Genomic DNA, 55,006 nt, shown 5'->3' on the forward strand with positions numbered 1-55,006 from the left:
CCGCCCGCCCGCCCGCCCGGCCGCCCGCCCGCCCGCCCGGCCCGGCTCAGCCCGGCCCGGCCCGGCCCGGCCCGGCCCGGCCCCGCCCGGCCCGGCCCGGGGCCCGAGTCAGGAGTCACGGGACGCGCCGGGACGCCCGAGTCGGCCTCGGCTCAGGAGGCGCGGGTGGGGTCGGCTCAGAAGGCCCGGTCGAGCTCGCGGTCGCGTTCGGAGCCCGCGGCGCTGAACGCCCGGCGGAGCGCTTCGCGCAGGTTGCCCGCCTCGGCGTCGACGAGCTGGGTGAAGCCGAGGCGACGGGCTTCGGAGGCGCGCTGTTTGGGTGAGGAGACGGGGCGGATCTCGCCGGCGAGGCTGATCTCGCCGACGGCGGCCATGGTCTGGGGGAAGGGTTTCTCGCGGCTGGCGCTGGCGAGGGCCAGGGCGATGGCGAGGTCGGCACCGGGTTCGGTGATCTTGATGCCGCCGACGGTGCTGACGTAGACGTCGGCGTCGCCGAGGCGGATGCCGGCGCGGCGTTCGAGCACGGCGAGCAGCATGGCGACGCGGGAGGAGTCGACGCCGTTGACGACGCGGCGGGGTTGGGGTGTCGAGCTGGCGACGATGAGCGCCTGGACCTCGACGGGCAGGGCGCGGCGGCCTTCCATGGCGACGGTGATGCAGGTGCCGCTGACGGGGGTGCCGTTGCGCGACATGAAGAGGCCGCTGGGGTCGGCGACCTCGGCGATGCCGTCGCCGGTCATCTCGAAGCAGCCGACTTCGTCGGTGGGGCCGAAGCGGTTCTTGTGGGCGCGGATGAAGCGGAGCGCGGTCTGGCGGTCGCCTTCGAACTGGCAGACGACGTCGACGAGGTGTTCGAGCAGGCGAGGGCCGGCGATGGTGCCGTCTTTGGTGACGTGGCCGACGAGCAGGACGGGCAGGTTGCGGTCTTTGCTGACGCGGATGAGGGTCGAGGCGACCTCGCGCACCTGGGAGGTGCCACCGGCGATGCCGTCGATGGTCGACGACGAGACGGTCTGCACCGAGTCGACGATGACGAGTTGGGGGTCGACCTGGTCGATCTGGCCGAGGATGACCGAGAGGTCGACCTCGGCGGCGAGGAAGAGGTTGTCGTGCATGGCGCCGGTGCGTTGCGCGCGGAGCCGGACCTGTGAGGCGCTCTCTTCGGCGGTGACGTAGAGGACGCGGGCGCCGGTGGCAGCGGCGCGGGAGGCGACCTCGAGCAGCAGGGTCGACTTGCCGACGCCGGGCTCGCCGCTGAGCAGGATGGCTGCGCCGGGCACGATGCCGCCGCCCAGGACTCGGTCGAACTCGGCGATGCCGCTGGGCCAGTAGGCGACGCTGTTGGCCTCGACCTGGGTGATGGGTCGGGCGACGCGGTCGCCTTCGACGCGGACCGAGGCGGTGCCGCGGGCACTGACGAGTGCCGAGGTGACGTCGACGACGGTGCCCCACTTCTGGCACTCGCCGCAGCGCCCGGCCCACTTCAGGCTCGTCCAGCCGCACTCGGTGCAGCGGAACGGGGGAGTGGTGGTGCGAGCCATGCTGTCAGCCTAGGAGGCGCCCCCGACATCGGCGGAGGCGTCCGTCGGGGACGTGGCCGCGCCTCCTGCGGTGCCCGTTGTCGCGGTACCGCTGCTGCGGGCGGCAGCCGGGGCGGCGGTCGCGGCAGCGGTGTGCGCCGCGACGGCCTCGGCCTCGCGGGCCTCGTGGGTGGTGGCGGCCTCGTCGGCGGCGATGCGGGCGAGGCGAGCGGCGATGGCGGGTTCGAAAGCCGAGGCCCAGACGCGGTAGCCGCGGTCGTTGGGGTGGAAGAGGTCTCCGGCCGAGTTGCGATAGGTGCGGAAGAAGCCCTGGCGGCGGGTGGTCTCGTAGAGCGGGGCGACGGTGAGGCCGAACTCGCCGGCGACGCGGCGGACGATGGCGTTGGCCTCGACGAGCTTCTTCTCGCGGTCGGGAATCCACATGGCGGGCAGGTCGCCGACGATCGCGTGTGAGGGCAGGGCGCCGTAGATGACGCGGAGGTTCTTCTCGAACGACTCGGGGTTGAACTGGATGATGTCGTTGGCGCCGATGGCCACGGTGACGACGTCGGGTTCGTACTTCTCGAACTTCGGCAGCTGGTCCTTGCGGCAGAGCCAGGTGGTCGAGCCGCTGACGCTGAGGTTGACGACGCGCAGCGAGGTGTGGCTCTGGCGGCGCATGAAGGCGGAGAGGCGGCCGACGTAGCTGCGGGCCGGGCTCGAGGCGCCGATGCCTTGGGCGGCGGAGTCGCCCATCGCGACGTAGAGCAGCTTGCCCTTGCGGTCGAAGCGGTCACGCCACCAGGCGGAGTGGACGGGCAGCAGGGCGTTCAGGTCGGCGGCGGCCGCGTTGCGGCGATGCATGAAGCGGCTGACGCCGGCGCCGGCGGCGGCCGTGGTGGCGAGGGTGACGCCGACGCCGGAGAGGAAGGCGGTGACGGTGTGGCGTGAGGGCATGGGCCGAGGCTACGCCGGGCTCCGCTGCCCCTGCCGGGCGTCTCTGCAGCCTGTGCACAACCCCGAGGAGGCGCGGTCCGGTGGACGAGCAATTCCTCGGTTTCGTCCCTGCCGCCGGATGTACTAAACTCGACCTCGGTACCGTGTCCGAGCGGCCGAAGGATCATGTCTCGAAAACATGTGTGGGGGTTAACTCCACCGTGGGTTCAAATCCCACCGGTACCGCCAAAGAAAACCCCTGCTGAGGCGGGGGTTTTCTGCTTCTCAGAACAGCTCGGGGCGCAAACACGGGCCGTCGGCTAAGCAGATCGTCTGATGGGCACGTCCTGCTGTGACCGTCGGGCATGACACCTCACCCTCGTCGACACCGGCACCTTCGTCCGGGACAAGCGCGGCACCTGGGCGTACTGCGCCCGCGTCCCCCGGTGCCCTCGGTTCCTCGGGCACGTTGCTCGTCATGGCCTGGCGGAATGCCGCCCGGATTTCCCAGGGCGGCATCGCCGTCACGGTGTCACGGTGAAGTCCTGCACGAGGGGCCCGCACTCCTCTCGTGCGGCCGCCGACGCCGGGTCGGACGCCGGGTCCGGACCGGTGCCGGGCTCCTCACCGACGCCCTCGACGCCGTTCTCCGCCATGCACGCGGCGTACCGACGCCAGGCAGCCTCCAAGGCCGCCTCCTGCTGCGCGATCGCCGACTCGCTTCGCGTCCCGTCGTCACAGGCCGCGAGTGCGCGCTCCCAGGTGTCCTGATCGACGTCGCCCGGATCGGCCACCATCCCCTTCGCGTGCATCTCGGGTGTCGGGTCGTCGACGTCGATGCCCTGGTCGCGCATGCAGGCTCCCCACAGCGCGGCGGCGGCCGCGCGGGGGGTGCCCGACGTCTCGGCGGTCGACCCCGTCTCGGCCGGCGACCCGCCGACCACCGAGCAGGCGGCCAGGGCCGTCCCGGCCACGATGAGGACAGCGATCGAGGTGACGACGCGGGCGGCCCGGGTCGGCCTCGGGGCGAGGTCGGCGTTGTGGCGGCGAGTCACGGTCATGCGGTGGTTCCTCTCAGGGGGGGTGCTGTCTCGGTGAGTCGGCCGCCCGACGAGCGCATGGGGCGGCAATGCGGAGCCGTACCGGAGCAGCTCGAAGGGCGAGCTCCGTGGGCAAAGAGTGGGTCAGTGGTCAGTGGTCAGTGGTCAGTGGGTCAGCGGTCAGGGGCCTGGCGCCCTGGGAGGCGCGGTGGGCGTGGCCGTCGGGGCCGACCTGAGCTCGGGGCCGAGTCGTCGTGCGGCGTCTAGGGCTCCGGTTCTTCGCCGACGCCGTCGCGGGGGTGCGAGACGCGTAGCTCACAGTGCGGTTCTCGCACCGCCGTGCTGCGCGCCTCGCACCGCCCGCATCAGGTCGCGGCCAGGGCCGACGTCGGGGGGATGCGAGCCGCCCGCGACGCCGGGTACAGCCCGCTCACCCCGCCGATGAAGACGGTCGCGCCGAGCCCGCCGACGACCGCCCAGAGCGGGATGGTGACCGGCCAGCCCTGCGAGACGGCGAACACCGTGGTGACGCCGGCCCCGAGGGCCACGCCCACCGCGCCTCCCAGGAGGGACAACAGCAGCGACTCGACGAGGAACTGGTCGCGCACGTGCCGCCGTCGAGCCCCCAGGGCCCGCCGCACGCCCACCTCGGCGCGGCGCTCGAGCACGGTGATGACCATCGTGTTCGCGACGCCGATGCCCCCGACGAGCAGGGCGACGCCGCCGATGCCAAGCAGCAGGCCGGTGAACGACTCCTCGGTCGCCTGCTGGGCGGCGAGGGCGTCGGAAGGGCGGCTGACCGAGACCCCCGACGGGTCGGCCGGGTTGACGGTCGGCGCGATCAGGTCGCGCACCGCGGCCACCGACTCCGGCGCCGCTCGGGCGAACAGCTGCGTCGGGTGCCCGTCGAAGCCGAACTGCTGCTCGGCTCCCGCGGCGGGCACGAAGGCCGAGGTGTCGAGGTCAGGCGCGAGGGCCAGCGGCTCGAGGATGCCCGTCACGGCGACCCAGCGTCCGCCGATCCAGATGCGGGTGTCGGGCTCCACGTGGTCGATGCCGAGCGTGGCGGCCGCCGTGGCGCCGAGGACGACCTGGGGGAGCTGGTCGGACGTCGGCCCGAACCACGACCCGGAGGCGAGCTCGCCGCGCAGGACGGTCTGCAGGTCGCCCATGACCACGTCGAGGGTGATGCCCCCGGAGGCGGCGGTGGGGACGCGGTCGGTGCGGTAGACCCTCTGGTCGGTCACGCGCCCGACGCCGGCGGCCGATTCCACGTCGTCGCGCCGGTCGAGCATCGACACCGAGTCCTCGGGCAGGGGCACCGGGTCTCCGCTGAACGACTTGCCGGGGGCGGCCTGGAGGAGGTTCGTGCCGAGTCCGTCGAGCACGCGGTCGAGCGCGGCCTGGCTCGACGACGAGATGCCGACGACGGCGATCATCGCGGCGATGCCGATCGCGATGCCGAGGGCGGACAGGACGACGCGGGTGGGCCGGGTCCGCAGTCCGAAGACGCCCAGCCGCAGCAGGTCGCCGGGGGACAGGTGGCCGGTGCGGCCGGGCTTCTCGGCCTTCGGCTGCTTCGGCGCCCGCGGCGTGCGGGCCGTCCGGGCGGTGCCCGCGAGCCCGTCCGCGGTCATGATGCCACCGCCTGACGGCCGGACGGGTGCGCGGCTCGAGCGGCCACGGCCGGCGAGGTCGGCATGGCGGCCGCGAGGCCCGCGGCGTCGAGTCCGGACACGTCGTCGACCACCCCGTCGCGCATGCGGACCTGACGGGGCAGGCTCGCAGCGAGAGCGAGGTCGTGCGTGATGACCACGATCGTCGTGCCCGCCTCGTTCAGGTCGCCGAGCAGGCGCAGGATCGCCGCCCCGGACGACGAGTCGAGCGCCCCCGTGGGCTCGTCGGCCAGGAGGATCGTCGGGTCGCCCACGATGGCCCGGGCGATCGCGACACGCTGCTTCTCGCCTCCGGAGAGCTGGTGGGGCTTGTGGTCGGCGCGGTGCGCGAGCCCCACACGGGCGAGTGCCTCTCGTGCCCGCTCGGCCCGGCGGCGCCGCGGCACCCCCGCGTAGAGCAGGCCGTCGGCGACGTTCTCGGTCGCCGTCGCGCCGGCGGCGAGGTGGAAGTGCTGGAACACGAACCCGATGTGGTCGGCCCGGAGGCGCGAGACCGCGTCGTCCGTGAGGTCGCCGATCTCGTGGCCCGCGACCCGGATGGAGCCCGCCGTGGGACGGTCGAGCGTGCCCATGACGTTGAGCATCGTCGACTTGCCGGAGCCGCTGGGGCCGACGACGGCGACGAACTCGCCCTGGCGGATCGTCAGGTCGATGCCCCCGAGCGCGGCGAGGTCACCGTAGACCTTGGTCACGCCGGCCAGCTCGAGCACGGGGCCCGCACCGGCCTCGGGGGCGGACCGTGGCTCGACCGCTGCGCCGGTCACGACGGCACCACGACCTCGTCGCCCTCGGCGAGGGCGTCGCCGAGAACCTCGACGCGGCCCTGGGCGAAGAAGCCGAGCTCGACGGGCACGCGCTCGACGGTGCCGGCGGCGGTCTTCTTCTCGACCGCGTAGCCGTCGCCGCTCGCGAGCAGGGCGGTGACGGGCACGCTGAGCACGCCCTCCCGCTTCTCCCCGTCGACGACGAGGTCGACCGTCGACGTGGTCGAGGTGCCCTCGGGCAGGGGGGCGTCCAGGCGCACGACGACCGTGACCTTGCCGTCGTCACCACCGCCTCCTGAGCCCTTGCCGTCGTCGTCGCCGCCCGTGGGGGCGCCGATGCTCTGGACGGTGCCCGGCACGCGCGTGCCGTCGGGCAGGCCGACCTCGAGGGCGGCGTCGTCCTGGAAGCGCACCAGGTCGGTCGCCGAGACGGAGGCGGACGCCACGAGGGCAGTGGACGTGTAGCCGTAGAGGACGCCGCCTGCCGCGTCGCCCACCCGACCGCGGAGATCGCCGACGCGGATGTCGCCCGGCACGAAGGCGACGTCCGACGCCGTCAGTGAGCCGGTGCGCTCGAGCCCCCGGTCTTTCTGCCACCGCACGACGGCGGCCCGGGTCTTGCCGTCGAACACGTCGTCGTCGGCCACGTCGTAGCCGAGGGCGCGGAGGCTGTCCTTGAGCTGCGCGACGTCGGAGCCGCGCAGGCCGATCTCGAGCGTCCGCCACAGGGGCACGGCCCCGTGGAGCGCCCTGACCGGGCGCTCGTCGACCGAGTAGAGGACGCCGTCGAGACCGATCACGTCGCCGAACGCGGGCAGTCCGGTGACGGTGCCCGTGCCGGCCGAGCTGAGGGGCACGGGCGCGCCGTACCCGAGCATGCCCGGGATCTTCTTGCCGTCGACGAGGTCGCCCATCGTGACCGGCGTCGTGGGGCGGCTGCCGGCCGCCTCTGCCGAGGCGGTGGCGGCGGGATCGGCGCCGCCGCCGTCGAGGACGGCGCAGCCGCTCAGCGTCACTGCGCACGTGGCGCCGGCGGCCAGGGCCAGCCACAGGCGCCGTCCGGGGCGTCGGAGGGGACCAGGACGGTCTCCGGACGCACGGGAGGAGAGGGGGGAGAGGGGGGAGAGGGGGGAGCGGGTGCGCGACTCAACCACGGGGGGCTCCTTCGCCGGCCCAGGGGCCGTACTTCGCGTCGCAGTCGAAGAAGGCCCTCGACTCCGGCGTCTCTTCGGTGGACATGAAGGGGAACTGGCCGTCGACGGGGTCGGCGAAGTCGGTGAACCCTGCGTCGCGGACGCACTGGGCGACCTTCAGGCCCGATTCTTGCGCCTCCGCCACGTCCTGCTCGGAGGGGCGGTGGTCGCCGCCGCCGAGGGACTCGGGCAGTGCTGCGCTGCAGGCGTCGAAGTCGGCCATGTACGCCTCGGGCTCGACACCGTCCGGCGCGGCGATGACGCCCTCGACGAGGTCGGAGTCGGCCACGTCGTGGCCGGCGTCCCGGAGGCACGACCCCATGGCTGCCGTCCAGCTGGTGGACGACGCCGTCGTGGACGACGGATCAGGTCGCGAGGGCGTGGATGCGCATGCGGAGAGGGTCGCCGGCACGGCGGCCAGTGCGAGGAGGAGGACGGCGGCGGTGCGCGCGGTCCGGCCCGTGGCGCGGTTCATCGTCCGGCCACCTGCATGCCGGCCTGGCACTTGTCGATCGCGGCCTCGTACTCGGGGTCGCCGTCGTACTCCTCGGGGCCGTACCAGACGCCGTCGACCGGGTCCTCGACGTTCTCGAAGCCCTCGTCTCGGAGGCACTGGGCCATCTCGATCATCTCCTGCGTGAAGGAGTCCTTCTCCTCGTCGGAGAGCTTCAGCGAGCCGGACCCGACCGAGTCCTGGCAGCCGCTCACCACGTCGAAGTAGTCGTCCGCGGCGTCGGAGCCGGGCTCGACGTCGCCGGGCAGCAGGAGCAGGCCCTTCTCGGTGAAGTCGGAGTCCTCGACGTCGTAGCCGGCGGCACGGACGCACTGCCCGACGGCGGCGGCCTCGGACGAGGAGGCGGTGCCCGAGGAGGCGCCGGCCTCCGACGCGTCGGACGAGCAGGCGGCGAGGAGCCCGGGCAGCAGCACGCCGGCGGTGAGCAGGGCGGCGAGGCCGCGGCGGCTGCGCCGGCGGGACGGCCGGGAGGTCGTGGGGGAGGGGGGAGCAGAGGTGATCACGGTGATCCCTTTCGTCGTCGTTCAGGTGTGCCCACTCCACAGGGGAGCGTGTTTCGTCGGCGCACCCGAGATTGTTATGTGCATGAAACATCCACACGTGTAATATCACACTTGTGCCCGCCTCCCGACGGGCCGGATGCGAGGGACGCCGGACGCCGGCGGGACGGAGGGGGCCGTGAGGGTCCTGGTGGTCGACGACGAGAAGGCCCTGGCCGACCTGGTGGCCGCCGGCCTGGGCCGGCAGGCGATGGCGGTCGACGTCGCGTACCGCGGCGACGACGCGGACGAGCTGCTGGCGGTGAACGACTACGACGTGGTCGTGCTCGACCGCGACCTGCCCGGCATGCACGGCGACGCCGTGGCGCGGGCGATGGCCGAGCGGGGCTCGACGACCCGCATCCTCATGCTCACCGCGGCCGGCGGTCTGCACGACCGGGTCGGCGGGCTCGAGCTCGGCGCGGACGACTACCTCGCGAAGCCCTTCGAGTACCCCGAGCTCGTCGCCCGGGTCAGGGCGCTCGGGCGCCGTCCCGGCCTGGCCGCCCCGCCCGTGCTGCGTCGCGGCGGCATCGAGGTCGACACCGCCCGCCACACGGCGACCCGCGACGGCCGTGACCTCGCCCTGTCGACCAAAGAGCTGATGGTGCTCGAGACGCTCCTCACCGCGGACGGCCGGGTCGTGAGCGCCGAGGAGCTCCTCGAGAAGGTCTGGGACGTCAACGTCGACCCCTTCACGAACGCCGTCCGGGTCACGGTGAGCAAGCTCCGCCGCAAGCTCGGCCAGCCCGACCCGATCCGCACCCTGCCGGGCCGGGGGTACCAGCTGTGACCTGGGGAGCGGGGACGGACGGCTCGGCTCGGCCGGCACGCCGGGGGAGGGCGCTCTGGCCCGCGCGGTGGAGCATCCGCACCCGCACCTCCGTCGTCTTCGGGACGGTCTTCGCCCTGCTGGCGGGACTCGTCCTGGTCGGGGTGGCGGCTGCGACGTCCCAGGGCGTGGCGGTGACGCTGGCCACGGTCTCGGCCGACGACCCGGGGCTCGACGGCTTCGCTCCCGTCCAGCCCACGGAGCCGCACGGGCCGGAGCTCGGCTGCCCGGGCGGGGCCTGCGACGGCGTCACCGCGAAGGAGGTACCGCAGCTGCTCCTGTCGGAAGTGCTCCGCCGGCAGCAGATGCTCTGGTCGGGTCTCGGCGTCGCGGTGGCGTCCTTGCTCGCGGCGGGGGTCGGCTGGTTCGTCAGCGGACGCATGCTGCGGCCGCTCGACGAGGTCGTCGCGACCGCTCGTGGCATCACGGCGAGCACGCTGCACGAGCGCATCGCCCTGACGGGTCCGCGTGACGAGGTCGCTCGCGTGGCCGAGACCATCGACGAGCTGCTCGACCGGCTCGAGGCGTCGTTCGAGGCGCAACGCCGCTTCGTCGCCTACGCCTCGCACGAGCTCCGCACGCCCCTGGCCGTGCAGCGCGCCGCCTTGCAGATCGGGCTCGACGACCCGTCGCCGGACGCCGTCGCCGCCACCCGCGATCAGCTGCTCGAGGTCAACCGCGCGAGCGAGCACCTCATCGAGAGCCTGCTCGCGCTGGCCACGGCCGATCGCGGGCTCGACGCCGATGCCCGGGTCGACGTACCGCTCGGAGACGTGGCCGCCGGGGTCGTCGGGTCGTGCGTGGCGCGCGCCGACGAGGTCGACGTCGAGCTCATCGTGGGCAGGGGCTCGTTCCCCCGGGTGAGCGGCGACGCCGTGCTGCTCGGCCAGCTCGTGCAGAACCTCGTGTCGAACGCCCTGGAGTACAACGTGCCCGGCGGGTGGGTCCGCGTGCACGGCGGTCCGGGCGTCGTCCTCGTCGTCGAGAACACCGGCCCGGTCGTATCCGCCGAGGTCGCCGCCACGCTCACGCAGCCCTTCACCCGGGGTTCCGGGCACGGGGCCACCCCAGGAGGCGCGGAGGGCGTCCGGCACAGCGGCCTCGGTCTCGCGATCGTCGCCTCGGTCGCCCGTGCTCACGGGTGGGTCGTCGACATCGAGCCGCGCGCCGAGGGTGGGCTGCGGGTCGTCGTGCGGTGACCGACGCCGTCGCGAGAAGACGGACCCCTACCGCGGTGCGGAGCGAGCGTCACGACCTCGACCACCTCGCCGGCGTGCCGGGCCTCGCCGAGCCTGGTTCCGACAGGGCCTGGTTGCCCCGAACGGCCGACCGTAGGGTCGAGTACATGGACAACCGAGCCGAGGTCCGCGAGTTCCTCGCCACCCGCCGCGCACGCCTCTCGCCCGAACAGGCCGGCGTCGTCAGTGCCGGTGGCCAGCGACGCGTCCCGGGGCTGCGACGCGACGAGGTCGCCCGTCTCGCCGGCGTCAGCGTCGACTACTACACGCGTCTCGAGCGCGGCAACATCGGTGGGGTGTCCGACAGCGTCCTCGACGCCATCGCCCGCGCGCTCGGACTGGACCAGGCCGAAACCGACCACCTCTACGACCTCGCCCGCGCCTCCGGTCCCTCCCGCCGCAAGCCCCCGGTCGCCAGCGAGCAGAAGATCGCGCAGTCGCCGGTGCAGCACATGCTCGACGCCATGACCGGCGCCGTCGCGATGGTCACCAACACCCGCATGGACCTCATCACCGCCAACGCCCTCGGCTTCGCCCTGTACTCCGACATGTACCGCAGCACCCTGCGCCCCGCCAACCACTCGCGCTACATCTTCCTCGACCCGGCCGCGCACGACTTCTACCCCGACTGGGAGCGCGCGGCCAACGTCAACGTCGCCATCCTGCGACGCGACGCCGGGCGCAATCCGCACGACGCCGGCATCGCCGCCCTCGTCGGCGAACTGTCCATCCGCAGCGACGAGTTCCGCGCCCGCTGGGCCGCCCACGACGTCCGCCGCCACTACACCGGAGCGAAGGAGTTCCGGCACCCGGCCGTCGGCCTGCTCGAGCTGGACTTCCAGGTGATGGAACTCCAGGACACCCCCGGGCACTCGCTCACGGTCTACACGGCCGCCCCCGGCTCCGCGTCCGACGAGGGGCTGCGCCTCCTCGCCTCGTGGGCGGCGACCGAGAACGTCGTCCAGCGGGCCCGGTCCGCCGAACCCGTCGCCTGACCCGCACCTCCCTGCTTCCTCCAGCACCACCTGGCTCACCCCCAGGAGGCGCATCCCCGCGCCCGAAAGGACCTCACCATGTCGACAGCCCCCGTCCCCACCCGCGTGCACCGCGCCTCCGTCGACGGAGGGCCCGTCGAGCGGCTGCCGGTGTTCTCGCTGGTCGTCCTGGCGACGACGGGGTTCATCCTCGTCGCGATGGAGACGATGCCGGCGGGCCTGCTGCCCGTCATCGCGAACGGCCTCGCCACGAGCGAGGGCGCCGTGGGACTGCTCATCAGCGCCTACGCACTCGGCACCGTGGTCGCGACCGTGCCGGCCATCACGCTCACCCGGGGGATGCGTCGCAAGCCGCTCCTCCTGATCGCGATCACCGGCCTGGTCGTCGCGAACACGGTCACGGCGCTCTCGCCCGTCATCGCGCTCGCCCTGGTGTCACGGTTCGTGGCCGGCGCGTTCTCGGGCGTCATCTGGGGCATGCTCGCCGCCTACGGTCGGCGGATCAGCCCGCCCGACCGTGCCGGGCTGTCGCTCTCGATCGTCTCGGCCGGTGCGCCCGTCGGCTTCGCGTTCGGGACCCCGCTGGGCTCGTGGCTGGGGACGGCCTTCGACTGGCGGTGGTCGTTCGGCGGGCTGACCCTGCTCGGGGTCGTCGTCTTCGTGCTGGTGGCGAGCATCGTCCCCGATGCGGCACCGGCACCCGCGGGCGCGCGGCTCTCGCTCGGACGCGTGTTCCGCATCCCGGGGATCGCCGTGATCCTGGCCGTCATCGCCGCGTGGATGCTGGCGCACAACACGATATACACCTACGTCTCGCCGTACCTGCGGGCCGGCGGGTCGGGGCTCGGCGTCGACGTCACGCTGCTGATCTACGGCATCGCCTCGATCGGCGGGATCGTCGTCACCGGGGCGCTGCTCGACCGGCACCCGCGGGCGCTGCTGCACGGCAGTGTCGCCCTGTTCGTCGTCGCCGGGATCGTCCTGCTCGTCGGCCACGCGTCGGTGCCGGCCGTGGTCGTCGCCGCGGTGCTCTGGGGCGTGACGTTCGGCGGGGCGTCGGCCCAGCTGCAGGCGGCTCTCACCACGGCAGGCGGCGACAACGCCGACGTCGCGAACGCCTTCTTGCCGGTGGCGTTCAACGTCGCGATCTTCTTCGCCGGGATCGTCGGGGCCGCCCTGCTGACCGTGGCGGACGGGCTCGTGTTGCCGGTGCTGATGATCGGGTTCGGGGTCGTGGCCCTGGCGCTGACCGTGTACGGGCGGCGCAGCGCGTTCCCCGCGGTGCTCTGACCGGCACCTTCTCGACCCGGTGGTCCCTGCGAGCCTTCGGTCGGAACGGCTCGACCGCATGGTGGAACGAGTCGACGACACCAGGAGGCGCGGTGCCGGTTCGAACCGCACCGCGCCTCCTCGGTGTTCAGACCCCAGGAAGTCGCCGAGACCCCGGCTCGCGCATGCGGGTCTCGGCGACTTCCTGGGGTCTCGGCCGACCTAGGCTGAGATCGTGCCCTACGAACCGGACGGGACCGCAGCCGCGGCCGACGACACCTCGCCCTTCGGGCATCGGCTCGCCGACCGCTTCCTCGACGACTACGTGCCCGGCCTCACGCTGGAGCACGGCTCGTACCGCGTGACGGCGGACGAGATCGTCGACTTCGGCCGCCGGTTCGATCCGCACGACATGCACGTCGACGCCGAGCGGGCCGAGGCGACACCCCTCGGCGGGCTCGTGGCCAGCGGCTGGCACACCACCGCGATGATGATGCGCCTGATGGTGGAGTCCTACCTCAACCAGGCTGCCAGCGTCGCGTCACCCGGCGTCGACGAGCTGCGCTGGTCGGCGCCCGTCCACCCCGACGACGTGCTCCGCGCCCGGTTCACCGTCGTCGACGCCCGGCCTTCCGCATCCCGTCCCGACCGGGGAGTGGTGCGCACCCGCATCGAACTCCTCGACCAGCACGACCGGACCGTGATGACACAGGTCATGACGAACCTGGTCCTGCGCCGCCCCTGATCCCGCTGACCCTGCAGGAGGCGCGGTGCCGGTCCGGACGGCACCGCGCCTCCTGGATTCCGCCGGTCAGCGCGTGGCGAGCTGCGGGTAGAGCGCCTCGAGAGGGGCCGACAGGGCCGCCTTCACCTGGCGCGAGGTCTCGTCGGCGAGGACCTCGTGCTCGCCGGCTTCGAGAGCGTCGAGCACGTCGGCGACCAGGGTCGCCGGGTCGGTCTTCGCGTCCGTGACGCCCGCGGCCATGGCCGTGTCGACGTAGCCCACGTGCACGCCGACGACCTGTACGCCCGCGGGCTGCAGCTCGAGGCGCAGCGAGTTCGTGGCCGACCACAGTGCGGCCTTCGTCGCCGAGTAGATGCCCGCGACGGCGAACCACGACAGGGCCGAGTGGATGTCGATGATGGCCGTGCCGCCGCCGTGCGCGCGCAGGAGGGGTGCGTAGGCGCGGGCGAGGAAGAGCGGGCCGAAGAAGTTGGTCTCGACGTTGGCGCGGATCTCGTCGTCGGTGTTGGCGAGGATGCCCGGTTCGGGCGCGTTGGCCCCGGCGTTGTTGATCAGGACGGTCACGTCAGGCGCTGCCTCGACGACGGCGGCGATCGAGGCCGGGTCGGTCACGTCGAGGGTGAGGGGCACGACGCGCTCGTCGTCCCAGGTGCGAGGGGTGCGGGCCGTGGCGTAGACCTTCGCGGCGCCGCGGGCGAGGGCGGCCTCGACGAAACGGGTGCCGATGCCCCCGTTCGCTCCGGTGACGAGGACGACGGAGCCGGTGATGTCGGTCATGGGTGTTCCTTCCGTGGGTGGTGCGAAGATGAGGCGACGCGTGATCGAGTCGCCCCGTTACTGACTCCTGTCATAATTGAGTTCAGTCAGTTTCTATTCCGGCCAGCGTCCATCCGGTTGCCGTTCTTCCGTCCACCGCCCTTTCCAGGAGGCCCCATGTCGTCGACCGTCCCGTCGCTCGGCCGCCGAGAGCGCAACAAGCAGGAGAAGCTCGAGCGCATCACGCAGGCCGCGTCCGACCTGTTCAGCCGTCACGGGGTCGACGAGGTCACGACCCAGCAGATCGCCGAGGCGGCCGACGTCGGCGCCGGCACGCTCTTCCTGTACGCGAAGACCAAGGGCGAGCTGCTGCTGCTTGTGCAGAACGCGGCGTACGCGCGCTCCCTCGACGAGGGGATCCGCGCCTCCTCGTCCGCCTCGACCGCACTGGACGCGGTCGTCGCGGTGCTCGAGCCGATCGTGCACTGCAACCGGGCGCAGGTCGAGAACGGCCGCACCTACCTGCGCGAGATGGCGTTCGGCGACGCCGCCGAGCCGCACCACGCCGAGGCGCTCGCCATCGTCGCCCGGACCGAGGAGGCGGTGGCCGGGATCGTCACGCGCCTCACCTCGGCGACGCCTTCCGACGCGGCCACGTTCGCGCACGTCGTGTCGGCCGTGATGATGCTCGCGATGTCGTCGGCTGTCGACGAGTCCGTGCCGGACGACGAGATCGTCGCAGGGGTGAGGCGTCAGCTCGAAGTGATCCTGCCGCGCTGACGGACCTCGTCGTGTGGGTGCCGACCGTCACGGGAGGGTGACGACCGCCTTGCCGCGGATGCGGACCTTCCCGAGGCCGTCGAGCGCGGTCGCCGTCTCGGCGAACGGGTGCGTCGCGCCGACGACCGGGCGGATGGCCCCGGCGTCGACGAGTGCCGCGATCTCGCGCAGCTGGGCTCCGTCGGCGTGCATCCAGAGGAACTCGTACCGGACGCCGAGCTTCCGTGCCCGGGCGCGGACCCCGCGGCTGAGGGCCGCGATGGCGAGGCGGACGACCGGGTTCAGCCCTGCGGCCTTCGCGAAGGCGGGGGTGGGCGGGCCCTGGATGCCGATGGCGATGCCGCCGGGGCGGAGCACACGCAGCGACTTCGCCAGGTTCTCGGCGCCCAGGCTGTCCAGGACGAGGTCGTAGCCGGACAGCTCCTGCTCGAATTCCTGCGTGCGGTGGTCGACGACGACGTCGGCGCCCAGCTCGCGTACGAACTCGGCGTTCGAGGCGGAGGCGGTGGTCGCGACGTGCGCGCCGAGATGCTTCGCGAGCTGAATCGCGATCGAACCGACCCCGCCGGCACCCGCATGGACGAGCACCTTCTGGCCCGGCTGCACGTCGCCGCGTTCGACGAGGGCCTGCCAGGCCGTGAGGGCCACGAGGGGGAGCGACGCGGCCTCGACGGTGCTGATCGAGGTCGGGGCGAGGGCGACGTCGGCCACGTCGACGGCGATGCGTTCGGCGAAGGTGCCGATCCGATGGTCGCGGGGGCGGGCGAAGACTTCGTCGCCGGGCTTCAGGCCGCGGACCGAGCCGCCGACCTCGATGACGGTCCCGGCGACGTCGTGGCCGAGGACGAGAGGCGCCTCGTAGGGGAGGATCAGCTTGAACTCGCCCTCGCGGATCTTGGCGTCGAGGTGGTTGAGGCCGGCGGCGGCGACCTCGATCAGGACGTCGTGGTCGCCGACGGTGGGCTCGGGCACGTCGACTTCGTGCAGGGGCTTCTCGTTAGCGTCGAACGCGAAGGCTCGCATGGGGGTGCTCCTGGTGGGCTGTGGCTGTGGGTGGCGGACTGGCTGGGGGTGGCGGGCTGGCTGGTGCGGCCCGCGACGTCCTCGGTCCGAGGGGTCTCGGCGTCGAACATCCGAGCGTGCTCAATTCTGAGTGCACTCAACAAACTTGTCAAGAATGGACATTGATGGTGACCGACCCGTCGCCGACCGTCGCCGCGCCTCCTCGGTCCGATCCTCCGACCCTCGGTGCCCACGGCCCCGGCGGGGTTCAGTCCGCGTGCTCCGGCGGCCACACGACCGCAAAGTTCTCGAAGACGATCTCGTCCTGCTCGGACCACGTCACGCCACGCGCTCGACACGTGCGCTCCCAGTAGCGCCGGTGCTCGCGCTGCCAGCTGCTCAGCGTGCGGTCGTCCTCACCCTCGGCGAAGGCGAAGGCTGCATCGGCGGTGTCGAACGCACCGATGCGCAACTGCAGGCTGCGGATGACGATCCGCGGAGCCCCCGTGCTGTCACACGCGATCCAGTGCGACCCGATCCGCGGCAACGGATCGCCCCGATGCGCGAACTCCGACACCAGCTCGGCGGTCGCCCGCTTCCGACCGGACAGCACCACCTCGAGCAGCTCGTCCGCGAGCCGCGCCGTGTCGCCGAAGTGCTCCACGGTGTAGTCGTCGTCCACGGCGCCCCCCGCGCGTCGTGAGGCCGAGTAGGCGGCCCACATCGCGGTCGCCGCATCCCGGTCGGACGGCGCGACGGGGCGGGTGGCAGGTGCGTCACTCATGGGGACGATCGTGCCAGAGGACGGCCGCCGCGCCTCCTCGGCTCTGCCGGACCCGGCCCGCGGGGTCGGGCCCGTGCTCAGTTCTCGGGGTGCAGGCTCTCGTCGGCGGGAGTCGTCGTCCAAGAGGTGAAGTGCACGGTGAGGTCGGCGCGCGAGGGGGCGCAGCAGAAGGGGCCGGCGCTCGCCGCGGCATCGGGGGCGAGCGGGGCCACGCGGACCAGGCGCCAGGGCTCGGCGTCGACGCGGGCCCGCACGGTGAGCGCGTCCCCTGAGCGGCTGGCGCGGATCGTCACGATGCGGCCGGTCCAGTCGACGGGGGAGAGCGACCAGTCGGACTCGCCCCGCGTCACGACGGCGCCGAGGCTCTGCTCGCCGTCGCTGAGCTCGACCCCGGCCTTGACCCAGGTCTCTGGGTCGACCGAGACGAAGATGCCGGCCTGGTCGAACTGGGCCGAGAAGTCGAGCACGAACGACACCTCCATCGCGGTGCCCTGCGGGAACGGCGCAACCAGGGCGTGCTCGGTGTCGTGCACGAACCCGTACGACGTGATGCGCCAGGCGTCGCTGCCCTCGGCCGCCGTGACGCGCAGGCCGTCGTCGGCGATGTCGACCGCGGTCGGCTCGGTGGTCCAGGTGCCGGTGGTCCAGGCGATGTCGGTCATGGCGTCCTCGTTCTCGATGGTCGTCGGGGGTGGCGTCGGGGGTGGCGGCAGCGGTGGCGTCAGTGCCGGCGTCAGCGCTCGTGCGTCGGGGCGTCGCCGGCCTCGAGGGCGGCGTGCTGCCTCTCGACACGGCGGTTCACGGCCATCGTCCGCAACCCGACCACGATCGAGAACGAGCCGCTGATGATCATCAGCACGCCCACGAGATCGCTGCCACCCCGGGTCAACAGCGCGCCGCACACGACCACTCCGGCGGAGAGGATGAGCTGCAGGGTCGTCCACGTCGTCGTCATCCCCCGACCCTACGAGCCTCCGGCCGCGAGCGGCTCGCCCGCGCGGCGGAACGAGCCGACGACCCGAGGAGGCGCGGTGCCCGATCGAACCGCACCGCGCCTCCTCGGTGCTCAGACCCCAGGAAGTCGCCGAGACCCCTGCTCGCGAGTAGGGGTCTCGGCGACTTCCCGGGGTCTCGGCGGCTCAGCCGGCGTCCGAGCCGGCGTAGTCGGCGTCGGTGATGCGCTCGAGCCAGGTCGTGGTGGTGGCCGGGTCGTCGGCTGCCTCGAGGATGGCGATGTGCTCCATGAAGCTGCCCTCGGAGGCGGCGTGGAAGTGCTCCTCGCCGGGAGCCACGAAGATCGTCTGCCCGGGGTGGACGTCGACGACCTTCCCGTCACGGGTGCCGAACCGCGCGACGCCCTCGGTGACGTACAGGAACTGGCCTCGCGCGTGGTGGTGCCAGGCGGTCCGCGCACCGGGCGCGAAGCGGACCTTCGCGACCGTCGTGCGCTGGTCGTCGGTCTGCGGGGTGGCGATCGGGTCGAGCCACACCTGGCCCGGGAACTGCTCGTCGGGGTTCAAGGTCGTGGGCTGCGGGGGCAGGATCTGCACGGGGTTCCTTACTACTTGTCGGTGTCGTCGGTGAAGAGGGCCTTGGCGACGCCCATGGCGGCCATCCCGTTGGGCCAGCCGGCGTAGAGCGTCACGTGCGTGATCGCCTCGACGAGCTCGTCCTGGGTGACGCCGTTCTCGACGGCGCGGCCGAGGTGGAACTTCAGCTGCTCGGTGTTGCCGCCGGCGGCGAGCACCGCGACGGTGACGAGGCTGCGGTCGCGCGCCGACAGCTCGGGGCGGTTCCAGACGTCGGCGAAGAGGACGTCGTCGGTGAGCTCGGCGAGCTTGGGGGCGAAGTCGCCGAAGAGGGTGCGCCCTCCGCCGACCTGGACGGGCTGTTCTGACATGGGTGCGCTCCTGGTCGTGGGTGTCGGCGCCGGGACGCCCGGTGCCGGACGCCGGCTCCGGGCGACGAGGTGTCCGCCGGGCCGGGCCGTGCTCGACGCTAGGCCGGCGAGGGCGGGGCAGGGAGGCCCCGCCAGGGTCTCCCTGCCCCGACACGCACGCGAGAGGGATGACGCTCAGGGCGACGCGACCACCGCAGGAGGCGCGGTGCCGGTCTGACGGGCACCGCGCCTCCTGCGGGTGGTCGCGCCTCGCGGCGCCCGTGTCGCACCACCCAACGGACATCGCACCGTCCACTTGGGCGGTGCGATGTCCATCCGGCGGTGCGACGCCCGGTCGACGGCGCGACGGGCCGCGCGACCTGGGCCGCTACTTGCCCGCGGCCTCGTTGTACGACGCGATCTGCTTCGCGGCGGACTTCTCGGCGTCGGCCATCGTGCTCTCGACGTCGGCCCCCTCTACGACCTGGTTGAAGGCGCCGATGACGGTCGCTCGCACGCTCGGGAACGCCCCGGTGACGCACCCGGCGGCGGCGACGCTCGTCGCGTTGTCGGCGAGCTGCCCGTACATGGTGGCGACGTTGGGGTCGGTGAGCGACTGCTTGCCGACCGCGGTGTCGGCCGCCCCGGTGTTCATCGCGAGGTAGCCGGTGGCCTTCGCCCACTCGGCCTGGACCTCGGGGGTCTGCAGCCACTCCGCGAACTCGTAGGAGGCGCGCTGCTCGGCGTCGGAGTGTCCCTTGCCCGAGATCCAGAGGGCGTTGCCGCCGATGACCTGACCGGCATCGGCCGAGTCCGCCGTCGTCGGGAACGTCGCGACGACCGACTTCGTACCGTCGGGGTCGACCGTCGTGTACGCACCCGACGACGTCAGCAGCATGCCGACGCGGTCGCTCGAGAAGGCGCTGTTCTGTGCGGCCGAGTCGGTGCCGGGGTTGAGGGCCGAGCCGTCCTGGTAGAGCCCCTGCAGTCGCGTCATGAAGTCGAGTTGCGTGTCGGTGGTCAGCGAGACACCGTCGACCGGGTCGGAGCCGCGGCCGTTGTCGGGCGTGCAGAAGTCCTCGCCACCCGAGGCCGAGAGCTCCTCGAGCATCCACGAGTCGGCCATGTTCATGCTCATGCCGTAGCCGCCGGTCGCGGCGTGGATGGCCTCCGCCCAGGTGGCGACCTCGTCGAGCGTGGTCGGCGGATCGGTGACGTCGAGCCCGGCCTTCGCGACGAGGGCCTTGTTCAGGTACAGCACCGGCATCGACACCGAGAACGGCATGGCGGCCAGGCCGTCGGCCCCGGAGTAGTACTGCGCGGCGGCCGGTGCGATCGCGTCGGGGTCGAACGAGTCGTCGTCGGCGGTGAAGGTCGAGACGGGCACGGTCTGCTGCGAGTCGATCATGAACCCGGTCGAGGTGTCGTTCATCATCAGCAGGTCGGGGGTCGAGCCGGATTGCACCGAGGCCGTGTACTTCGTCTGGACGTCGGCGTACGCGCCCTGGAACGACGCCTTGACGGTGATGCCGTCGTCGTTCTCGGTGTTGAAGCGGTCGACGAGGGTGTCGAGCTCGGTGGCGGCCGGCCCCGACATCGCGTGCCAGAAGTCGATGGTGACGGGGCCGGAGGCGGTCGCCTCGTCGGAGGCCTGGCCCGAGCAGGCCGTGAGGCCCAGCAGGGTGACGGCGCCGGCGGCGACGAGGGTCAGCGTGGTGGAGCGGCGAGAGGGCATGGCTGGTCCTTCGGGGTGAGGGGAGCGAGAGGAGGGGCGGGGCGGGTCGTGCGGGGGACGAGCGGGGGGAGCGGGGGCGATCGGGCGAGCGGCGGGCAGGCGAGCAGCGGGCGAGCGACGGGCGGGCGGGTGGCGCTACTTGAGCGCACCGGTGGTGAGGCCGCCCGCGAGGAACTTCTGGGCGAAGAGGACGAGCAGCAGCACGGGCAGGGTGACCATCGCCGCGCCGGCGAGGACGACCCCGACGTCGGCGCCTTCCGACGCCGCGAGCTGGGCGATGCCGACCTGCACCGTGCGGTTCTCGGGCGAGTTCGTGACGAGCAGCGGCCAGAAGTAGCCGTTCCAGGCCGCCGTTGCGCTGACGAGCGTCACCGAGACCAGGGTGGGACGGGTGAGCGGCAGCAGCATCGACCGCACGAAGCGGACGTGGCCGGCCCCGTCGAGGACCGCGGCCTCGCGCAGTTCGGCCGGGAAGCTCAGGAACGCCTGGCGGAACAGGAAGATGGTCAGGGCCGACGCCACGAACGGCAGGAAGACCACCAGCAGGGTGTCGATCAGATGCCACGACGACACGGTCAGGTAGTTCGCGATCAGGGTCGTCTCGCCGGGGATCATCATGCTCGCGAGCAACACCAGGAAGATGGCGCGGGTGCCGCGCAGCCGGCAGAAGACGAGCGCGTACGCCGTGATGATGCCGATGGCGACCTGCAGCACGGTCTGCGCGAAGGTGACGACGACGCTGTTGACGAACTGGTGGCCCAGCGGCACCACCTGGGCCGCCCGCACGAAGTTGTCGAACCCGAGGTGGATCGGCACGAGCCCCGGCAGGCCCTCGTTCAGGTACCGCGTCGGTGTCAGTGCCCCCTCGAAGATGTAATAGAGAGGGAAGCAGACCACCACGACGGCCACCACGAGCCAGGCGTAGACGAGTCCGCTGCGGACGCGGCGGGCGGTGCTCGGGCGCATCAGTAGTTCACCCGCTTCTCGAGGATGCCGAACTGGACGAGCGAGAGGGCGAGGACGAGCACGAACAGCACGACGCCCAGCGCGGCCGCGAGCCCGAAGTTGGCGCTGCCCGAGCCGAAGGCCTGCTGGTAGATCGCGAAGACGAGCGTGCGGGACGAGTCGGCGGGCCCGCCGCCCGTCAGGATCTGGATCTGCCCGAACGTCGTGAGTGCCTCGACCGTGCCGGTGACGACGACGAAGAACAGCGTCGGGGTGACGAGCGGCAGCGAGATCGACCAGAACGAGCGCAGGGGCCCGGCACCGTCCAGGTGCGCCGCCTCGACCACCTCGGGGTCGATGGCCCCGAAGGCGCCGAGCAGCAACAGCACGGTGAAGCCGAGCGAGCCCCAGACGGTGACCAGGATCACGCTGGCCAACGCCCAGTGCGTGCTCGTCAGGAAGGGGATCGACTCGCCGCCGAACTGCGTGATCACCGTGTTGACCAGTCCGGTGCCGGGGGACAGCATCGCCGCGAACGCGACCGAACCGGCCGAGACCGACACCACGAGCGGCGACGTGAGCAGTGCCCGGAAGACGGGCATCCCTCGGAGCTTGACGGTCAGCGGGACGACGACCAGGAGGCCGAGCACGATGCGACCGCCGACCACGCCACCGCAGAAGATCGCCGTGTTCAGCATGGTCTTGAGGAACGTCGGGTCGGTGAAGGTCGTCACGTAGTTGCGCAGGCCGACCGACCCGGCCGCCTGGCCGAAGATGTCGGTGCCCTGCGTGCTGAGCACCAGGACGCGGCCGAGCGGGTAGAAGACGAACACCGCGAACACGAGCATCGCGGGGACGAGCAGCACGATCCCGAGGCGTCGATCCGAGCGTGCCCAGGCGGGCGAGGTCGGGGCGGGGCGTGCGGGCACGGTGGCGAGACCGGGCCGGACGGAGACCGTCATGAGGCAGGGCACCTTCGTTAGGGAACGTTCCCTATCCGGGAACGGAGTCAACGATGAGGCCGCCGCGAACGCAGATCAACCCACCCGGGCGAGCTGCCGTCGATCGTTCACGCCGCGTTCAACTCGCCCCGTGCCGGAGCCCGGCCGTTCACCTCGCGGTGTGATCTGTTCACCCCGCCGACCCCCGTCCGACCCGAGTGGTCGACCGTCCAGGAGGCGCGGTGACGTAGACAAGGGCCATGAGCACCCCACCCCCGTCCCCCGGCCTGCGTGAGGTCGCCGAGGCCGCCGCCCGCGACGTCACCCCCGCGCTGCTCGTGGCGTTCCGCTCGGACATGAGCGTCGCCACCAAGAGGGACGCCCACGACGTCGTCACGCTGCACGACGGTCGGGCCGAGAGGGCGATCACCCGCTGGCTGACCTCGGCGGTGCCGGGCTCCGTCGTTCTCGGTGAAGAGGGCGGCAGCACGGGCGACGCCCGGCTGCGCTGGATCGTCGACCCCATCGACGGCACGGCCAACTTCGCCCGGGGCCTGGCCTACTGGTGCGTCTCGATCGCGGCCGAGGTCGACGGCGAGATCGTCGCCGGGGTCGTCCTCGACCCCGTGGCCGACAACCTCTTCGCCGCCGACGAGCACGGGGCCTGGCTGAACGGGGTGCCGCTGCGCTCCGCCTCGGCCCCCGACGAGCACGCGACCGTCCTCACGAGCTTCCCGGTGCAACGCGACGTCGATCTGCTCGGCGAGGGCGCCTTCGACCTGGTGCGCGACCTGACGGCCCGCTACCGGCACCACCACAGCCTCGGCAGCGGCGCGCTCAACCTCGCGCACGTCGCGGCCGGGTGGTCGGACGCCACCCTCGGTTTCGTCACCCACCCGTGGGACGTGGCCGCGGGCGCGCTCGTCCTCGAACGGGCGGGCGGGTGGTTCCGGGGGTTCCGGCACGGTTCCCCGGTCGATCGACCGCACGAGGCCGACGACTACGTCGCGGGCGGAGCGGGCAACGCTCACGACCACCTGGTGCGGCGCGTGCGTGAGCTGTCGGCCACGATCGACCCGGCCGCACTAGGCCGGAGCTGAGACCCCGGTCGTCGAGCCGCGCGTCACCAGGCGCGTCGGCAGCACCTCGTGCCGCTCCGTCCGGCGCCCGCGCAGGCGTTCCACCACCAACTCGACGGCCCGGGCGCCCAGGCGGTCGCGGGGCTGTTCGACCGTGGTCAGGTCCATCACGGCGGCGGGTGCGGTGTCGTCGAACCCGGTGACCGCGGCGATCCCCGGCAACCGCAGCCCCGCCTCCCGGGCCGATGCGACGAGCCGGGCGGCGGTCGAGTCGTTCGCCGCGACGAACGCCGTCACGCCGTCGCCCAGGTGCCGGGCGATGCGCGTCGGGTCGGCGGCGAGCCCGGCGATGTCGTCGACGTGCAGGTCGGTCGCCGACCAGAGCCGCCTCGCCGTCACCGCGTGCTCGTGGGCACGCCGGGTCGTCGACGGATGGCGGGACTCGGCGACGAAGCAGGTGCGCACGTGCCCGAGCGCCGCCAGGTGCATCATCACCTCGTGCATGCCCGACTCCTCGTCCGAGCGCACGGTGTCGACGCCCAGGCCGGCGAGCCGGTCGCCGCTCGACCCGACGACGGCCACCGGCACGTCGCGGGCAGCCGCGGCCAGGGCCTCCGACGGCAGCCGACTGCTCAGCACGACCAGCCCGAGCACCGCGTCACGGGCGGTCGACACGGCCGACGCGTGCAGCTCGGCCAGGCCCGACCGGAGGCGCGCCTCGTCCCGGTCCCCGTCGACGACCCGCAGCTCGAGGCCGAGGGCGGCGGCCGAGGCGATCGCGCTGCGCAGCACCGCCCCGTGGAACGCGCCGGCTCCCTCGGTGACGACGACGCCCAGCACGAGGGGGGCGCCGTCGGCGCGGCGGCGGGCGAGGGCGCCGACGGGCAGCCCGAGGGCGTCGGCCGCCCGCACGGCCTGCGCACGACGCTCGGCCGAGACGCCGTCGTCCCCGCGCAGGGCGAGCGAGGCCAGCGATCGCGACATGCCCGTGCGGAGGGCGACCTCGGCCAGGGTCGCCGTCACGCCGAGGCGAGCTTCCAGGTGTGCACGTGCTGCCAGGTCATCGAGTGCCACCAGCGCCCGGACCAGTCGTCGCAGGCCGTTCGGTAGAGGACGACCGTGTCGCCCCGGAAGCCGGCCGGCACCTCCTGGTCGAGTTCTCGGATGAAGTCGCCGACCTCGTCGTGCAGGTCGGGCCGCCCGTAGAGGTCGTGCGAGGCGAGCGAGAGGTGCGCCCGGTACGACGACGCGTCGTAGTCGTTGCCGAGGGGCGAGGCCATCGGGCGGCGGAAGGGTGCGACCGCCGTGTCGACGTCGGCGGCGAGGCGGACGAACTCGTCGTTGAGCGAGCCGTCGGGTCGCGTGGCCACGTCGTAGACGTAGCCGATGCCTTGCTCGCGGACGCCGGCGTTGTGGACGTCGAAGGCGGACCTGCCGTCGAGCAGGGTGCCGAGCGCGTCGACGACGTCGGCCTCGGAGCGGCCGAAGGGTTGGCTGCCCACCAGGGTCGCGTGGGGAGGGAAGGCGCCCGCCGAGACGAGTCCGTACTGGGCGCGCAGCTGGTCGGTGACGACGGTGACGGCCCGGCAGGTCCGGGCGTCGGGGCGCAGGTAGACGCCGTAGCGGTACGGGTCGCTGTCGTCGAAGGGGCGCTTGGTGGGGGAGTCCTGGTGCATGGTGTCCGATCGGAGAGGCGTAGGGAACGTTCCCTACTCTGATCGGGAACGTTCCCGGGCGCACCCGACTGGACGGCGACGATCCGGTGAACGGCAGGTGGTCGGGGCCTGGACGTCAGCGGCCGTCGGCGCCGAGGTGGTCAGCGCCTGGCCGTGGATCGGCCGGTCACCAGCTCGCCTGCGACCGCCGAGTGCAGGGTGCCGACCGAGCGACCGTCGATCTGGTCGACCACGGCGTCGATCGACGCGGCGCCGATGACCGACAGCGGCTGTCGCCAGGACGTGATGCCGAACAGCTCGGCGGCGTACGGCATGACGCCGTCGTACCCGGTGACCGAGAAGTCACGCGGCGCCTGCAGGCCCCGACGGTGCATCGCCTCGAGCACGCCGATCGCCCAGAGGTCGCTCGGTGCCATCAGGGCCGTGACGCCGCCGAGGGCCACGACGGCGTCGACGACGGGGTCGAGGGCGCGCGGGTCGGTGCCGTGTTCTTCCGAGCGGATGACGACGACGTCCGCGCCGCGCGAGCGCAGCCGCCTGATCATGGCGTCGGTGCGTGCCCACTGGGTGATCGAGTTCGACCGGTCGACGGTCAGCACCGCCACCCGCCGGTGTCCCTGATCGACGAGGTGGTCGGCCAGGCCTTCTCCGCCGCCCTGCTCGTCGCAGTAGACGCTGCTGATCGAGTCGTCGACCTCGGGGCGACCTGCGACGACGGTGGGGATGCGTCGCGCGAACGGCAGGATGTCGTCGACGGGCAGGGCGCCACTGCAGACGATCAGGCCCTCGACCCGCAGCGAGACGAGCGTCTCGAGGGCCTGGCGTTCTTCGTCGATCGAGAACGAGCCGGCCCCGGTCGCCGTGACCACCCGGTAGCCGCGAGCCGAGGCCTGCAGCTGGAACGCCGTGAGCAGGTGCCCGTAGAACGGTGTCGCCGCGTCGCGGACGAAGACGCCGAGGGTGTGGGTGCGATGGGCCGACATGCCCCGGGCGTTCGCGTTGGCGACGTAGCCGAGCTCGATCGCGGCCGATCGGACCCGGTCGGTCGTCGCCGGGGCCACGCCGTAAGACCCGGCCAGCGCGCGGGACACGACCGACTTCGACACCCCCGCGCGTGCGGCGACGTCGTGGATCGTCGGCACAGCTCCCAGGCCGCTCACGCCGGGCTCCCACAGCATCGAAAGGTCACCGGCCCAAAGTATCGGCTCGCGCCGCCGAACGAGCGTCGTTGCCGGTGAACTCTCGGGGCCGGCGGGCGGGCTGGCCGGCGGGCGCAGGTCGCACACCGCCCGCCTCGCCGACGGTGCGACTCCTGGCAGTCACACCCGAGGGGGGCGGCTGGGACCGAGGGCGGCGGGGACCGACGCGCACCGCGCCTCCTTGGTTGTCTGGGGGTGCGGCGCGTCAGCGACCGCGACGCACGAGAGAGAAGAGACCACATGTCGACCTGGTTGATCACCGGATGCTCCACGGGGCTGGGGCGCGCCTTCGCCGAGGAGGCGCTGGCCCGCGGGCACGACGTCGTCGTCACCGCGCGCGACGCCTCCGCCGTGCAGGACATCGCCGACGCCCACCCCGACCACGCCGTCGCGACCGCGCTCGACGTCACCGACTCCGACCAGGTGACCGCCGCCGTCGGCCTCGCCACCGAACGGTTCGGCGGCGTCGACGTGCTCGTGAACAACGCCGGCTACGGCTACCGCTCCGCCGTCGAGGAGGGCGACGACGCCGACGTGGCGCGCCTGTTCGACACGCACTTCCATGGCAGCGTCCGCACCATCAAGGCCGTCCTGCCCGGCATGCGCGCTCGCCGCAGCGGCACGATCGTGAACCTGTCGTCGATCGGCGCCCGCCGCACCGGCCCCGGCTCGGGCTACTACGGCGCCGTCAAGGCCGCCCTCGAGCAGATGACCATGGCCCTGCGCACCGAGCTCGCCCCGCTCGGCATCACGGCGACGGTCGTCGAGCCGGGCTCGTTCCGCACCGACTTCTCGGGCCGCTCGCTCACGCAGTCCGCCACCCCGATCGCCGACTACGCCGAGACCGCCGGCAAGCGCCGCATCGAGGCCGACACCTCGGACGGCACCCAGCCCGGCGACCCCGCCGCCGGCGCCCGGCTGCTCGTCGACGCGGTCGAGTCGGGCCGGGCGCCGTACCTGCTGCTGCTCGGCTCGGACGCCGTCGAGATCGTCACGGGTGCGCTCGACGATCTCCGCGGTGACATCGACACGTGGGCGGAGCGCAGCCGCGCGACCGACTTCGACGCCTAGGGCTCACGGCGCGGCGCGGGACTCGTGTCGCACCACCGGCTGGACGTCGCACCGCCGATGTCGGCGGTGCGACGCTCAGAACGTGGTGCGACTCGTGACGCGACCGCCTGCAGGAGGCGCGGTGCCGGTTCAGGTGGCACCGCGCCTCCTGCAGAGGGTCGGCCCGCGGGCCCCGGGCGGCTCCGGGCCTCAGCCGGTCGCCGGCCCGGTGGTCGCCGGCCCCGAGCCGACGGACCCCGGCAGGGACGGAGCAGAGGTCGCGGCGGCCCCCGCCGCCGCAGCCCCCGCCGCCCCGGCCGAGGCCGCCACCCCCGCCGCGGCCGCGACCCCCGCGGCCACCGCTTGCCGGACCAGCCGCACCTTCGCCACGAAGGACCCGACGGCGCCTCGTCGCCCGGGCCTCTCCGTGCCGGCGGCGACCTCGTCGCGCGTGCCCACCCCGGCACCCGCCACGCCCAGCGCCACGCCTCGCGCCTCGCCCCGCGCCTCGACCCGGACGCGGGTCGACCCCCTCGGCGCCGCCCAGACGCACGACGTGCAGGCCCGGACGTCCTCGTGCACCGCGAGCCCGATGCCGACGAACGGATTCGGCACGACCCGCGTGGAGTCCCCGCAGGCAGGGCAACGGACGATGAAGAACGACGATGCAGTGGTCACGGTGCCCCCTCCGACGGTCCACCGCGGGGCTCCCCCTCGCGCACATCCGACGTGGACGAGGGGGTCGGAGCCGACGCCCTCCCCGACCTGAGGTGCGACGACTCCACGCCACGCGGTGACGCGGTGCGTCGGAGCTCGCGCTCCGCTGAAGCGTGGCTTCGCTTCGGGATCAAGCTAGTCCAGCGGGTACTAGTCCTCAATGGAATGAGGACAGGAGCACCACCCCACTACGGGTGTCGCGGTGCCCCGATCTCGCCGCTGCGGGCGTACTCCTCGACCCAGGCCCGCTCGGTGAGCAGCAGGTCGAGCAGGTGCCGGAACATCGCCACGGACTGCACCGGGAAGCGCGTCGCGTCGGCGTCGGCGGCGTCGAGGTAGGCCCGGGCCGTCGTCATGCGCTCCTCGAGGGCCCGGACGCGCGTCGCGAAGATCGCCGCCCGCGTCGCCTCGTCGACCAGGTTCAGCAGGGCGAACCGGACGTAGAACTCCTCGTCGTCGGCTCCGCGGGAGAGGGGGAAGTCGGCGATCTGCTCGATCAGCAGGTCACGGCCCGCGTCGGTCAGGGAGAACACCTGGCGGTTCGGCCGACCGGTGGTCTCTTCCGTGCGACGGTCGAGCGCACCCCGGTCGTGCAGGCGCTTCAACGCGGTGTAGACGGCGTTGTTGTTGACCACGCCGAGACCCGGGCGGCGCACGTTCCGCTTGATGTCGTACCCGTGCTGCGGCCCGGCGAGCAGGTTGCTCAGGATGAGGATCTCGGTGACCATCCCCACATCATGGTGCGTGTCGGGCCCGTCGGCCTCTGCATGACGCGACCGGACGCAGGAGGCGCGGTGTCGGTCGAACCGGCATCGCGCCTCCTGCAGGCCCCGACGTCAGTCGGTCGGGGGCGTGTAGAACTGCAGGTCGTTGCCCTCGGTGTCCTTGAAGGGCAGGATGCGGCCCCACGGGTGCTCGCTGATCGTGCCGGTCACGTCGGCGCTGCGCGACTGCAGGTCGGCCAGCGCGTCCTCGAGGGTGCCGTCGGGCTGGAACGTGATGACCGCTCCACCCTCGCTCGACGCCGCGGCCTCTTCGCGACCGTTCAGGCCGATCATCAGGCCGTCCGCGTCGATCTCGGTCCAGTCGTCGCTCTCGCTCTTCACCGTGAGGCCGAGCGCGTCACGGTAGAACGCCGTCGCCCGTCCCATGTCGGTCACGGGCACCCACACTGTTGCCACTCCGCTTGCCATGTCGACTCCTTCGTCCGCCACCGGAATGCCCGATGCAGCGTCTGGACCCTTGCTACGCCGCGCCCGGTGCGCGCCGGGCCACGAGTCAGGGCACTTTCCCACCCGGAGGCGTGTCTCACGGGTGCCGTCGCGCGACCTGGCCACCCGCAGGAGGCGCGGTGCCGGTCGGACGCGCACCGAGCCTCCTGCGGGCCGTCACGCCGCGCCTCGTGCCCGGCGTCGCCTCGGGGGCCCTGTCAGGGCCACCCACGGTCGGCCCGGGAGCGTAACGTCGAAGACGGGGAGCCCGTCGTCGAGCACCGTGTTCCGACCCGCCCCTCGTCCCCGAACCGAACCCACCACCAGGAGACCCATGCGCACCGTCAACGCCTACGCGGCCCCGTCCGCCACCGAGCCCCTCGTCAAGACGACCATCGAGCGCCGCGACGTCGGCCCGAAGGACGTCATGATCGACATCGCCTACGCCGGCATCTGCCACAGCGACATCCACACCGTCCGCGGCGAGTGGGGCGAGATCCAGTACCCGCAGGTCGTGGGTCACGAGATCGTCGGCACCGTCTCGGAGGTCGGCTCCGAGGTCACCAAGCACAAGGTCGGCGACCGCGTCGGCGTCGGCTGCATGGTCAATTCGTGCGGCGAGTGCGAGTACTGCAAGCGTGGCGACGAGCAGTACTGCGCCAAGGGCAACACCGGCACCTACACGAGCGTCGACCCGGCCGACGGCACCGTCACCCAGGGCGGCTACTCGCAGGCCGTCGTCGTCACCGAGGACTTCGTGCTGCGCGTCCCCGAGTCGCTCGACTACGACAAGGTCGCGCCGCTGCTGTGCGCCGGCATCACGCTGTACTCGCCGCTGCACCACTGGGGCGTCACCGAGGGCACCAAGGTCGCCATCGTCGGCATGGGTGGCCTCGGCCACATGGGCGTGAAGATCGCCGCCGCACTCGGCGCCGACGTCACCGTGCTGTCGCAGACCACGTCGAAGAAGGAGGACTCGCTGCGCTTCGGCGCGAAGGCCCACTACGCGACCAGCGACGAGCAGACCTTCAACGACCTGGCGAACTCGTTCGACCTGATCGTCAACACCGTGTCGGCGAAGGTCGACATGGGCGCCTACCTCGGCCTGCTCGCCGTCGACGGCACGCTCGTCAACGTCGGTGCCCCGTCCGAGCCGCTCGAGGTGCCCGCGTTCGCGCTGATCCCCGCCCGTCGCAGCTGGGCCGGTTCGGCCATCGGCGGCATCCGCGAGACCCAGGAGATGCTCGACTTCTGCGCCGAGCACGGCATCGTGCCCGAGACCGAGCTGATCGACGCCGACCAGATCAACGAGGCCTACGAGCGCGTCCTGAAGTCGGACGTGCGCTACCGCTTCGTGATCGACGCGGCGACCTTCGCCTGATCCGACCCCGTCCCGCCGGACGCCCCCGCACCGTGTGTGCGTGGGCGTTCGTCGTCCCCGGGGGCGCAGCGCACCGCGTTTCGTGCACTGCACCCGGACTAGACGCGGTGCGGTGCACGAAACGCGGTGCAGTGCGTGAGCCGGGCCGGGCCGGGCCGGGTGGCAGGCGCTGTGCCGGCACCAGTTCACCCGCCGGACACCCGCCACCCCTACGCTCGCCACGACAGCGCCTAGGGTTCCGGGGTCCCACGATCCGACTGGTCCGAGCGGCGCCACGGTCGGGCGCCATCGCCGGGCCGTCATCTGAACGGACAAAAGCCTGGAGGACCCGTTCGGCGCGCCCCGCGCCGAGCCGATGGGTCCTCGCATGTCCACCACCGCCCTCCTGCTCGTCCTCGCCGCCGCCGTCTGCCACGCGGGCTGGAACGTCGTCGCCCACGGAGTGAGCCGCCTCGGCACGCCCTTCCTCTGGTGGGGCGCCGTCGCCAGCGCCGTGCTCTGGCTGCCGGTCGTCCCGTTCACGGGCGGCCTCGGGGCCAGCGTCGGCGGGCTCGCGGTCGGGGCGGGCGTCTCGGCCGTGCTGCACGTCGTCTACATGACGGTGCTGCAGCGCGGCTACGCGGTCGGCAACCTGTCGACCGTCTACGCGACGGCTCGCGGCACGGGCCCCGCCGTCAGTGCCGGCCTCGCCGTCCTGCTGCTCGGCGAGCAGCTCTCGGTGACGGCCGTCGTCGGCATCGCCGTGGTGGTCGTGGGCGTCGTGGCGACCGGACTGATCGACCGCCGGCCGACCGACTCGCCCTCGCCGCGCCTCCTGCACGGGTCGTCGACGGCGTCGACGCCGTCCGCCCCGGGCCGTCGGTCCCGCCGCCTCGACCCCGGCATCGCCTGGGGCCTGCTCACCGGCCTCGCCATCGCGAGCTACACGATCTGGGACGCCCACGCCCTGCGCACCTGGGGTCTCTCGCCCGTGTCGTTCATGGTCGGGGTGACCCTCGTCGAGGTCGTGTTCTACAGCGCGTCGCTCGGCCGGCGTCGGGGCGAGATCGTGGCGGTCGCGCGTGCACACTGGCCGCGCGTGCTGGCCTTCGGGGTGCTGTCGCCTCTGTCGTACATCCTCGTGCTGACGGCGATCCAGACGGCCCCGGTCGCCCTCGTCGCCCCGGCCCGCGAGACGAGCGTCGTCATGGTCGCCGTCTTCGGCGCCCTCGTGCTGCGCGAGGGGTCGCTCGCCAAACGCCTCGCGGCGTCGGTCGTCGTGCTCGGCGGGATCGCCCTGCTCGCCCTCTGACGGGCGTCGCCCGGCGCGTCGCCCACCCATGAACCCGGTTTCGGACCATGAACCCAGAAGCTTCCGGGTGCATGGTTCGAAACCGGGTTCATGGACGCACGAGCCGAGGAGGCGCGGGTCGGCCTACAGGAACCCGGTCACCGCGACGGCGACCGCCGCCAGCAGCGCCACCGCGGCCAGCACCTTCGACGACCCCATGACGAGTCGTCGCCGCGGCCCGCCGTCGTACGGCTCGTCGTCGGCGTCGCGCAGCTCGGGCGGCAGCTCGGCCTCGCGGCGACGACGCTCCTGCTCGAGGCGGGCGGCCCGTTCGGCCCGCGCGACGCGTTCGGCCTCGTGCCGGCGGACCAGCTCGGCCTCGCGGTCGCGGGCGACGAGCAGTTCGAGTTCGCGGTGGGCTTCGTCCGACCAGGCGTCGAGGTCGCCGCCCGGGACGTCGGGGGAGTCGGGGGCATCGGATGCGACCGGTGCCTCGGCGGCACCGGCAGCCGCGGTGGGCCCGGAAGCATCGGGCGGGCCGGGCGGAAGGGCCGGGTCGTCGGGGGTGCCGTCGTCGTGTCGCATGCGGAGGCCTTCGTCGCGGGGGCAGGGCGGGGTGGTCGTCCGAGGCTAGACCGCCGCACCTGGACCCGCCATGACCGGGGTGGCGCTCCTCCTCGACCTCCAGGCCAGCCCGCCCAGGTTAGGCAGACAAGAGGTGAACTCTCGTTGAACGGGGCCGAAGGTAGGTTCCTATGTCGGTCGGGCGCGTGCCAGCATCGTCACGTCCTGCTCCCACCCGAAAGGCCGTCATGACCCTCCGCCGTCCCCGCGCCGCGACCGCCCTCGTCGGCGCCGCCCTGCTCGCCGTCACGCTGTCCGCCTGCTCGACCCCCGCCTCCTCGGCCACCGGCTCGTCCGACGCGGCCGGCGGCTACGCGGTCGACGACAGCACCCTCGTCTTCGGCGTCGTGCCCGACTCGGTCGACACCGAGACCAACTACCAGCCGCTGATGGACTACATCGCGAAGGAGACCGGCAAGACGGTCGAGTACCACGAGTCCACCGACTACGCGGCCCTGATCGAGGCGAGCATCGCCGGCCAGATCGACGTCGCGTCGTTCTCGGGCTTCACCTACGTCACGGCCACGAACAACGGTGCCGAGCTGACCCCGATCTCGTCCATCACGACGGCCGAGGGCCAGGAGCCCGGCTACTACTCGCAGGCCATCGTGCCGAAGGGCAGCGACATCACGTCGATCGCCGACATGAAGGGCAAGAAGATCTGCTTCGTCGACCCGTCGTCGACCTCGGGCTACCTGTTCCCGAGCTACGCGCTGCTCGAGGCCGGCATCGACCCCGAGAAGGACATCACCCCGGTCTTCGCCGGCAAGCACGACGTCAGCGTGCAGAAGGTCGGCGAGGGCACCGAGTGCGACGCCGGCTTCGCCGAGGACAGCGAGGTCGCCAAGAGCGACGCCGTCGAGGTCATCGACCAGCAGATGGTGCCCGGAGCCCCGATCGTCGAGTCGAACTCGCTGCCCGACGACGTCAAGGCCCAGCTGAAGGACATCCTCTCGAACGTCACCGCCGACGACATGGTCGCCGCCGGCATCGAAGGCGCCGACAGCGAGGGCTTCCGCGCCGTGTTCTTCCAGACCACCCCGGTCGACGACGCGTACTACGACCAGATCCGCGACATCTGCGAGAAGACGAACGCGTCGCAGTGCAAGGCCTGACCCGCACGACGTAGGACCTCCCACACCCCAGGAAGTCGCCGAGACCCTCGCGCGCGCGTGAGTGTCTCGGCGACTTCCCGGGGTCCGAGCAGAACGAACCGGAGACGAACATGAACCCGCACACCGCCCCCGCCGAGACCGTCGTCCGGCTCGACGGCATCACCAAGCGCTTCGGCGACACCGTCGCGCTCGACGACGCGTCGCTGAGCGTCCGACGCGGCGAGGTCGTCGTGCTGCTGGGCCTGTCGGGCTCCGGCAAGTCCACCCTCCTGCGCCACGTCGACGGCCTCGAACGCCCGACCGACGGCCGCGTCACGGTGCTCGGCCGCGAGGTCACCGACCTCACCGGCCGGGCCCTGCGGCGGCTGCGCAGCGAGGTGGGGTTCATCTTCCAGCAGTTCGAGCTCGTGCCGTCGCTGACCGTGCTCGAGAACGTGTTGACCGGCTCGCTCGCCACCGTGCGCGGCCCCCGCCTCGGGCTCTGGTCGTACGGTCGCGCCGCCAAGGCCGAGGCCCTCGCCCGGCTCGACCGCGTCGGCCTGCTCGATCGTGCCTACCAGCGCGCCGACACCCTCTCGGGCGGCCAGCAGCAGCGCGTCGCCATCGCCCGGGCGCTCATGCAGCGTCCCCAGGTGCTGCTCGCCGACGAGCCGGTCGCCTCGCTCGACCCCGAGTCGAGCGACCAGGTGATGGCGTTGATCCGTGAGATCGCCGCGGACGAGGGGCTGACCGTGATCTGCAGCCTGCACCAGGTCGACCTCGCCCTCTCGTGGGCCGACCGCATCGTCGGCCTGCGCCACGGCCAGGTCGTGCTCGACACCGAGACCGAGGGCCTGTCGAAGGCCCAGGTCATGGAGATCTACGGCCGCGTCGCCACGAGCACCGACCAGTTCGAGGCCATCGAGCTCGAGCTGAGCGCCGCGGGGGCCGGGGTCGCCGCGGGCGCCGCGAACACCCCCGGCACCGCAGGAGGCGCGGCGTCCGTCTCCGAGGACGCCGTCCGATGACCGCCGTCACCGAGCGCCCGCGCACGACCGGGGCGGCCCCCGCTCCCGTCACCGCGCCTCCTCGTCGCCGGGTCTCGCCCGAGCGCGTCGCGGCCGGCCTCACGCTGCTCGCCCTGCTGATCGCGAGCCTCGTGGCCCTGCGGAGCGTCGACATCGACCCCGCGCGCATGCTGCAGAGCTGGGCCAACGCCGAACGGTTCTTCGGCCGGGTCGGGGCGATCGAGTTCCCGCCGGTCGGCGAGCTGCTTCAGCTCACCGCGCTCACCCTCGGCCTCGTGATCTGCGGCACCCTGCTCGCCGCCGTCCTGTCCGTCCCGGTCGCCGTGCTCGCCGCCTCGAACACGACCCCCGGCCCCGGCTGGCGCGCCGCCGCCCGCTTCGTGACCGTGCTCGCCCGGGCCGTGCCCGACGTCGTGCTCGCCATGGTGTTCGTCCTGCTCTTCTCGCTCGGCACGCTGCCCGGCATCCTCGCCATCGGCCTGCACTCGGTCGGCATGATCTCGAAGCTCTTCGCCGACGCGATCGAGCAGATCGACGAGGGGCCCCGCACCGCGATCCGCGCCGCCGGAGGCAGCCGACTGCAGCAGTTCACCGCCGGTGTGCTGCCCCAGGTGCTGCCCTCGTGGGTGGCGACCGTGCTGCACCGCAACGACATCAACCTGCGGGGCAGCGTGATCCTCGGCTACGTCGGCGTCGTCGGCCTCGGCATGGAGATGTCGTTCGCCTTCAAGTCGCTCGACTACGGGCTCGGCCTCGGCTACGCCCTCGTCATCTTCGTGCTCTGCGTCGTGATGGAGGTCGTCTCGAGCAGCGTCCGCGCGGCCATGCTCGGCATCGCGCCGACCGGCCGCGGTCTCGGCGACCGCGTCGTCCGTCGGGCCACCAGGAGGCGCGGTGCCGGTCACCCCGCCCCGTCGCGTCCCGCGATCACCACCGTCGAGGCCGCCCTGCGTCGCCCGTGGGACCGCACCCGTCGGCGCAACGTCTCGTGGGGTTGGCTCGCCGTCGCCGTGGTCGTCGCCAGCGTCGCCGTCTGCGACATCGCCTGGTCGGACCTCGTCACCGTCTGGGCCAAGGTGCCCGCCGTCGCGACGCAGTTCTGGCCGCCGTCGTTCGGCAGCTACGAGGCGTCGACGATGGTCGCCGCCATGGGCGAGACGATCGCCATCGCGCTCGCCGCGACCGTGCTGACCCTTCTGGCCTCGATCGTCGTCGGGTCGCTCGCGGCCCGCAACGTCGCCCCGAGCCGCGGGGTGCGCAGCGGCATGCGCCTGCTGCTCGTCGGCATCCGCGGCGTGCCCGAGGTGATCCTCGCCATCGTGCTGATCGTCGTGACCGGGCTCGGCACGCAGGCAGGGACCCTCGCCCTCGCCCTCGGCGGCGTCGGGTTGCTCGGCAAGCTGCTCGCCGACTCGTTCGAGGAGGTCTCGCCCGGCCCCGAGCGCGCCCTCTCGGCCACGGGGGCCAGCCGGGTGCAGGTGTACGCGGGGGCGACCCTGCCGCAGGGCACCCGGGCCCTGATCGGCCACACCTTCTACATGCTCGACACCAACCTGCGGGCCGCGACCCTGCTCGGCATCGTCGGTGCCGGCGGAGTCGGTTACTACCTGCTCAACGCCAGCCAGGGCTCGAACTACGGGACGGTCACGGCGATCGTGCTGATGATCCTCGTCACGGTGCTGGCGGTCGAGGGGCTCGCGATCTGGATGCGGAGGGTCTTCCGATGACCACGTCACACGACACGGCCCGGCCCGGGGTGGCTCGGCACGCGGCGGCCACGCTCGCCGCTGCACCGCACGACGTGATCGTGGTCGGCTCGGGCATCGTCGGTCTGGGGGCCGCGCTGGCCGCCGCCGACCGCGGGCTCTCGGTGCTGGTGGTCGACCGCTCGGCGGTGATCGGTGGCTCGACGGTGCGCAACTTCGGTCACCTCTGCCTCACCCCGCAGAGCGGCGAGGCCCGCCGCCACGCGCTCGCGGCCCGCGAGCTCTGGCTGCGGTTGGCCCGCGACGCCGGCTTCTGGCTGTCTCGGCGCGGCACCCTGGTCGCCGCCCGGCACGTCGACGAACTCGACCTGCTCGACGAGCTGGCCCTCGCCCGCACCGACCGCGTGCTGGGCGACCGGCCCGAGATCGAGCGGCTCGACGCGGCCGAGCTGTCCTCCCTGGCCCCGGTCGCTCCGGGTGCGGTCGTCGGCGGGGCGCTCCTGCCGTACGACCTGCAGGTCGATCCACGGCAGGCCGCCGACGCGATCCGCCGGCACCTCGAGACGCGAGGGGTGCGCTTCCTGACCCGCACCTCCGTCGGGTCGGTCTCGTCGGGACGCGTCGAGACGAGTCGCGGGCCGATCGACGCGGGCACGGTCGTCGTCGCGACCAACCACGACCTCGACCAGCTGCTGCCCGACCTCGCCGACCGGCACGCCCTCGAGCGCTGCGGCCTCGACATGCTGCGGGTGCGGGCCGACCTCGCCCGACCGCTCGTCGCCCCGCTGCTGACCGGGTGGTCGCTGATCCGCTACAGCGCGTTCGCGGGCACCGGTGCGGCCGAGGCGGTGCGGACCCGACTGCACGCCGAGCGCCCCGACCTCGCCGCGATGGACCTCAACCAGATGTACACGCAGCTGCCCGACGGCTCGGTGATCGTCGGCGACAGCCACCGGAAGGGCGCCGCGATCGCACCGTTCCAGGACGAGCGGGTCGCCGACGCCTTCCTCGACGAGTTCCGGCTGCTGTTCGGCGCCGAGCCGGTCGTCACCGAACGGTGGCAGGGCGTCTACGCCTCGGGCCGCGACGAGTTCGTCGTCGACGAGGTCGCGCCCGGCGTGCTCGTCACGGTCGTCTCCACCGGCATCGGCATGACCACCGGACTCGGGCTCGCCGAGCACGTCGTCGGCGCGCACCTCGACGGCGGGCGCGACCGGGCGCTCGACCCCGCCGCCCTCACCTCGACCGTCACCTCGCCCCTCACAGAGAGCCTCACCGCATGAGCACCACGACCCCCGCCACCCCCACCCCCGATGCCGCGACCCTCGACACCGTGACCGCCGAGGCCGCGACCCCGATCGAGCTCGTCGTGCTCGACATGGCCGGCACGACCGTCGTCGACGACGGCGTGGTCGAGCAGGCCTTCGCCCGCGTCGCCGACCGGGTCGACCTCGGGCCGACGCTCACCCGCGACGAGGCCCTGCAGTACGTCCGCGACACGATGGGCCGCTCGAAGATCGACGTCTTCCGGCACCTCACCGGGGGCGACGAGGCGCTGGCGCGACGGGCGAACGACGAGTTCGAGGTGGCCTACGGCGAGCTCGTCGACGAGTCGGGAGTCGACCCGATCGAGGGCGCGGGCGGCCTGATCGACGCACTCCGCGCCTCCGGGGTCTCGGTCGTGCTCACCACCGGCTTCTCGCCGGCCACCCGCGACCGTCTGCTCGACGCCCTCGGCTGGACCGTCGATGCCGCCCTCTCGCCCGTCGACGCCGGTCGCGGACGCCCCGCACCCGACCTCGTGCTGACCGCGCTGCTGCGCACCCGGGCGTCGTCGGTGGCCGCCGTCGCGGTCGTCGGCGACACCGTCAGCGACGTCCTCTCGGGGCGCTCGGCCGGTGCCGGCCTCGTCGTCGGCGTGACGACCGGCGCCCACACCCGCGAGCAACTGCTCGGCGCGGGAGCCGACGTCGTGCTCGACAGCGTGCGGGACCTCGTCGGGCTGCCGGCCTTCGCCGCGGTCCGCGCCTCCGTGTCGTCGACGTCCGCCGCGTGACGGCGGCCCTGCCGCGGACGACGGACCAGGAGGCGCGGGTCGCCTCCCCGACACCCGTCGCCTCCTCGCCCGCCCTGCCCCTCGACCCCGCGCCGACCGCCATGGTCTGGCTCGAACCCGGTCGTCCGCACGAGGCCGTCGCGGTGCCCTCGGTCGTGCTCGCGCCCGGCGACGCCCTCGTCGAGGTCGAGCTGGCGACGATCTGCGGCTCGGACGTGCACACCACGCGGGGCGACCGGTCCGCGCCCGCGCCGCTCGTGCTCGGTCACGAGCAGGTCGGCCGCGTGGTCGCCCTCGGACCGGGGGCGGTGGCCGCCGACGGGACGCCGCTCGCCGTCGGGCAGCGCGTCGTCTGGTCGTTGACCGTGTCGTGCGGTCGGTGTGCGACCTGCCGACGCGACCTTCCGCAGAAGTGCGAATCGGTGCGGAAGTACGGTCACGAGCGGCTCGTCACGGGGTGGGAGCTCAGCGGCGGCTTCGCCACGCACGTGCACGTGCGGTCGGGCACGGCGATCGTCCCGGTCGAGGCCGACCTGCCCGCCGAGCTGCTTGCCCCCGTGTCGTGCGGCACGGCGACCGCCGTGGCCGCCCTCGACGCCGCCTCGGCGATCGTGCCGCTCGACGGCGCCGTCGTCCTCGTGACGGGCGCCGGGCTGATCGGCCTCACGGCGACCGCGCAGGCCACCGACGCCGGGGCCCGGGTGGTCGTCGTCGACCCCGATCCCGCCCGCCGGCGGCTCGCCGTCCGCTTCGGCGCGGTGGCGACGGTCGATCCTTCGGCTGCCCCCGACTCGGACGACGGCCTCGCCACCGCGTTCTCCGTCGCGGGCGGTGCGCCCCTCGTCGCCGTGGAGGCCTCGGGGTCACGGCACGCGGTGGCCTCGGCGCTCGCCGAGCTCGGCGTCGGCGGCGTGGCCGTGCTGGTCGGCAGCGTCTTCCCCTCCCCGGCGGTGCCCCTCGACGCCGAGAGCGTCGTCCGGCGTCTCGTGACCGTCCGCGGCGTGCACAACTACGCCCCGCAGCACCTCGTCGAGGCCGTCCGGTTCGTCGAGGAGAGACACGCGGCCTGGCCGCTCGACGCGCTCGTGGGTGAGACGGTGGCCCTGCGTGACCTCGACGCCGGGATCGCGGCGGCGGCCGCCGGCGGATCGGTGCGGGTGGGCGTCCGACCCGAGTGACCGGGCGCGGTGCCGTCCTGCGGGGGCCACACCGCGCCTCCTGCGTTCTCGGACCGGGTGGTCGGGCGGGTGCCGCCGCTCAGGGGCCGATCGCGCGGATGAAGTGGTCGCCCTCGCGGGCCCGACCCGACGCCGAGACGGTGAACCGGACGATGTCGCTGCGGTAGCGGTCGTCCGAGGCCTCGAAGGTGCGGCCGTCGGGGCCGCGGGTGATCCGGTGCAGCCGCAGGATCGGCGTGCCGGGCTCGACCCCGAGCAGTTCGGCGTCGAGCTCGTCCGCGGCGACCGCGTCGATCTCGTGGTCGATGTCGGCGTAGCCGTAGCCCCGCGAGTCCAGGTACTCGGTGATCGACACCGTGTCGAGGTCGACGTCGAACAGCACGCGGCCGACCTCCTCGATGAAGGTCAGGCGCTCGAGCATGGTCGGACGGCCGTCGACGAGTCGCAACCGGACGACGTCGACCACGAGGGCGCCCGGCTCGATGCCGAGCGATCGGGCCTTGTCGTCGTCGGCGCGGCGCAGTGACACCTCTTGCGTGCGGGCGCCGGGCTCGCCGCCGACGTCGCGCACCCACTTGGTGAAGGGGATCGACACGTCGACCGGGTGGTGCGCCTTGCGCGCGACGACCCGGGCCGGACGGCCGCGGCGGGTCTCGACCAGTCCCTCGGAGCGCAGGGCGGCGAGGGCGTTGCGGATCGGCCCGCGGGAGGTGCGCCACTGCTCGGCCAGCTCGCCCTCGCTCGGCACGTCGTCGCCGACCGCGAGGTCGCCGCTCAGGATGCGCCGCCGCAGCTCGTCGGCGATCTGCTCGTAGAGGGTCGAAGGCACGTGCGGATCTTACCGAGCGGCGCGGTCGGGCTCGCGATGAACCCTGATCAGGACGATGCGCCCCGTTTTCTCGTGGTTCATCGTCCCGCATGTGGTTCGAGGCGCTCAGGCCCGCCCGAGGGAGGCCCCGCCAGGGCATCCCACCGCGCCCCGCCCCTGTCGTAGCGTCGTGGGCATGGACACCGAGAGCGAGATCCGCGACTTCCTGACCAGCCGACGGGCGCGGGTGCGGCCCGAGCAGGTCGAGCTGCCGGGCGGACCCGGGCGCCGCGTGCCCGGACTGCGGCGGAGCGAGGTGGCGTTGCTCGCGGGCGTCAGCGTCGAGTACTACACGCGGCTCGAACGCGGGCGCCTCGGCGGGGTGTCCGAGGGCGTGCTCGACTCGCTCGCGACCGCCCTGCTGCTCGACGACGCCGAACGCGAGCACCTGGCCGACCTCGCCCGCGCCGCGAACGAGTCGCCGGTCCATGCCCGGCGCCGACGCCGTCCGCCCGAGACCGTCTCGCGCAGCATGCAGCTCGTGCTCGACGCCGTGACGGCCGGGCCGGCCTTCGTCCGCAACGGCCGCATGGACGTCCTGGCCGAGAACGCGCTCTTCCGCGCGCTCTACTCCGACCTCTACGCCCTCGACGAGCGGCCCGTGAACCTCGCCCGGTTCGTCTTCCTGCACCGCGAGCTCGCCGAGGCCTTCTACCCGTCGTGGTCGGTCGCCGCCGACATCAACGTCGCGATCCTGCGCACCGAGGCCGGCCGCGATCCGCACGACCGCGCCCTGCACGACCTGATCGGCGAGCTGTCCACCCGCAGCGACGAGTTCCGCACCCGCTGGGGCGCCCACGAGGTGCGCCACCACACGTCGGGTCAGAAGCGCTTCCACCACCCGGTCGTCGGTCAGCTCGACATGGTCTACGAGGCCATGGAGCCGATGGGCCGCCCGGGCCTGAACTTCCTCGTCTACAGCGCCGAGCCCGGCTCGCCGACCGAGGAGCGCCTCCGCCTCCTCGCCAGCTGGGCGGCTCCCCAGGTCGACCCGGCGGTCGTCCGCGCCGACGCCCCGGACCGACCCGACGTCACGAGCGAACCGCGCGAGGCGGCCGGGTCGTGAGCCGCCTCGCGATGTGGTGGCGCGCCTCCTGCGAGATCTCCGACCTCACGCGCGACCGAGAGCAGGAGGCGCGGGTGCTGGACGAGATGGCGGTGCGTCTCGAGCCGGGCCCCTGGGCGATCGCCGCGCTCTTCCACCGCCGCGCGCCCGCCGCGACGGACGCCGCCGAGACCCCCGCCACAGCAGAGACCGCACCACCCCCGAACGCCGAGGAGGCACGACCGTGAAGTACACCCGTCTGGGCACCACCGGCCTGCAGGTCAGCCGCATCGGCCTCGGCTGCATGAGCTACGGCGACCCCACCCGCGGCCTGCACTCGTGGACGCTCGACGAGGCGGCCTCGGCACCGTTCTTCCGCCAGGCCGTCGAGCTCGGGGTCACCTTCTGGGACACCGCGAACGTCTACCAGCAGGGCACCGGCGAGGAGTTCGTCGGCCGCGCGATGCGCGAGTACTCGCGCCGCGAGGACGTCGTGCTGGCGACCAAGGTCAGTGGTCGCATGCACGACGGCCCGGGAGGAGCGGGCCTGTCGCGCAAGGCGATCCTCGAGCAGGTCGACGCCTCGCTCACGCGCCTCGGCACGGACCACGTCGACCTCTACCAGATCCACCGCTTCGACCCCGAGACCCCGGTGGAGGAGACGATGGAGGCGCTCCACGACCTGGTCAGGGCAGGCAAGGTCCGGTACACGGGTGCCTCGAGCATGTTCGCCTGGCAGTTCGCGAAGATGCAGACCGCCGCCGTGGTCAACGGCTGGACGCCGTTCTCGACCATGCAGGACCAGTACAACCTGCTGAAGCGCGAGGAGGAACGCGAGATGATCCCGCTCTGTGCCGACCTCGGCGTCGGGCTCGTGCCGTACTCGCCGCAGGGCAAGGGGCGGCTGACGCGACCGCGGGGCGCGACCACCGAGCGGTCCGCCGTCGACGAGGTCGCGAAGGCCTTCGACGTCGACGAGGACGGCCCGATCATCGACGCCGTCGAGCAGGTCGCCGCCGAGCACGGGGTGTCGATGGCCCAGGTCGCGGTGGCCTGGGTGCTGCGCAACCCCGTCGTGTCGGCCCCGATCGTCGGTGCGACCAAGCCGCACCATCTCGCCGACGCCGTCGCCGCCCTCGACGTCGAGCTGACCGACGACGACGTCCGCCGCCTCGAGGAGCCCTACCGCCCGCAGGCACCGTTCTGGTGGTGACCGGACGGTACGTCGCGTGATGTGACCGATCGGTCACAGGTCGGTCTTGTAATCGATCGGTTACGTCGATATCGTGTAACCGATCGACTACACGTCAACCGGCGATCTCGGAGGGCCACATGCGAATCGACACCGCATTCGCCTTGGGCGACCTCGTGCACGAGCGACGCATCGCGCTCGGATGGTCGCAAGATCGCCTGGCGACGACGATGGGCGTCAGCCGTGCGTGGGTGAACAGGTTCGAGGCCGGCAAGGGGACCGCGCAGCTCCGCCTGGTCCTCGACGCGCTGCAGGCACTCGGGATCGTCCTCGAGGCCTCCGAGCACGAGCCGGGGCAGGGTGCTCCGTCGACCGGGGGTCGGATCGATGACTGACCTGCTCGCCTACCTCGACGGAGTCCTCGCGGGCACCTTCTCGATGAACGCGTCCGGGCGGGTGACCTTCGCGTACGACGACGACTACCGCTCAGGGGTGACCCCGACCCCGATGTCACTCTCCCTGCGGCCGACCCGCGCCGAGTGGCCGTCCCGGGCGGCCGGTCCGTTCCTCGCGGGCCTGCTGCCGGACAGCCCCGAGCGACTCGCCGAACTCGCCAGTCGATACCGGACGAGCCAGAACCCGTTCCGCCTGTTCGAGAGCGTCGGGCGCGACGCTGCCGGTGCCGTTCAACTGCTTCCTCCCGACGAGGCGTCGAGCGATGCCGCGTCGCGGACGGGAGACGTCGAGCGGCTCACCGACGACGACGTCGCCGTCCTTCTCGCCAGTGCGTCCCGTGATCCGGGAGTCTGGGGGAGGGACGACCACGGTGGTCGTTGGTCGTTGGTCGCTGGCCGGGGCGCAGAGCAAGGTGGCGCTGTTCCGGTTCCCGGACGGCTCGTGGGGGGTGCCTCGGGACTCCACCCCGACGACCCACATCCTCAAGCCGGCAGTGGCCGCTCTCCCGGACCACGACGTGAACGAGTACGTGTCGATGGCCGCGGCCCGGATGCTCGGCCTGGACGTGGCCGACCACGAATTGCTGCGGACGGCCCGGGGCACCCGGGTCTTCGTGACCCGGCGCTTCGATCGCGTCGAGCGGGACGGAGTGTGGCACCGGCTGCACCAAGAGGACTTCTGCCAGGCGATGAGCGTCGACCCGTCACGCAAGTACCAAGATCAGGGCGGGCCGTCCGTGCGGCAGATCGCCCGGGTCGTGGCCGAGAACATCTCCGACCACCACACCCGCTCGGCGACGCAGCGCGCACTCTTCGACGCTCTCGAGTTCACCGTGGCCTGCCAGAACGCCGACGCGCACGCGAAGAACTACTCGCTGACGCTGAACGGCTCCGACGTGCGACTCGCGCCGCTCTACGACCTCGGCTCGCACTCGCCCTATCCGACCCGAGGCGGTGCCCCCCTGCGTTCGGCGATGTCGATCGGCGACGAGTACGCGCTCGACTCGATCGGCGAACCGCAGTTCCGTGACGCCGCGAGGTCGTTCGCGATCCCCGCGGACGAGGCGGTCGACCGGTACCGGCGCATCGTCGGCGGCGTCGCCGAGGCCTTCGAGGCGGCCGCCGCGCAGGTCGACGAGCCGTTCGCGGCCACGCTCTCCGAATCCGTCGCGGCCAACGCGTCCCGTCGGGGGTGGAGCTAGGCCGCAGGTGCCGTCACCGGTGTGTGCCGTCGTCGAGGTCACCTGCGCGTCACCTGTCGTCCAGGCGTGCGCCACTCGGCCTCCCTACGGTTCGGCGTGGCCCCACCAGGCCGCCGACGCAGGTCGGTGCAGGCACCCACGAGAGGCACGATCATCACGACCACGACCCCCCTCCGCCCCCGACACGCGGCCGATCGACGGCCCGTCCGCCGCGCCTCGGTGCTCGCCGCGAGCACGGGCCTGGGCGTGCTGCTCTCGGGCTTCGGCGCCCTCTCGGCCTCGGCGGCCACCCCGTTCGAGCCCGACCAACTGAGCTACCCGTACGCGTCGAACGCGACCTACGACTACGTGCCGATCATCGACCAGTTCACGACCCTGCGGGCCGAGCGCCCCGACATCATCGCGCTGAACGACGAGAAGACCGTCGCGATCAACCAGGGCGCCACCCCGGCCCGGGTCGACCGTGCGATCGTCGACCAGTACGCTGACATGTCCGTCTCCATGTCGGACGGCCTCGGCGCCCGACTCGGTGAGATCTACCGCACCGCCCGCGCCGCCGGCGAGCTGCCGAAGACCGCCGCGCTGCTCGCGAAGGACGGCGGGCTGGTCGGCTACTACTCGTCGTCGAACCCCGCCAAGGAGCACTTCGACTACGACCGCCCGTACATCCGGTTCCCCGAACGGCTCACCTACCGCGACAAGCCCGGTGGTGACGCCTGGGCCTCGACCTCAGGCGCGTACCCGAGCGGTCACACCTCGCAGGCCTACTGGCAGGGCACCTCGCTCGCCACGATGCTGCCCGAGCTCGCTCCGCAGATCCTGGCCCGCACCTCCGAGGCCGGCGACAACCGCGTCGTCATGGCCGCGCACTACCCGCTCGACGTGATGAGCGGCCGCATGATGGGCCAGGAGATCGTCGAGCGCCGCTGGGCCGACCCCGAGTTCCGTGTGCTGTTCGAGGAGGCGAGCGCCGAGCTGCGCGACGTCCTCGAGGCCGGATGCGGCGCCTCCTTGGACGTCTGCATCGCCGCCGACACCCCCTACCTCTCGGACCAGGAGGCGCTGGCCGTCTACCAGGACCGCATGAGTTACGACTTCCCCCTCGTCGGCACGGCCGGGCAGGCCATGACCGTCCCGGCCGGCGCCGAGTCGCTGCTGATCTCGAGCCGCCCGACCCTGACCGACGACCAGCGACGTCAGGTGCTCGCCCTCACCGCCATCGACTCGGGCCGTCCGCTCGACAAGGGAGCCTCGGGCAGCTGGCAGCGCCTCGACCTCGCGGCCGCCATGTCGGTGCCGATCACCGTCGCGGCGGACGGCACGGTGTCGCTCGCCGCCGCACCGGTCGACCCCGCACCTGTCGACCCCGCTCCCGTCGACCCCGCACCGGTCGACCCGGCACCGGTCGACCCGGGCGCGACGGCGCCTGTCGTGCCGGCACAGCCGGCTGCAGGAGGCGCGGTGCAGCAGCCCGCGTCCGGCACGATCACCGCGGCCGACACGGCGACCCGTGCCGCCGCCGCCCGTGACGCGGCTGCTCGCGCCGACCTGGCCTACACCGGCTCCGACCACGTGGTCGGCATCGTCGCCGCCGCACTGGGGCTGCTCGCCGCGGGCGTCGGCCTGGTCGTCCTCCGCCGGCGTCGGGCCACGCGCCAGCCGTAGGTCTCGACGACAGGTCAGCATGCGCTGTACAGTTCAGCGCATGCTGACCATCGTCCCGCGCCTCGATGCGATGAGCCGGCTGGGGCGCGCGTTGAGCGACCCGACCCGCTCGCGCCTCCTGCTCGAACTGCTCGACGCGCCGGGGTACCCGGCTCGGCTGGCCGAGACGCTCGACCTGACCCGGTCGAACGTGTCGAACCACCTCGCCTGCCTGCGCGGCTGCGGCATCGTCGTCGCCACCTCCGAAGGCCGTCGCACCCGGTACGAGATCGCCGACCCGCACCTGACGGCAGCTCTGCGCGCGCTGGTCGACGTCGTGCTCGCCGTCGACGACGGGGTCGGCTGCACCGACGAGGCCTGCGACGTGCCGCTCTGCTGCGGGCCCGGCGCGTGAGCCTGCCGATCGGGCCCGACGTCGTCGCGGGGCGCGTCCCCGGAGCGTCCGCCCTCACCGCCGCCCGCCGCATCGTCCTGCAGCGCCGCATCCGCTGGATCGTCGCCGCCACCATCGCCTACAACGTCGTCGAGGCGATCGTCGCGCTCGCCGCGGGCACCGTCGCGTCGTCGACGGCCCTGATCGGGTTCGGCCTCGACTCGATCGTCGAGGTGCTCTCGGCCGCCGCGGTCGCCTGGCAGTTCGCGGCCCCCGACCCCGAGAAGCGCGAGCGCACCGCCCTGCGCGTCATCGCCGTCGCCTTCTTCGCGCTGGCCGCCTACGTCGGGGTCGACGCCGTGCTCGCCCTGACCGGCCTGCGCGAGCCCGAGCACAGCGGCGTCGGCATCGTGCTCGCCGCCGTGAGCCTCGCGATCATGCCGTTCCTCAGCCTGCTCGAACGCCGCACGGGCCGAGAGCTCGGGTCGGCCTCGGCCGTCGCCGACTCGAAGCAGACGTTGATCTGCAGCTACCTGTCGGCCGCCGTGCTGCTCGGCCTCGTCCTCAACCTCGCCTTCGGCTGGGCCTGGGCCGACCCGGTCGCCGGGCTCGTCATCGTCGTGTTCGCCGTGCGCGAGGGACTCGAGGCCTGGCACGGCGACGCCTGCGCCGTGCCCGTCTCGGCGCTCACGGGCGAGCGCGACGTCGGGGCCTGCGACTGCTGCTGACGCTCGCAGCTCGCCGTCGGCGAGGCTCGGTCGATCACTGCTCAGAGGCTGCCCTCGGCCACCACCCATCGGTGGTGGAGATCGGGGTAGGCGCGGGCGATGTGGGTGAAATCCCGGTCGTAATGCACGACGGTGGCCTGGTTCACGACTGCGTAGGCGGCGATGAGGACGTCGACGGCGCCCGCTGCCCGGCCCATGTGAGCGGCGAAGAGAGCAGATCGGATGGCCGCCACGTCTCGCACCTCCGGATGCACCCGGCAGTCCGAGAAGGCACCCGCCAGCGTCAGGACGATCGTGGAGTGGTCCTCGGGGCTGCGAGCGCTGAAGCCGTATTCGGCCGCGACAGGCGGGCATACGAGGATGTCGTCCGGCGCGGTCGTCCGGATTATCGCCTCGATCGCTGCACGGACCACCGGCTCGGTGGCGACCCGCTGCCACGCCGAGTTGTCGATGATGAAGCGGGGCCGCCGCGCCTCCGTCTCGTGCTCGTCGGGCTCGGCGAGGTGGAGCCCTGGACGGCCGGTGCTCACGCGTCGATCGTCCCCGGGCCTGCTGGCTGCGGATCGACGTCGACCCCGATCCCGCTCAACGTGGCCAAGGCCTCGAGCTGCACCTGCCGCTTCACGATGTCGCCGAGTGCCTGGTTGATGGCGTCCTTCGTCGTCCTCACGCCGAGGATACCCTTCGCGGCTGCCAACAGCTCGGTGTCCACGTCCACGCTCGTCATCGCCATGGTGACCTCCATATGCTCGAGCCTCCGAGTTTATATTTCTCCGACTTTCGGTGCCAGTCGCATCGATCATGCGACGACGCTTTCGCGACTCGACGCGGCGGAGCCGTCTCTCCACAAGCCGCCGCTCCGCGGCCCGCTCGGCTCGTGTCCGTGGAGGAGGCGACGGGCGGTCGGCGACGCGTCAGGCCGGGCGCGCCGCGACGCCGTCGAACAGCAGCTCGACGGTGGCCTCGAGCGCGGCGTCCCCGGGGTCGCGGCGGGTCACGACGTGCAGCAGCACCGTGCCGATCAGCGACTCGACCAGGGCCTCGAGCGGGGCGTCGTCCCGGATCTGCCGCGCGCGCCTCCCGGACTCGAGGCGGGCGAGCAGCGCCGCCCGCGTGACCGAGGTGACGCGCTCGTCGTAGTGCTCGGCGACGGCGGCGTCCTCGGCGGTCGCCGCGATCGACGCCCGGATCAGCCCGCCCGCCGCGGGCGAGGCGAAGGCCGAGAAGGAGGCGCGGAGCCAGTCGAGCACGTCCCCACGCACGTCGCCCGTGTCGGCCACCTCGAGGTGGGGCAGCAGATGTCCCGTGAGCATGCCCTCGGCCACCAGCGCCGCCTTCGCCGGGTACCAGCGGTAGATCGTCGCCTTGCCGACACCCGCCGCCGCGGCGATGCGGTCGAGCGAGAGCTTGTCGTAGCCCCGCTCGGCCAGCTCGTCACGGGTCGCGTCGAGGATCGCGAGGCGGGCGGCCTCGCTGCGGGCGCGGCCGGGGCGGGAGGGGCGTGCGGTGGTCACCGGTCCATCCTCGTGCACGTCCCGCCGCACCCGGCCTCGCCGCGGATCGTCCGGCCCTACTGGACCGACCAGCCGCCGTCGCTCGCCAGGATCGCGCCGTTCACGTTCACCGCGTCGTCGCTCAGCAGGAAGGTGATCGACGCCGCGAGCTCTTCGGCCGTCGCGATCGTCGGGATCGCCGCCTGGAACGGACGCAGCCGCGCCGACCCCACCTCGGACACGTTCGCCGGGAAGGGGATGCCCGTCGCGACGCCGCCCGGCGCCACCGCGTTCACCCGGATGCCCTGCTGCGCGTACATGAAGGCCGCCGACTTGGTCAGCCCGACGACGCCGTGCTTCGACACCGTGTAGGCGTTGCCCGACGCGTTGCCGCGCAGCCCCGCCTCGGACGCGACGTTGACGATCGAGCCGCGGCCGGCCCCGAGCATCACGGGGATCACCGCGCGCGACAGCTTGAACCCACCGGTCAGGTTGATGCCGATGACGCGGTCCCACATGGCGTCGCTCGTCTCGTGCAGCGGTGAGAAGTCGTCGTTGATGCCCGCGATGTTCGCGAGGGCGTCGATGCGGTCGCCGGCGGCCGCGACGATCGCGTCGATGTCGTCCTGCTTCGTGATGTCGCCGGCGACGACGACCACGTCGGCGTCGGGCAGGGAGGCGACCAGCGCCTCCAACTTGTCGGCGAATAGGTCGACGGCCACGACGCGACCGCCCTCGCGGGCCACGCGGGACGCGGTCGCACGGCCGATGCCGGACGCCGCACCCGTGACGACCACGGTCTTGCCGGCGAACCGACCGGAGGTGACCGTCTCGCGCCACGGGCCGTCGGCGTCGACCGTCTCGTCGGGCACGACGCCGCCGTTGACCTGCAGCACCAGGCCGTCGACGAGCTCCTGCGGCACCTGCCCCTGGCTCATCGCGACCAGCTGCTGCAGCGGCAGGCCGCGGACCGGGGCGAGCGCGCTCTCGTCGAACGCGCCTCCCTGCCCGAGTGCGGCGCGGATCGCGGGCCCGCCCTCGGGGTGGTCGAGCCAGGTGCCGATGGTGCTGGAGCCGGTCAGGGGAACGGTGGCGTCGGACATGTCGTCTCTTCTCTGAGGAGGGGCGGGTCGGGTCGGGCACGAGAGCGGGGCCCTGATTCGAAACAGATTGTCTCGCATTGCGACGGTACCGCGGGCGGAGGCCCGCGCGGCTGAGCGCCTGCCGAGAGAACGCCGACCGTCGACCCGCCCCGCCGCATCCCGCCTAGCGTCCGATGCATGACCGTCACCCTGCCTCCCGCCGCCCGCCTCGACGACCGGACCGTGGTCGTCACCGGAGCCAGCTCGGGCATCGGCCGCGCCGCCGCCCGTGAGCTCGCCCGCCGTGGTGCCACCGTCGCCGTGGTGGGTCGCAACCCCGACCGCACCCGCACGGTCGCCCACGAGATCGGCGGCACCGCCTACCTCGCCGACTTCTCCGACCTGTCGACCGTTCGCGAGCTGGCCGACCAGCTGCTCGCCGAGAACCCCCGCATCCACGTGCTCGCCAACAACGCGGGCGCCACGATCCCCGAGCGTGCTCTCACGGTCGACGGGCACGAGACCACGTTCCAGTGCAACCATCTCGCTCCCTTCCTGTTGACCGCGTTGCTGACGCCGCGCCTCCTCGAGACGGCGAAGGAGGCGCCGGCCGGGTCGGTCCGCATCGTCCAGACCTCGAGTGCCGGCAACCTCTTCGGCAAGGTCGACCTGGACGACCTCGACAACGCGAGGGGTGCGTGGGCCGGCGGCTTCCGCGCCTACGGCACGTCGAAGCTGCTCAACGTGCTGTTCACCCGCGAGCTGGCCCGACGCCTGCCCCGCGCCGGCGGAGGGGTCGACGCGTTCGCGTTCCATCCCGGGTTCGTCGCCTCGGGCTTCGGTGGCGACGGCGCCTTCATGACCGCGGCCAAGCGCCTCGCGGTGTCGACCGAGGACGGCGCCGAGCCGCTGATCCGCCTCGCGGGTGCCACGACCGTGCCGGCACCGAGCGGCAACTACTTCGACCGCCTCAAGGCGCCCGGCCGCGTCGCCCGTCAGGCGGCCGACGCCGACCTCGCCCGCCGTCTCTGGGACGAGAGCGCCCGCCTGCTCGACCTCGACGAGACGATCTAGCCCGGCCCGGCCCGGCCGGGGGCGCCCGGCCTCGGCGGGCCCGTCAGTGGGCAGAAGTTGTCCTTCCGCCGCGTGCGACGGACATCTTCGGTCCGCTCGATCGGGTTGGACGAGAAAGTACTTGCTTAACAGGAAAGTACTTTCTAGAGTGAGAATCCTACGAGAGGACGATCATGATGACCGCTGACACCACCGGAACGACCGGCACCCCCGACTCCGCCGAGGCCCGGCGTCTGCTCGACCAGGCCGCCGCCGTGGGTCGAAGCGCGACGTCGGCGGCGAGCTGGCCCGCCGTGGCCTTCCTGCTCGGCCTCGGTGCCGCGGCGTCGATGGGAACCCTCGCCATGGGGCTCACCACGGGCACCGCCTACTTCGTCTCGATGGGCGGCCTGCTGGTCTGGGTCGCCGTCCTGGTCGTGGCGCTCGTCGTGCTGAACAGGTCGGCCCGGGCGGGTTTCGGCCGACGCTGGATCGCGTATCTGGCCGCGTTCTTCGCCTGCTACGTCGGGGCCATGCTCGTCGTCGGCTTCTCGCAGGGCCAGAACGTCGTCGGCAGTGCGGTGATGGCGGCCGTGCTGCTCGTGGTGTCGGTCGCCTGTGCGGTCGTCGAGGTGCGCGAGGCGCGACGATGACCGCCCGACCGCACCCGCGCCTCCGGCTGTCCGAGTTGCTGCACCAGCCCGTCCGCTTCTCGATGATGGCGGCCCTCGCCGCGGCCGAGGGTCTCGACTTCCGTGACCTACGCGACGCCGTGCAGGTGACCGACTCGACCCTGAGCAAGCAGGTCAGCGCCCTCGAGGCCGCGGGCTACGTCGCGGTCACGAAGGGGTTCGTGGGCAAGCGACCCCGGACGAGCCTGAAGCTGACCCCGTCCGGGCGCGAGGCCTGGGCCGAGCACCTCGCCACCCTCCGCGAGATCGCCGCCGGCTAGTCACCCGACCAGTCGAGTGGTCAGAAGATGTCCTTCCCCGACGAGGGAAGGGCATCTTCCGCCCACTCGATCGGTCGGACGAGGAGGCGCGGGCCCCGCGCGGTGGGCATGCCGCGTCCCGGCCGCGCAAGTCCCAGCAACTGCCCAGCCGTCGTGGGTGCACCGAGTGCGTCGCTGCACTTAGTGTAGGCAGGTGTCCGTCAAGACCCTGGTGCCCGACCGCCGTGCCGCCCTCAAGGCGAAGCACCGTCAGGCCATCGTCGACGCCGCCGACGCGCTCATCGCCGAGCGTGGGGCACCCCGCTTCAGCGTCGACGAGCTCGCCGAGCGGGCCGACGTCTCGCGGCGCACGGTCTTCAACCACTTCTCGTCGCTCGACGAGGTCGTCATGACGGCCTGCACCCGCGTGCTCACCGGCGCCGTCGACGAGTTCCGGGCCGCGACCGCCGCGACTCCCGTCGGTGACGGCAGCCGCGCCTCCTTGTTCGCCGAGGTCATCCAGGCCATGCAGGGCATCGACCTGCCGGCCGTCGTCTCGTACCTCTGGGGCGTCCTCGGCGACGACGGCAGCGACCCGCGGTCGCACAGCCTGATCCAGGACGTCTTCACCCGCGTCACCGAGCAGCTCTCGATCGAGATGGCCGAGCGCAGCCCCGCCACCGACCCGCTCGAGGCCGAGGTGCTCGTCAGCTCGCTGATGAACGGCATCGCCGTCGTCGCCCGCCACTGGATCATGCGGACCGGCGCGGTCGTCGACGCCGACAGCCGCGACGTGTGGGCCGACCTGCTCGACCGGATGACGACGAGCATCCGCACCGGCTACGGGCCGACGACGACGCCCTCCCCGGCAGCAGCTGCCCCGACGGCGCGCGACGCGACCACCCCCTGACCCGTCGGCCGGCGTCTCCGGCCGACCCGCACCTCCTTCTCGACGACGCGACGTGAGGCCCACCCCCGCAACCCGCATCACCCCGCACCACCCCTGGAGGAACAGACACCCATGGCATCCCTGCTCTATCGACTCGGCCGGTTCTCGGCCCGGCGGGCCTGGCTCGTCATCGTGGCCTGGCTGGTCGTGCTCGGCCTCGCCGGCGGCGCCTTCGCGCTGTTCGGCGGCACGCTGACCACCGCCGTCAGCATCCCCGGCACGGCGACCCAGAAGGTCAGCGACGAGCTCGCCGAGAAGTTCCCCCAGGCGAGCGGCGGCACCGGCACGGTGGTCTTTACGACCACCGACGACTCGGCCTTCACCGACCAGCAGAAGTCCGACATCGCGGCCCTGCTGACCGACGCGAAGGAGCTGGACGACGTCAAGGGCACCACCGACCCCTTCGCGACCCAGCAGCAGATCGACGACCAGGCCCAGAAGATCACGGACGGCCGCGCGCAGATCACCGCGGGCGAGGCCCAGATCACCTCGGGCCAGGCCCAGATCGACGCCGCGAAGGCCCAGATCACCGCCGGCCAGCAGCAGCTCGACGCGGCCAAGGCCCAGGCGCAGGCCGCCGGTGGGGCGGCCCTCGCCGCCGCCACGCCGCAGCTCGAGGCGCAACAGGCCCAGCTCGACGCGGGCACGCAGCAGATCGCCACGCAGCAGTCCGAGCTCGACGCGGGCAAGACCGAGCTCGAGACGCAGAGCGCCACGCTCGAGCAGGGTGCCTCGTTGCTCGAACTGACCGACGGCATCCGCCAGGTGTCGACCGACGGCACCACGGCCGTCGCCAGCATCCAGTTCGACAAGGCGCTCAACCTCGTCACCAGCGAGAACAAAGAGGCCGTCGTCGAGGCGATGAACGACGCCGACATCGACGGCGTCGAGGTCGAGGTGTCGAACGACATCGCCGCCAGCATCCCCGAGATCCTCGGCCCGGGCGAGGTGGCCGGCGTCGTCATCGCCGCCATCGTGCTGTTCGTCATGCTCGGCACCCTGATCGGTGCGGGGCTGCCCCTGATCAACGCCCTGATCGGCGTCGGCGTCGGCGTGCTCGCCTCGCTGTCGCTCTCGGGCGCCGTCGAGATGCTGTCGGTCACGCCCGTGCTGGGCGTGATGCTCGGCCTCGCGGTCGGCATCGACTACTCGCTGTTCATCCTCAACCGGCACCGCACCCAGCTGAAAGAGGGGGTGCCGCTGCACGAGTCGATCGGCCTGGCCAACGGCACCTCGGGCAACGCGGTCGTCTTCGCCGGCTCGACCGTGCTGATCGCCCTGCTCGCGCTGAACCTGACCGGCATCCCGTTCCTCGGACTGATGGGCACCGTCGGCGCCGTCTGCGTGTTCGTGGCGATCCTGATCGCCATCACGCTGACCCCGGCACTGCTGCGCCTCGTCGGCCTGCGCATCCTCACCAAGAAGGCGCGGAAGGCCGTCGGCAACACCGGGGCCGTCCGGGTGCCGACCAAGCCGATGAGCACCACGCGTGCCGTGCTGACCCTCGTGGCCGGCGTCGCCGTGCTGCTGATCGTCGCGATCCCCGCGCTCTCGATGCGCCTCGGCCTGCCCGCCGGGTCGTCCGAGCCGGTCGACTCGAGCGCCTACAAGGCGTACAAGCTGATCGACGAGAAGTTCGGCGCCGGCGTCAACGGCCCCCTGGTCGTCGTCGCCGACCTGCCCACCGCGATCTCGGACGACGACCTCGTCTCGGAGCAGGTGCGCATCGGCACGATCCTCAAGGACCAGGACGACGTCGCCGCGGTCGCCCCCATCGGCGCCTCGGACGACGACACGCTGCTGGCGTTCCAGGTCGTGCCGAAGGGCGGGCCGACCGCCGAGTCGACCGAGCAGCTCGTGCGCGACCTGCGCGGGCTCGACATCGACGACGTCTCGTCGCTCGGCGTCGCCGGCAACGCCTCGGGCAACATCGACGTCAGCGAGAAGCTGGCCGGAGCCCTGCCGCTCTACCTGCTCGTCGTCGTCGGGCTGTCGTTGATCATCCTGATCTTCGTGTTCCGCTCGATCCTGGTGCCGATCACCGCCACGATCGGGTTCGTCCTGTCGCTGTTCGCCGCATTCGGCGGCGTCACCGCGGTGTTCCAGTGGGGCTGGCTCGGCCCGGTCTTCGGGGTGCACGACCCGGGGCCGATCCTGAGCTTCCTGCCGATCCTGATGGTCGGCGTGCTGTTCGGACTCGCGATGGACTACCAGCTGTTCCTGGTCAGCGGCATGCGTGAGGCGTACGCGCACGGCTCGTCGGCCCGCCTGGCGGTGCAGCGCGGCGTCCACGCCGGTCGCACGGTGGTCACGGCCGCGGCCCTGATCATGACGGCGGTCTTCTCGGGCTTCGTGTTCTCGAACTCGGTGATGATCCAGTCGATCGGCCTCGGCCTGGCGCTGGGCGTGCTCGTCGACGCGTTCGTCGTGCGCCTGCTGCTGATCCCTGCCGTGATGCACCTGCTCGGCGACGCCGCATGGTGGCTGCCGAAGTGGCTCGACCGCATCCTGCCCGACGTCGACGTCGAGGGGGCCTCCCTCGAGCGGTCGCAGCCGCACGCCTCGGCCTCGGCCTCGGCCTCGGGTGACGGGCACGTCTCGCACGTCGACCCGACGGC

General features: G+C 72.6%; 59 protein-coding genes, 1 tRNA gene and 1 pseudogene (1 of these 61 running past the window's edge). 31 read left to right on the forward strand and 30 right to left on the reverse strand.

The genetic code is table 11. The features are described 5' to 3' along the window. Positions 1-176: 176 nt before the first annotated feature. Together radA and BIV04_RS17135 are read right to left on the reverse strand one after the other, a co-directional pair. On the reverse strand, positions 177-1,541 hold the full coding sequence (gene radA, locus BIV04_RS09435) for a DNA repair protein RadA (RefSeq protein ID WP_071256035.1): 1,365 nt from the start codon (positions 1,539-1,541) through the stop codon (positions 177-179). Positions 1,542-1,550: 9 nt separating this feature from the next. Beyond that, a complete protein-coding gene (locus BIV04_RS17135) occupies positions 1,551-2,477 on the reverse strand; it encodes an SGNH/GDSL hydrolase family protein (protein WP_071256036.1) in 927 nt (308 codons plus the stop codon). Positions 2,478-2,614: 137 nt separating this feature from the next. Between BIV04_RS17135 and BIV04_RS09445 the strand changes: the two genes are divergently transcribed. Then, positions 2,615-2,705, forward strand: a tRNA-Ser gene (locus tag BIV04_RS09445). Positions 2,706-2,980: 275 nt separating this feature from the next. Here BIV04_RS09445 and BIV04_RS09450 read toward each other — a convergent pair. From BIV04_RS09450 to BIV04_RS09475, 6 genes are all read right to left on the reverse strand, one after another. After that, positions 2,981-3,517: a hypothetical protein gene (locus BIV04_RS09450; protein ID WP_071256038.1), complete on the reverse strand. Its 537-nt coding sequence runs from the start codon at positions 3,515-3,517 to the stop codon at positions 2,981-2,983. 344 nt (positions 3,518-3,861) lie between these two features. Beyond that, a complete protein-coding gene (locus BIV04_RS09455) occupies positions 3,862-5,133 on the reverse strand; it encodes an ABC transporter permease (protein WP_083396326.1) in 1,272 nt (423 codons plus the stop codon). Beyond that, entirely contained in the window at positions 5,130-5,936 is an 807-nt protein-coding gene (locus tag BIV04_RS09460; protein ID WP_071256040.1) for an ABC transporter ATP-binding protein, read from the reverse strand. The genes BIV04_RS09455 and BIV04_RS09460 overlap by 4 nt, the downstream gene beginning before the upstream one ends. Continuing rightward, positions 5,933-6,952, reverse strand: a complete 1,020-nt coding sequence (locus tag BIV04_RS09465; RefSeq protein WP_071256041.1) for a peptidoglycan-binding protein — start codon at positions 6,950-6,952, stop codon at positions 5,933-5,935. The genes BIV04_RS09460 and BIV04_RS09465 overlap by 4 nt, the downstream gene beginning before the upstream one ends. Before the next feature lie 130 nt (positions 6,953-7,082). Continuing rightward, positions 7,083-7,604, reverse strand: coding sequence for a hypothetical protein (locus tag BIV04_RS09470; protein ID WP_071256042.1), 522 nt, complete (start codon positions 7,602-7,604; stop codon positions 7,083-7,085). Beyond that, entirely contained in the window at positions 7,601-8,146 is a 546-nt protein-coding gene (locus BIV04_RS09475; protein ID WP_071256043.1) for a hypothetical protein, read from the reverse strand. The genes BIV04_RS09470 and BIV04_RS09475 overlap by 4 nt, the downstream gene beginning before the upstream one ends. Before the next feature lie 175 nt (positions 8,147-8,321). Between BIV04_RS09475 and BIV04_RS09480 the strand changes: the two genes are divergently transcribed. From BIV04_RS09480 to BIV04_RS09500, 5 genes are all read left to right on the forward strand, one after another. Then, positions 8,322-8,975, forward strand: a complete 654-nt coding sequence (locus tag BIV04_RS09480) for a response regulator transcription factor (RefSeq protein WP_071256507.1) — start codon at positions 8,322-8,324, stop codon at positions 8,973-8,975. Further along, positions 8,972-10,213: a HAMP domain-containing sensor histidine kinase gene (locus BIV04_RS09485; RefSeq protein ID WP_083396327.1), complete on the forward strand. Its 1,242-nt coding sequence runs from the start codon at positions 8,972-8,974 to the stop codon at positions 10,211-10,213. The genes BIV04_RS09480 and BIV04_RS09485 overlap by 4 nt, the downstream gene beginning before the upstream one ends. Before the next feature lie 146 nt (positions 10,214-10,359). Then, the gene (locus BIV04_RS09490; protein ID WP_071256510.1) at positions 10,360-11,247 is read left to right on the forward strand and encodes a helix-turn-helix transcriptional regulator; all 888 of its coding nucleotides are present in this window, start codon (positions 10,360-10,362) and stop codon (positions 11,245-11,247) included. A 78-nt stretch (positions 11,248-11,325) separates the two neighbouring features. Further along, positions 11,326-12,537, forward strand: coding sequence for an MFS transporter (locus tag BIV04_RS09495; RefSeq protein WP_071256044.1), 1,212 nt, complete (start codon positions 11,326-11,328; stop codon positions 12,535-12,537). Positions 12,538-12,751: 214 nt separating this feature from the next. After that, positions 12,752-13,261 carry a MaoC family dehydratase gene (locus BIV04_RS09500; RefSeq protein WP_071256046.1) on the forward strand — a complete coding sequence of 170 codons (510 nt, stop codon included), beginning with the start codon at positions 12,752-12,754 and terminating at the stop codon, positions 13,259-13,261. 66 nt (positions 13,262-13,327) lie between these two features. On the opposite strand, the gene BIV04_RS09505 is transcribed toward BIV04_RS09500, so the two are convergent. Further along, positions 13,328-14,038 (reverse strand): SDR family oxidoreductase, encoded by a 711-nt coding sequence (locus BIV04_RS09505; protein ID WP_071256047.1) that lies wholly within the window; start codon positions 14,036-14,038, stop codon positions 13,328-13,330. Positions 14,039-14,194: 156 nt separating this feature from the next. Between BIV04_RS09505 and BIV04_RS09510 the strand changes: the two genes are divergently transcribed. Next, entirely contained in the window at positions 14,195-14,797 is a 603-nt protein-coding gene (locus BIV04_RS09510) for a TetR/AcrR family transcriptional regulator (protein ID WP_071256048.1), read from the forward strand. Between the two features lie 27 nt (positions 14,798-14,824). Here the strand turns inward: BIV04_RS09510 and BIV04_RS09515 are convergent, their stop codons facing one another. The 9 genes from BIV04_RS09515 to BIV04_RS09555 all read right to left on the reverse strand — a co-directional run bounded on the left by BIV04_RS09515 (position 14,825) and on the right by BIV04_RS09555 (position 22,104). Then, on the reverse strand, positions 14,825-15,820 hold the full coding sequence (locus BIV04_RS09515; RefSeq protein WP_071256049.1) for an NADP-dependent oxidoreductase: 996 nt from the start codon (positions 15,818-15,820) through the stop codon (positions 14,825-14,827). Between the two features lie 247 nt (positions 15,821-16,067). Next, positions 16,068-16,583 (reverse strand): ASCH domain-containing protein, encoded by a 516-nt coding sequence (locus BIV04_RS09520; protein ID WP_071256050.1) that lies wholly within the window; start codon positions 16,581-16,583, stop codon positions 16,068-16,070. A gap of 77 nt (positions 16,584-16,660) precedes the next feature. Then, positions 16,661-17,245 (reverse strand): DUF1349 domain-containing protein, encoded by a 585-nt coding sequence (locus tag BIV04_RS09525; RefSeq protein ID WP_071256051.1) that lies wholly within the window; start codon positions 17,243-17,245, stop codon positions 16,661-16,663. A 71-nt stretch (positions 17,246-17,316) separates the two neighbouring features. Beyond that, the gene (locus BIV04_RS09530) at positions 17,317-17,538 is read right to left on the reverse strand and encodes a hypothetical protein (RefSeq protein ID WP_055975509.1); all 222 of its coding nucleotides are present in this window, start codon (positions 17,536-17,538) and stop codon (positions 17,317-17,319) included. Between the two features lie 184 nt (positions 17,539-17,722). Continuing rightward, entirely contained in the window at positions 17,723-18,133 is a 411-nt protein-coding gene (locus BIV04_RS09535; RefSeq protein WP_055975506.1) for a cupin domain-containing protein, read from the reverse strand. Positions 18,134-18,144: 11 nt separating this feature from the next. Continuing rightward, a complete protein-coding gene (locus BIV04_RS09540) occupies positions 18,145-18,483 on the reverse strand; it encodes a carboxymuconolactone decarboxylase family protein (protein ID WP_071256052.1) in 339 nt (112 codons plus the stop codon). 367 nt (positions 18,484-18,850) lie between these two features. Further along, a complete protein-coding gene (locus tag BIV04_RS09545; RefSeq protein ID WP_071256053.1) occupies positions 18,851-20,197 on the reverse strand; it encodes an extracellular solute-binding protein in 1,347 nt (448 codons plus the stop codon). A gap of 135 nt (positions 20,198-20,332) precedes the next feature. Then, positions 20,333-21,163: a carbohydrate ABC transporter permease gene (locus BIV04_RS09550; RefSeq protein ID WP_071256054.1), complete on the reverse strand. Its 831-nt coding sequence runs from the start codon at positions 21,161-21,163 to the stop codon at positions 20,333-20,335. After that, positions 21,163-22,104 (reverse strand): carbohydrate ABC transporter permease, encoded by a 942-nt coding sequence (locus BIV04_RS09555; protein WP_071256055.1) that lies wholly within the window; start codon positions 22,102-22,104, stop codon positions 21,163-21,165. The genes BIV04_RS09550 and BIV04_RS09555 overlap by 1 nt, the downstream gene beginning before the upstream one ends. Positions 22,105-22,343: 239 nt before the next feature. On the opposite strand from BIV04_RS09555, the gene BIV04_RS09560 reads away from it, so the two are divergent. Then, entirely contained in the window at positions 22,344-23,183 is an 840-nt protein-coding gene (locus BIV04_RS09560; RefSeq protein WP_071256056.1) for an inositol monophosphatase, read from the forward strand. Here the strand turns inward: BIV04_RS09560 and BIV04_RS09565 are convergent. The 3 genes from BIV04_RS09565 to BIV04_RS09575 all read right to left on the reverse strand — a co-directional run bounded on the left by BIV04_RS09565 (position 23,169) and on the right by BIV04_RS09575 (position 25,998). Then, a complete protein-coding gene (locus tag BIV04_RS09565) occupies positions 23,169-24,185 on the reverse strand; it encodes a LacI family DNA-binding transcriptional regulator (protein ID WP_071256057.1) in 1,017 nt (338 codons plus the stop codon). The two genes, BIV04_RS09560 and BIV04_RS09565, sit on opposite strands and share 15 nt — an antisense overlap. Beyond that, positions 24,182-24,838, reverse strand: coding sequence for a 2'-5' RNA ligase family protein (locus tag BIV04_RS09570; protein WP_071256058.1), 657 nt, complete (start codon positions 24,836-24,838; stop codon positions 24,182-24,184). Before BIV04_RS09570 ends, BIV04_RS09565 begins: the two co-directional genes overlap by 4 nt. Before the next feature lie 140 nt (positions 24,839-24,978). After that, positions 24,979-25,998, reverse strand: coding sequence for a LacI family DNA-binding transcriptional regulator (locus tag BIV04_RS09575; RefSeq protein ID WP_071256511.1), 1,020 nt, complete (start codon positions 25,996-25,998; stop codon positions 24,979-24,981). 279 nt (positions 25,999-26,277) lie between these two features. On the opposite strand from BIV04_RS09575, the gene BIV04_RS09580 reads away from it, so the two are divergent. Further along, entirely contained in the window at positions 26,278-27,108 is an 831-nt protein-coding gene (locus BIV04_RS09580; RefSeq protein ID WP_071256059.1) for an oxidoreductase, read from the forward strand. Between the two features lie 189 nt (positions 27,109-27,297). On the opposite strand, the gene BIV04_RS09585 is transcribed toward BIV04_RS09580, so the two are convergent. The 3 genes from BIV04_RS09585 to BIV04_RS09595 form a co-directional block, all read right to left on the reverse strand. Next, positions 27,298-27,765 carry a hypothetical protein gene (locus tag BIV04_RS09585; RefSeq protein WP_143048654.1) on the reverse strand — a complete coding sequence of 156 codons (468 nt, stop codon included), beginning with the start codon at positions 27,763-27,765 and terminating at the stop codon, positions 27,298-27,300. Between the two features lie 227 nt (positions 27,766-27,992). Beyond that, on the reverse strand, positions 27,993-28,532 hold the full coding sequence (locus BIV04_RS09590) for a PadR family transcriptional regulator (protein ID WP_071256061.1): 540 nt from the start codon (positions 28,530-28,532) through the stop codon (positions 27,993-27,995). A 108-nt stretch (positions 28,533-28,640) separates the two neighbouring features. Then, positions 28,641-28,997: a VOC family protein gene (locus BIV04_RS09595; protein WP_071256062.1), complete on the reverse strand. Its 357-nt coding sequence runs from the start codon at positions 28,995-28,997 to the stop codon at positions 28,641-28,643. Between the two features lie 352 nt (positions 28,998-29,349). Here BIV04_RS09595 and BIV04_RS09600 point away from each other — a divergent pair, with 352 nt between their 5' ends. Both BIV04_RS09600 and BIV04_RS09605 read left to right on the forward strand, forming a co-directional pair. Next, entirely contained in the window at positions 29,350-30,396 is a 1,047-nt protein-coding gene (locus BIV04_RS09600; RefSeq protein WP_071256063.1) for an NAD(P)-dependent alcohol dehydrogenase, read from the forward strand. A 367-nt stretch (positions 30,397-30,763) separates the two neighbouring features. Next, positions 30,764-31,687, forward strand: a complete 924-nt coding sequence (locus BIV04_RS09605; protein WP_071256064.1) for an EamA family transporter — start codon at positions 30,764-30,766, stop codon at positions 31,685-31,687. 123 nt (positions 31,688-31,810) lie between these two features. On the opposite strand, the gene BIV04_RS09610 is transcribed toward BIV04_RS09605, so the two are convergent. Continuing rightward, entirely contained in the window at positions 31,811-32,251 is a 441-nt protein-coding gene (locus BIV04_RS09610; protein WP_071256067.1) for a hypothetical protein, read from the reverse strand. Positions 32,252-32,478: 227 nt separating this feature from the next. On the opposite strand from BIV04_RS09610, the gene BIV04_RS09615 reads away from it, so the two are divergent. The 6 genes from BIV04_RS09615 to BIV04_RS09640 all read left to right on the forward strand — a co-directional run bounded on the left by BIV04_RS09615 (position 32,479) and on the right by BIV04_RS09640 (position 39,352). Further along, the gene (locus tag BIV04_RS09615; protein WP_071256068.1) at positions 32,479-33,405 is read left to right on the forward strand and encodes a phosphate/phosphite/phosphonate ABC transporter substrate-binding protein; all 927 of its coding nucleotides are present in this window, start codon (positions 32,479-32,481) and stop codon (positions 33,403-33,405) included. Positions 33,406-33,515: 110 nt separating this feature from the next. Beyond that, positions 33,516-34,412, forward strand: a complete 897-nt coding sequence (phnC, locus tag BIV04_RS09620) for a phosphonate ABC transporter ATP-binding protein (protein ID WP_071256069.1) — start codon at positions 33,516-33,518, stop codon at positions 34,410-34,412. Continuing rightward, positions 34,409-36,139, forward strand: a complete 1,731-nt coding sequence (gene phnE, locus BIV04_RS09625; protein ID WP_071256070.1) for a phosphonate ABC transporter, permease protein PhnE — start codon at positions 34,409-34,411, stop codon at positions 36,137-36,139. The genes phnC and phnE overlap by 4 nt, the downstream gene beginning before the upstream one ends. Beyond that, positions 36,136-37,401: a TIGR03364 family FAD-dependent oxidoreductase gene (locus BIV04_RS09630; protein ID WP_071256071.1), complete on the forward strand. Its 1,266-nt coding sequence runs from the start codon at positions 36,136-36,138 to the stop codon at positions 37,399-37,401. The genes phnE and BIV04_RS09630 overlap by 4 nt, the downstream gene beginning before the upstream one ends. Next, positions 37,398-38,174, forward strand: coding sequence for an HAD family hydrolase (locus tag BIV04_RS09635; RefSeq protein WP_083396328.1), 777 nt, complete (start codon positions 37,398-37,400; stop codon positions 38,172-38,174). Before BIV04_RS09630 ends, BIV04_RS09635 begins: the two co-directional genes overlap by 4 nt. Next, positions 38,171-39,352, forward strand: coding sequence for an alcohol dehydrogenase catalytic domain-containing protein (locus tag BIV04_RS09640; RefSeq protein WP_255364243.1), 1,182 nt, complete (start codon positions 38,171-38,173; stop codon positions 39,350-39,352). Before BIV04_RS09635 ends, BIV04_RS09640 begins: the two co-directional genes overlap by 4 nt. Positions 39,353-39,431: 79 nt before the next feature. Here the strand turns inward: BIV04_RS09640 and BIV04_RS09645 are convergent, their stop codons facing one another. Further along, complete coding sequence (locus BIV04_RS09645; protein ID WP_071256074.1) at positions 39,432-40,181, reverse strand: GntR family transcriptional regulator; 750 nt, start codon at positions 40,179-40,181, stop codon at positions 39,432-39,434. A gap of 175 nt (positions 40,182-40,356) precedes the next feature. On the opposite strand from BIV04_RS09645, the gene BIV04_RS09650 reads away from it, so the two are divergent. From BIV04_RS09650 to BIV04_RS09690, 9 genes and pseudogenes are all read left to right on the forward strand, one after another. Continuing rightward, positions 40,357-41,286 carry a helix-turn-helix transcriptional regulator gene (locus BIV04_RS09650; RefSeq protein WP_071256075.1) on the forward strand — a complete coding sequence of 310 codons (930 nt, stop codon included), beginning with the start codon at positions 40,357-40,359 and terminating at the stop codon, positions 41,284-41,286. Further along, positions 41,283-41,513: a hypothetical protein gene (locus BIV04_RS09655; protein WP_071256077.1), complete on the forward strand. Its 231-nt coding sequence runs from the start codon at positions 41,283-41,285 to the stop codon at positions 41,511-41,513. Before BIV04_RS09650 ends, BIV04_RS09655 begins: the two co-directional genes overlap by 4 nt. Next, entirely contained in the window at positions 41,510-42,478 is a 969-nt protein-coding gene (locus BIV04_RS09660) for an aldo/keto reductase (protein ID WP_071256079.1), read from the forward strand. The genes BIV04_RS09655 and BIV04_RS09660 overlap by 4 nt, the downstream gene beginning before the upstream one ends. Positions 42,479-42,597: 119 nt before the next feature. Then, positions 42,598-42,852 (forward strand): helix-turn-helix domain-containing protein, encoded by a 255-nt coding sequence (locus BIV04_RS09665; protein ID WP_071256080.1) that lies wholly within the window; start codon positions 42,598-42,600, stop codon positions 42,850-42,852. Beyond that, positions 42,845-43,138: pseudogene (locus BIV04_RS17505) on the forward strand (HipA N-terminal domain-containing protein); the annotation flags it as partial. The gene BIV04_RS09665 and the pseudogene BIV04_RS17505, both read left to right, overlap by 8 nt. Positions 43,139-43,283: 145 nt before the next feature. Then, positions 43,284-44,114: a HipA domain-containing protein gene (locus BIV04_RS09675; protein ID WP_071256082.1), complete on the forward strand. Its 831-nt coding sequence runs from the start codon at positions 43,284-43,286 to the stop codon at positions 44,112-44,114. Positions 44,115-44,240: 126 nt separating this feature from the next. Continuing rightward, positions 44,241-45,779, forward strand: coding sequence for a phosphatase PAP2 family protein (locus BIV04_RS09680; RefSeq protein WP_255364244.1), 1,539 nt, complete (start codon positions 44,241-44,243; stop codon positions 45,777-45,779). Positions 45,780-45,819: 40 nt separating this feature from the next. Continuing rightward, entirely contained in the window at positions 45,820-46,173 is a 354-nt protein-coding gene (locus BIV04_RS09685; RefSeq protein WP_071256084.1) for a helix-turn-helix transcriptional regulator, read from the forward strand. A gap of 2 nt (positions 46,174-46,175) precedes the next feature. Then, a complete protein-coding gene (locus tag BIV04_RS09690; RefSeq protein ID WP_255364271.1) occupies positions 46,176-46,880 on the forward strand; it encodes a cation diffusion facilitator family transporter in 705 nt (234 codons plus the stop codon). A gap of 41 nt (positions 46,881-46,921) precedes the next feature. Here the strand turns inward: BIV04_RS09690 and BIV04_RS17140 are convergent, their stop codons facing one another. From BIV04_RS17140 to BIV04_RS09710, 4 genes are all read right to left on the reverse strand, one after another. After that, positions 46,922-47,410 carry a PIN domain-containing protein gene (locus BIV04_RS17140; RefSeq protein ID WP_177174801.1) on the reverse strand — a complete coding sequence of 163 codons (489 nt, stop codon included), beginning with the start codon at positions 47,408-47,410 and terminating at the stop codon, positions 46,922-46,924. Further along, positions 47,407-47,592 (reverse strand): hypothetical protein, encoded by a 186-nt coding sequence (locus tag BIV04_RS17145; RefSeq protein WP_177174802.1) that lies wholly within the window; start codon positions 47,590-47,592, stop codon positions 47,407-47,409. Before BIV04_RS17145 ends, BIV04_RS17140 begins: the two co-directional genes overlap by 4 nt. A 202-nt stretch (positions 47,593-47,794) precedes the next feature. After that, positions 47,795-48,394, reverse strand: a complete 600-nt coding sequence (locus BIV04_RS09705) for a TetR/AcrR family transcriptional regulator (protein ID WP_083396333.1) — start codon at positions 48,392-48,394, stop codon at positions 47,795-47,797. 56 nt (positions 48,395-48,450) lie between these two features. Continuing rightward, positions 48,451-49,476, reverse strand: a complete 1,026-nt coding sequence (locus BIV04_RS09710; protein ID WP_071256086.1) for an SDR family NAD(P)-dependent oxidoreductase — start codon at positions 49,474-49,476, stop codon at positions 48,451-48,453. Positions 49,477-49,653: 177 nt separating this feature from the next. Here BIV04_RS09710 and BIV04_RS09715 point away from each other — a divergent pair, with 177 nt between their 5' ends. From BIV04_RS09715 to BIV04_RS09735, 5 genes are all read left to right on the forward strand, one after another. Continuing rightward, positions 49,654-50,529, forward strand: coding sequence for an SDR family NAD(P)-dependent oxidoreductase (locus BIV04_RS09715; RefSeq protein WP_071256087.1), 876 nt, complete (start codon positions 49,654-49,656; stop codon positions 50,527-50,529). Between the two features lie 176 nt (positions 50,530-50,705). Continuing rightward, on the forward strand, positions 50,706-51,161 hold the full coding sequence (locus BIV04_RS09720; protein ID WP_071256517.1) for a hypothetical protein: 456 nt from the start codon (positions 50,706-50,708) through the stop codon (positions 51,159-51,161). Further along, entirely contained in the window at positions 51,158-51,460 is a 303-nt protein-coding gene (locus BIV04_RS09725) for a transcriptional regulator (protein ID WP_056228304.1), read from the forward strand. Before BIV04_RS09720 ends, BIV04_RS09725 begins: the two co-directional genes overlap by 4 nt. 193 nt (positions 51,461-51,653) lie before the next feature. Continuing rightward, the gene (locus tag BIV04_RS09730; RefSeq protein WP_071256088.1) at positions 51,654-52,349 is read left to right on the forward strand and encodes a TetR/AcrR family transcriptional regulator; all 696 of its coding nucleotides are present in this window, start codon (positions 51,654-51,656) and stop codon (positions 52,347-52,349) included. Positions 52,350-52,460: 111 nt separating this feature from the next. After that, positions 52,461-55,006, forward strand: partial view of an MMPL family transporter gene (locus BIV04_RS09735; protein ID WP_071256089.1) — the 5' portion only. Its footprint extends 61 nt past the window's final position; the window shows 2,546 of its 2,607 coding nt (coding positions 1-2,546); it begins with the start codon at positions 52,461-52,463; the stop codon falls past the right edge of the window.

Source organism: Frigoribacterium sp. MCBA15_019, from assembly GCF_001864945.1.
In the GTDB taxonomy this organism is placed as follows: Bacteria; Actinomycetota; Actinomycetes; order Actinomycetales; family Microbacteriaceae; genus Frigoribacterium.

What these genes read in the sequence shown, in the direction of transcription:
- BIV04_RS09650 (WP_071256075.1), top strand. Translation starts at nt 40,357, where the DNA reads ATGGACACCGAGAGCGAGATCCGCGACTTCCTGACCAGCCGACGGGCG.
- BIV04_RS09560 (WP_071256056.1), top strand. Translation starts at nt 22,344, where the DNA reads ATGAGCACCCCACCCCCGTCCCCCGGCCTGCGTGAGGTCGCCGAGGCC.
- BIV04_RS09715 (WP_071256087.1), top strand. Translation starts at nt 49,654, where the DNA reads ATGACCGTCACCCTGCCTCCCGCCGCCCGCCTCGACGACCGGACCGTG.
- BIV04_RS09550 (WP_071256054.1), bottom strand. Translation starts at nt 21,163, where the DNA reads ATGCGCCCGAGCACCGCCCGCCGCGTCCGCAGCGGACTCGTCTACGCC.
- BIV04_RS09455 (WP_083396326.1), bottom strand. Translation starts at nt 5,133, where the DNA reads ATGACCGCGGACGGGCTCGCGGGCACCGCCCGGACGGCCCGCACGCCG.
- BIV04_RS09505 (WP_071256047.1), bottom strand. Translation starts at nt 14,038, where the DNA reads ATGACCGACATCACCGGCTCCGTCGTCCTCGTCACCGGAGCGAACGGG.
- BIV04_RS09685 (WP_071256084.1), top strand. Translation starts at nt 45,820, where the DNA reads ATGCTGACCATCGTCCCGCGCCTCGATGCGATGAGCCGGCTGGGGCGC.
- BIV04_RS09720 (WP_071256517.1), top strand. Translation starts at nt 50,706, where the DNA reads ATGACCGCTGACACCACCGGAACGACCGGCACCCCCGACTCCGCCGAG.
- BIV04_RS09570 (WP_071256058.1), bottom strand. Translation starts at nt 24,838, where the DNA reads ATGCACCAGGACTCCCCCACCAAGCGCCCCTTCGACGACAGCGACCCG.
- BIV04_RS09530 (WP_055975509.1), bottom strand. Translation starts at nt 17,538, where the DNA reads ATGACGACGACGTGGACGACCCTGCAGCTCATCCTCTCCGCCGGAGTG.
- BIV04_RS09630 (WP_071256071.1), top strand. Translation starts at nt 36,136, where the DNA reads ATGACCACGTCACACGACACGGCCCGGCCCGGGGTGGCTCGGCACGCG.
- BIV04_RS09540 (WP_071256052.1), bottom strand. Translation starts at nt 18,483, where the DNA reads ATGTCAGAACAGCCCGTCCAGGTCGGCGGAGGGCGCACCCTCTTCGGC.
- BIV04_RS09600 (WP_071256063.1), top strand. Translation starts at nt 29,350, where the DNA reads ATGCGCACCGTCAACGCCTACGCGGCCCCGTCCGCCACCGAGCCCCTC.
- BIV04_RS09470 (WP_071256042.1), bottom strand. Translation starts at nt 7,604, where the DNA reads ATGAACCGCGCCACGGGCCGGACCGCGCGCACCGCCGCCGTCCTCCTC.
- BIV04_RS09545 (WP_071256053.1), bottom strand. Translation starts at nt 20,197, where the DNA reads ATGCCCTCTCGCCGCTCCACCACGCTGACCCTCGTCGCCGCCGGCGCC.
- BIV04_RS09615 (WP_071256068.1), top strand. Translation starts at nt 32,479, where the DNA reads ATGACCCTCCGCCGTCCCCGCGCCGCGACCGCCCTCGTCGGCGCCGCC.
- phnE (WP_071256070.1), top strand. Translation starts at nt 34,409, where the DNA reads ATGACCGCCGTCACCGAGCGCCCGCGCACGACCGGGGCGGCCCCCGCT.
- BIV04_RS09590 (WP_071256061.1), bottom strand. Translation starts at nt 28,532, where the DNA reads ATGGTCACCGAGATCCTCATCCTGAGCAACCTGCTCGCCGGGCCGCAG.
- BIV04_RS09495 (WP_071256044.1), top strand. Translation starts at nt 11,326, where the DNA reads ATGTCGACAGCCCCCGTCCCCACCCGCGTGCACCGCGCCTCCGTCGAC.
- BIV04_RS09610 (WP_071256067.1), bottom strand. Translation starts at nt 32,251, where the DNA reads ATGCGACACGACGACGGCACCCCCGACGACCCGGCCCTTCCGCCCGGC.
- BIV04_RS09555 (WP_071256055.1), bottom strand. Translation starts at nt 22,104, where the DNA reads ATGACGGTCTCCGTCCGGCCCGGTCTCGCCACCGTGCCCGCACGCCCC.
- BIV04_RS09515 (WP_071256049.1), bottom strand. Translation starts at nt 15,820, where the DNA reads ATGCGAGCCTTCGCGTTCGACGCTAACGAGAAGCCCCTGCACGAAGTC.
- BIV04_RS09665 (WP_071256080.1), top strand. Translation starts at nt 42,598, where the DNA reads ATGCGAATCGACACCGCATTCGCCTTGGGCGACCTCGTGCACGAGCGA.
- radA (WP_071256035.1), bottom strand. Translation starts at nt 1,541, where the DNA reads ATGGCTCGCACCACCACTCCCCCGTTCCGCTGCACCGAGTGCGGCTGG.
- BIV04_RS09450 (WP_071256038.1), bottom strand. Translation starts at nt 3,517, where the DNA reads ATGACCGTGACTCGCCGCCACAACGCCGACCTCGCCCCGAGGCCGACC.
- phnC (WP_071256069.1), top strand. Translation starts at nt 33,516, where the DNA reads ATGAACCCGCACACCGCCCCCGCCGAGACCGTCGTCCGGCTCGACGGC.
- BIV04_RS09710 (WP_071256086.1), bottom strand. Translation starts at nt 49,476, where the DNA reads ATGTCCGACGCCACCGTTCCCCTGACCGGCTCCAGCACCATCGGCACC.
- BIV04_RS17135 (WP_071256036.1), bottom strand. Translation starts at nt 2,477, where the DNA reads ATGCCCTCACGCCACACCGTCACCGCCTTCCTCTCCGGCGTCGGCGTC.
- BIV04_RS09520 (WP_071256050.1), bottom strand. Translation starts at nt 16,583, where the DNA reads ATGAGTGACGCACCTGCCACCCGCCCCGTCGCGCCGTCCGACCGGGAT.
- BIV04_RS09580 (WP_071256059.1), top strand. Translation starts at nt 26,278, where the DNA reads ATGTCGACCTGGTTGATCACCGGATGCTCCACGGGGCTGGGGCGCGCC.
- BIV04_RS09525 (WP_071256051.1), bottom strand. Translation starts at nt 17,245, where the DNA reads ATGACCGACATCGCCTGGACCACCGGCACCTGGACCACCGAGCCGACC.
- BIV04_RS09725 (WP_056228304.1), top strand. Translation starts at nt 51,158, where the DNA reads ATGACCGCCCGACCGCACCCGCGCCTCCGGCTGTCCGAGTTGCTGCAC.
- BIV04_RS09490 (WP_071256510.1), top strand. Translation starts at nt 10,360, where the DNA reads ATGGACAACCGAGCCGAGGTCCGCGAGTTCCTCGCCACCCGCCGCGCA.
- BIV04_RS09605 (WP_071256064.1), top strand. Translation starts at nt 30,764, where the DNA reads ATGTCCACCACCGCCCTCCTGCTCGTCCTCGCCGCCGCCGTCTGCCAC.
- BIV04_RS09635 (WP_083396328.1), top strand. Translation starts at nt 37,398, where the DNA reads ATGAGCACCACGACCCCCGCCACCCCCACCCCCGATGCCGCGACCCTC.
- BIV04_RS09595 (WP_071256062.1), bottom strand. Translation starts at nt 28,997, where the DNA reads ATGGCAAGCGGAGTGGCAACAGTGTGGGTGCCCGTGACCGACATGGGA.
- BIV04_RS09510 (WP_071256048.1), top strand. Translation starts at nt 14,195, where the DNA reads ATGTCGTCGACCGTCCCGTCGCTCGGCCGCCGAGAGCGCAACAAGCAG.